General features: G+C 36.2%; 59 protein-coding genes and 1 tRNA gene. 32 read left to right on the forward strand and 28 right to left on the reverse strand.

Annotated features, from left to right (window positions below; translation table 11 throughout):
* The 18 genes from AACY93_RS07880 to AACY93_RS07965 form a co-directional block, all read left to right on the forward strand.
* A partial coding sequence (locus AACY93_RS07880; RefSeq protein ID WP_287006181.1) for a hypothetical protein occupies positions 1-323 on the forward strand: 323 nt, incomplete at its 5' end.
* Between the two features lie 266 nt (positions 324-589).
* Positions 590-979, forward strand: a complete 390-nt coding sequence (locus tag AACY93_RS07885; protein ID WP_287005875.1) for a hypothetical protein — start codon at positions 590-592, stop codon at positions 977-979.
* A gap of 39 nt (positions 980-1,018) precedes the next feature.
* Entirely contained in the window at positions 1,019-2,677 is a 1,659-nt protein-coding gene (locus AACY93_RS07890) for a tetratricopeptide repeat protein (RefSeq protein WP_287005876.1), read from the forward strand.
* A gap of 1 nt (position 2,678) precedes the next feature.
* The gene (locus AACY93_RS07895; protein WP_286852797.1) at positions 2,679-3,344 is read left to right on the forward strand and encodes a response regulator; all 666 of its coding nucleotides are present in this window, start codon (positions 2,679-2,681) and stop codon (positions 3,342-3,344) included.
* A gap of 351 nt (positions 3,345-3,695) precedes the next feature.
* Positions 3,696-4,445 carry a hypothetical protein gene (locus AACY93_RS07900; RefSeq protein ID WP_286852796.1) on the forward strand — a complete coding sequence of 250 codons (750 nt, stop codon included), beginning with the start codon at positions 3,696-3,698 and terminating at the stop codon, positions 4,443-4,445.
* A gap of 637 nt (positions 4,446-5,082) precedes the next feature.
* Positions 5,083-5,283: a transposase gene (locus AACY93_RS07905; RefSeq protein ID WP_339611648.1), complete on the forward strand. Its 201-nt coding sequence runs from the start codon at positions 5,083-5,085 to the stop codon at positions 5,281-5,283.
* Positions 5,264-5,650, forward strand: a complete 387-nt coding sequence (locus AACY93_RS07910) for a hypothetical protein (RefSeq protein ID WP_339611650.1) — start codon at positions 5,264-5,266, stop codon at positions 5,648-5,650. Before AACY93_RS07905 ends, AACY93_RS07910 begins: the two co-directional genes overlap by 20 nt.
* Positions 5,651-5,870: 220 nt before the next feature.
* Positions 5,871-6,296: a hypothetical protein gene (locus tag AACY93_RS07915; protein WP_286852795.1), complete on the forward strand. Its 426-nt coding sequence runs from the start codon at positions 5,871-5,873 to the stop codon at positions 6,294-6,296.
* Between the two features lie 49 nt (positions 6,297-6,345).
* On the forward strand, positions 6,346-6,741 hold the full coding sequence (locus AACY93_RS07920) for a hypothetical protein (protein ID WP_286852794.1): 396 nt from the start codon (positions 6,346-6,348) through the stop codon (positions 6,739-6,741).
* 82 nt (positions 6,742-6,823) lie between these two features.
* Positions 6,824-7,084 carry a hypothetical protein gene (locus tag AACY93_RS07925; RefSeq protein ID WP_286852793.1) on the forward strand — a complete coding sequence of 87 codons (261 nt, stop codon included), beginning with the start codon at positions 6,824-6,826 and terminating at the stop codon, positions 7,082-7,084.
* A gap of 174 nt (positions 7,085-7,258) precedes the next feature.
* Positions 7,259-7,537, forward strand: a complete 279-nt coding sequence (locus AACY93_RS07930; RefSeq protein ID WP_286852792.1) for a hypothetical protein — start codon at positions 7,259-7,261, stop codon at positions 7,535-7,537.
* A 20-nt stretch (positions 7,538-7,557) separates the two neighbouring features.
* Entirely contained in the window at positions 7,558-7,854 is a 297-nt protein-coding gene (locus AACY93_RS07935; RefSeq protein ID WP_286852791.1) for a DUF6804 family protein, read from the forward strand.
* A gap of 138 nt (positions 7,855-7,992) precedes the next feature.
* Positions 7,993-8,673 carry a hypothetical protein gene (locus tag AACY93_RS07940; RefSeq protein ID WP_286852790.1) on the forward strand — a complete coding sequence of 227 codons (681 nt, stop codon included), beginning with the start codon at positions 7,993-7,995 and terminating at the stop codon, positions 8,671-8,673.
* A gap of 11 nt (positions 8,674-8,684) precedes the next feature.
* Positions 8,685-9,059: a hypothetical protein gene (locus AACY93_RS07945; RefSeq protein ID WP_286852789.1), complete on the forward strand. Its 375-nt coding sequence runs from the start codon at positions 8,685-8,687 to the stop codon at positions 9,057-9,059.
* A gap of 121 nt (positions 9,060-9,180) precedes the next feature.
* Positions 9,181-10,320 carry a type I restriction enzyme endonuclease domain-containing protein gene (locus AACY93_RS07950; protein ID WP_286852788.1) on the forward strand — a complete coding sequence of 380 codons (1,140 nt, stop codon included), beginning with the start codon at positions 9,181-9,183 and terminating at the stop codon, positions 10,318-10,320.
* A 28-nt stretch (positions 10,321-10,348) separates the two neighbouring features.
* On the forward strand, positions 10,349-10,930 hold the full coding sequence (locus AACY93_RS07955) for a hypothetical protein (RefSeq protein ID WP_286852787.1): 582 nt from the start codon (positions 10,349-10,351) through the stop codon (positions 10,928-10,930).
* 9 nt (positions 10,931-10,939) lie between these two features.
* Positions 10,940-13,909, forward strand: a complete 2,970-nt coding sequence (locus AACY93_RS07960; protein ID WP_286852786.1) for an EVE domain-containing protein — start codon at positions 10,940-10,942, stop codon at positions 13,907-13,909.
* Positions 13,910-15,157 (forward strand): restriction endonuclease, encoded by a 1,248-nt coding sequence (locus AACY93_RS07965; RefSeq protein WP_286852785.1) that lies wholly within the window; start codon positions 13,910-13,912, stop codon positions 15,155-15,157.
* Between the two features lie 10 nt (positions 15,158-15,167).
* On the opposite strand, the gene AACY93_RS07970 is transcribed toward AACY93_RS07965, so the two are convergent.
* Positions 15,168-15,542, reverse strand: a complete 375-nt coding sequence (locus AACY93_RS07970; RefSeq protein WP_286852784.1) for a hypothetical protein — start codon at positions 15,540-15,542, stop codon at positions 15,168-15,170.
* Positions 15,543-15,843: 301 nt separating this feature from the next.
* On the opposite strand from AACY93_RS07970, the gene AACY93_RS07975 reads away from it, so the two are divergent.
* Positions 15,844-17,316 carry a T9SS type A sorting domain-containing protein gene (locus AACY93_RS07975; protein ID WP_286852783.1) on the forward strand — a complete coding sequence of 491 codons (1,473 nt, stop codon included), beginning with the start codon at positions 15,844-15,846 and terminating at the stop codon, positions 17,314-17,316.
* A 180-nt stretch (positions 17,317-17,496) separates the two neighbouring features.
* Here AACY93_RS07975 and AACY93_RS07980 read toward each other — a convergent pair whose 3' ends face one another.
* The 3 genes from AACY93_RS07980 to AACY93_RS07990 all read right to left on the reverse strand — a co-directional run bounded on the left by AACY93_RS07980 (position 17,497) and on the right by AACY93_RS07990 (position 20,828).
* A complete protein-coding gene (locus AACY93_RS07980; RefSeq protein ID WP_286852782.1) occupies positions 17,497-18,642 on the reverse strand; it encodes a saccharopine dehydrogenase C-terminal domain-containing protein in 1,146 nt (381 codons plus the stop codon).
* Between the two features lie 308 nt (positions 18,643-18,950).
* On the reverse strand, positions 18,951-20,120 hold the full coding sequence (locus AACY93_RS07985; protein ID WP_286852781.1) for an alpha/beta hydrolase-fold protein: 1,170 nt from the start codon (positions 20,118-20,120) through the stop codon (positions 18,951-18,953).
* Between the two features lie 634 nt (positions 20,121-20,754).
* Positions 20,755-20,828, reverse strand: a tRNA-Met gene (locus AACY93_RS07990).
* A gap of 246 nt (positions 20,829-21,074) precedes the next feature.
* Here AACY93_RS07990 and AACY93_RS07995 point away from each other — a divergent pair.
* Together AACY93_RS07995 and AACY93_RS08000 are read left to right on the forward strand one after the other, a co-directional pair.
* Positions 21,075-21,461 carry an START-like domain-containing protein gene (locus AACY93_RS07995; RefSeq protein WP_007651408.1) on the forward strand — a complete coding sequence of 129 codons (387 nt, stop codon included), beginning with the start codon at positions 21,075-21,077 and terminating at the stop codon, positions 21,459-21,461.
* Between the two features lie 54 nt (positions 21,462-21,515).
* Positions 21,516-22,361 (forward strand): aminotransferase class IV, encoded by an 846-nt coding sequence (locus tag AACY93_RS08000; RefSeq protein ID WP_286852780.1) that lies wholly within the window; start codon positions 21,516-21,518, stop codon positions 22,359-22,361.
* On the opposite strand, the gene AACY93_RS08005 is transcribed toward AACY93_RS08000, so the two are convergent.
* The 5 genes from AACY93_RS08005 to AACY93_RS08025 form a co-directional block, all read right to left on the reverse strand.
* Positions 22,358-22,918: a YqgE/AlgH family protein gene (locus AACY93_RS08005; RefSeq protein ID WP_007651405.1), complete on the reverse strand. Its 561-nt coding sequence runs from the start codon at positions 22,916-22,918 to the stop codon at positions 22,358-22,360. The genes AACY93_RS08000 and AACY93_RS08005 overlap by 4 nt on opposite strands.
* Positions 22,919-23,033: 115 nt before the next feature.
* The gene (locus tag AACY93_RS08010; RefSeq protein WP_007651403.1) at positions 23,034-23,306 is read right to left on the reverse strand and encodes an HU family DNA-binding protein; all 273 of its coding nucleotides are present in this window, start codon (positions 23,304-23,306) and stop codon (positions 23,034-23,036) included.
* A gap of 195 nt (positions 23,307-23,501) precedes the next feature.
* Complete coding sequence (gene fmt / locus AACY93_RS08015; RefSeq protein ID WP_286852779.1) at positions 23,502-24,449, reverse strand: methionyl-tRNA formyltransferase; 948 nt, start codon at positions 24,447-24,449, stop codon at positions 23,502-23,504.
* Positions 24,446-26,350 (reverse strand): RecQ family ATP-dependent DNA helicase, encoded by a 1,905-nt coding sequence (locus AACY93_RS08020; RefSeq protein WP_286852778.1) that lies wholly within the window; start codon positions 26,348-26,350, stop codon positions 24,446-24,448. Before AACY93_RS08020 ends, fmt begins: the two co-directional genes overlap by 4 nt.
* Positions 26,350-26,892 carry an ATP-binding protein gene (locus AACY93_RS08025; protein ID WP_286852777.1) on the reverse strand — a complete coding sequence of 181 codons (543 nt, stop codon included), beginning with the start codon at positions 26,890-26,892 and terminating at the stop codon, positions 26,350-26,352. The genes AACY93_RS08020 and AACY93_RS08025 overlap by 1 nt, the downstream gene beginning before the upstream one ends.
* 155 nt (positions 26,893-27,047) lie before the next feature.
* Between AACY93_RS08025 and AACY93_RS08030 the strand changes: the two genes are divergently transcribed.
* The 3 genes from AACY93_RS08030 to murA all read left to right on the forward strand — a co-directional run bounded on the left by AACY93_RS08030 (position 27,048) and on the right by murA (position 29,376).
* Positions 27,048-27,341 carry a DUF493 family protein gene (locus tag AACY93_RS08030; RefSeq protein ID WP_040492482.1) on the forward strand — a complete coding sequence of 98 codons (294 nt, stop codon included), beginning with the start codon at positions 27,048-27,050 and terminating at the stop codon, positions 27,339-27,341.
* Between the two features lie 67 nt (positions 27,342-27,408).
* Positions 27,409-28,056, forward strand: coding sequence for a DUF4290 domain-containing protein (locus tag AACY93_RS08035; protein WP_007651395.1), 648 nt, complete (start codon positions 27,409-27,411; stop codon positions 28,054-28,056).
* Positions 28,057-28,065: 9 nt separating this feature from the next.
* Entirely contained in the window at positions 28,066-29,376 is a 1,311-nt protein-coding gene (murA, locus tag AACY93_RS08040; protein WP_286852776.1) for a UDP-N-acetylglucosamine 1-carboxyvinyltransferase, read from the forward strand.
* Positions 29,377-29,631: 255 nt separating this feature from the next.
* On the opposite strand, the gene AACY93_RS08045 is transcribed toward murA, so the two are convergent.
* The 9 genes from AACY93_RS08045 to AACY93_RS08085 all read right to left on the reverse strand — a co-directional run bounded on the left by AACY93_RS08045 (position 29,632) and on the right by AACY93_RS08085 (position 36,879).
* Positions 29,632-30,357: an SGNH/GDSL hydrolase family protein gene (locus AACY93_RS08045; protein WP_286852775.1), complete on the reverse strand. Its 726-nt coding sequence runs from the start codon at positions 30,355-30,357 to the stop codon at positions 29,632-29,634.
* Between the two features lie 70 nt (positions 30,358-30,427).
* Entirely contained in the window at positions 30,428-31,732 is a 1,305-nt protein-coding gene (locus AACY93_RS08050) for a deoxyribodipyrimidine photo-lyase (RefSeq protein WP_287006175.1), read from the reverse strand.
* Between the two features lie 2 nt (positions 31,733-31,734).
* Positions 31,735-31,905, reverse strand: coding sequence for a Lacal_2735 family protein (locus tag AACY93_RS08055; RefSeq protein WP_286852773.1), 171 nt, complete (start codon positions 31,903-31,905; stop codon positions 31,735-31,737).
* Positions 31,906-31,964: 59 nt separating this feature from the next.
* Entirely contained in the window at positions 31,965-32,648 is a 684-nt protein-coding gene (locus AACY93_RS08060; protein ID WP_286852772.1) for an SDR family oxidoreductase, read from the reverse strand.
* Between the two features lie 3 nt (positions 32,649-32,651).
* A complete protein-coding gene (locus tag AACY93_RS08065) occupies positions 32,652-32,876 on the reverse strand; it encodes a hypothetical protein (protein WP_007651386.1) in 225 nt (74 codons plus the stop codon).
* A gap of 4 nt (positions 32,877-32,880) precedes the next feature.
* A complete protein-coding gene (gene folE / locus AACY93_RS08070) occupies positions 32,881-33,570 on the reverse strand; it encodes a GTP cyclohydrolase I FolE (protein WP_286852771.1) in 690 nt (229 codons plus the stop codon).
* Positions 33,571-33,824: 254 nt separating this feature from the next.
* Complete coding sequence (locus AACY93_RS08075; RefSeq protein ID WP_286852770.1) at positions 33,825-35,135, reverse strand: AarF/ABC1/UbiB kinase family protein; 1,311 nt, start codon at positions 35,133-35,135, stop codon at positions 33,825-33,827.
* On the reverse strand, positions 35,132-35,791 hold the full coding sequence (locus AACY93_RS08080; protein ID WP_286852769.1) for a TetR family transcriptional regulator C-terminal domain-containing protein: 660 nt from the start codon (positions 35,789-35,791) through the stop codon (positions 35,132-35,134). Before AACY93_RS08080 ends, AACY93_RS08075 begins: the two co-directional genes overlap by 4 nt.
* Positions 35,792-35,955: 164 nt before the next feature.
* On the reverse strand, positions 35,956-36,879 hold the full coding sequence (locus AACY93_RS08085) for a putative sulfate exporter family transporter (RefSeq protein WP_286852768.1): 924 nt from the start codon (positions 36,877-36,879) through the stop codon (positions 35,956-35,958).
* A 223-nt stretch (positions 36,880-37,102) separates the two neighbouring features.
* Between AACY93_RS08085 and AACY93_RS08090 the strand changes: the two genes are divergently transcribed.
* Positions 37,103-37,948, forward strand: a complete 846-nt coding sequence (locus AACY93_RS08090; RefSeq protein ID WP_286852767.1) for a DUF2911 domain-containing protein — start codon at positions 37,103-37,105, stop codon at positions 37,946-37,948.
* A gap of 118 nt (positions 37,949-38,066) precedes the next feature.
* On the opposite strand, the gene AACY93_RS08095 is transcribed toward AACY93_RS08090, so the two are convergent.
* From AACY93_RS08095 to AACY93_RS08135, 9 genes are all read right to left on the reverse strand, one after another.
* Positions 38,067-39,746 (reverse strand): sodium:solute symporter, encoded by a 1,680-nt coding sequence (locus AACY93_RS08095; protein ID WP_286852766.1) that lies wholly within the window; start codon positions 39,744-39,746, stop codon positions 38,067-38,069.
* A 125-nt stretch (positions 39,747-39,871) separates the two neighbouring features.
* Positions 39,872-42,394: a PIG-L family deacetylase gene (locus tag AACY93_RS08100; protein ID WP_286852765.1), complete on the reverse strand. Its 2,523-nt coding sequence runs from the start codon at positions 42,392-42,394 to the stop codon at positions 39,872-39,874.
* Positions 42,395-42,502: 108 nt separating this feature from the next.
* Positions 42,503-43,570, reverse strand: a complete 1,068-nt coding sequence (gene corA, locus AACY93_RS08105; RefSeq protein WP_286852764.1) for a magnesium/cobalt transporter CorA — start codon at positions 43,568-43,570, stop codon at positions 42,503-42,505.
* A 34-nt stretch (positions 43,571-43,604) separates the two neighbouring features.
* On the reverse strand, positions 43,605-44,138 hold the full coding sequence (locus AACY93_RS08110; RefSeq protein WP_286852763.1) for a mechanosensitive ion channel domain-containing protein: 534 nt from the start codon (positions 44,136-44,138) through the stop codon (positions 43,605-43,607).
* A gap of 70 nt (positions 44,139-44,208) precedes the next feature.
* The gene (locus tag AACY93_RS08115) at positions 44,209-44,799 is read right to left on the reverse strand and encodes a Maf-like protein (protein WP_286852762.1); all 591 of its coding nucleotides are present in this window, start codon (positions 44,797-44,799) and stop codon (positions 44,209-44,211) included.
* The gene (locus AACY93_RS08120; protein ID WP_286852761.1) at positions 44,799-45,725 is read right to left on the reverse strand and encodes a geranylgeranylglycerol-phosphate geranylgeranyltransferase; all 927 of its coding nucleotides are present in this window, start codon (positions 45,723-45,725) and stop codon (positions 44,799-44,801) included. The genes AACY93_RS08115 and AACY93_RS08120 overlap by 1 nt, the downstream gene beginning before the upstream one ends.
* A 223-nt stretch (positions 45,726-45,948) precedes the next feature.
* Positions 45,949-46,479, reverse strand: coding sequence for an HAD-IIIA family hydrolase (locus AACY93_RS08125; protein WP_286852760.1), 531 nt, complete (start codon positions 46,477-46,479; stop codon positions 45,949-45,951).
* Positions 46,469-47,227, reverse strand: coding sequence for a Rossmann-like and DUF2520 domain-containing protein (locus tag AACY93_RS08130; protein WP_007651338.1), 759 nt, complete (start codon positions 47,225-47,227; stop codon positions 46,469-46,471). Before AACY93_RS08130 ends, AACY93_RS08125 begins: the two co-directional genes overlap by 11 nt.
* A gap of 19 nt (positions 47,228-47,246) precedes the next feature.
* A complete protein-coding gene (locus AACY93_RS08135; protein WP_286852759.1) occupies positions 47,247-47,834 on the reverse strand; it encodes a Crp/Fnr family transcriptional regulator in 588 nt (195 codons plus the stop codon).
* Positions 47,835-47,909: 75 nt separating this feature from the next.
* Here AACY93_RS08135 and AACY93_RS08140 point away from each other — a divergent pair, with 75 nt between their 5' ends.
* The 3 genes from AACY93_RS08140 to ccsA all read left to right on the forward strand — a co-directional run bounded on the left by AACY93_RS08140 (position 47,910) and on the right by ccsA (position 51,893).
* Complete coding sequence (locus tag AACY93_RS08140) at positions 47,910-48,203, forward strand: hypothetical protein (protein WP_007651336.1); 294 nt, start codon at positions 47,910-47,912, stop codon at positions 48,201-48,203.
* A gap of 10 nt (positions 48,204-48,213) precedes the next feature.
* Positions 48,214-48,612, forward strand: a complete 399-nt coding sequence (locus AACY93_RS08145) for a group III truncated hemoglobin (RefSeq protein ID WP_007651335.1) — start codon at positions 48,214-48,216, stop codon at positions 48,610-48,612.
* Between the two features lie 86 nt (positions 48,613-48,698).
* A complete protein-coding gene (gene ccsA, locus AACY93_RS08150; protein ID WP_286852758.1) occupies positions 48,699-51,893 on the forward strand; it encodes a cytochrome c biogenesis protein CcsA in 3,195 nt (1,064 codons plus the stop codon).
* Between the two features lie 71 nt (positions 51,894-51,964).
* Here the strand turns inward: ccsA and AACY93_RS08155 are convergent, their stop codons facing one another.
* The gene (locus AACY93_RS08155; protein ID WP_007651333.1) at positions 51,965-52,336 is read right to left on the reverse strand and encodes a hypothetical protein; all 372 of its coding nucleotides are present in this window, start codon (positions 52,334-52,336) and stop codon (positions 51,965-51,967) included.
* Positions 52,337-52,517: 181 nt separating this feature from the next.
* Here AACY93_RS08155 and AACY93_RS08160 point away from each other — a divergent pair, with 181 nt between their 5' ends.
* The 4 genes from AACY93_RS08160 to AACY93_RS08175 all read left to right on the forward strand — a co-directional run bounded on the left by AACY93_RS08160 (position 52,518) and on the right by AACY93_RS08175 (position 56,013).
* Positions 52,518-53,150 carry a Crp/Fnr family transcriptional regulator gene (locus AACY93_RS08160; protein WP_007651332.1) on the forward strand — a complete coding sequence of 211 codons (633 nt, stop codon included), beginning with the start codon at positions 52,518-52,520 and terminating at the stop codon, positions 53,148-53,150.
* A gap of 23 nt (positions 53,151-53,173) precedes the next feature.
* Positions 53,174-53,974 carry a sulfite exporter TauE/SafE family protein gene (locus AACY93_RS08165; RefSeq protein ID WP_286852757.1) on the forward strand — a complete coding sequence of 267 codons (801 nt, stop codon included), beginning with the start codon at positions 53,174-53,176 and terminating at the stop codon, positions 53,972-53,974.
* 123 nt (positions 53,975-54,097) lie between these two features.
* A complete protein-coding gene (locus AACY93_RS08170) occupies positions 54,098-55,513 on the forward strand; it encodes an MBL fold metallo-hydrolase (RefSeq protein WP_286852756.1) in 1,416 nt (471 codons plus the stop codon).
* 128 nt (positions 55,514-55,641) lie between these two features.
* Positions 55,642-56,013, forward strand: a complete 372-nt coding sequence (locus AACY93_RS08175) for a rhodanese-like domain-containing protein (RefSeq protein WP_286852755.1) — start codon at positions 55,642-55,644, stop codon at positions 56,011-56,013.
* Positions 56,014-56,066 lie beyond the last annotated feature (53 nt).

The following is a 56,066-nucleotide window of genomic DNA, read 5'->3' on the forward strand; positions in this document are numbered from 1 at the left end:
CCGGAGGTGTAGCCTTAGTATATGTTAAGTTGTATGAAGGTACTGATGAAGCAGACTTTATTATATTGTCAACTCCAACTACTCTTGGAAATTTAACTTTATTAAGTGGGTTTTCCAATTTACAATCAGAATTAGGATTGACCATCGAGATTAACGGCCCTGATGTTACTCCGTATGAAAACATACCAAGTTTAACATTTAGGTATGTTTTGATTCCAGCTAATGTAATTGAAGCCCGTCAGGCATTAAACAAGGAACAGTGGTGCGATATCAATACAAAGGACTATAGCGAGGTGCGTTCCTTTTTGGGTATTGTACCATAATGTAATTTCAATTTCAAATTTAGGATTTGCTTTAGTGCCAACTTTTTCATTATCCGAAGTCAAATCATTTTTTGATGCAACCAAACTTAATTAATAGCATTTTTTATTTTTGGTTCACTTTAAAAGGTCTTGCCATGTGTGTCAAGGCCTTTTTTTATGGGTCATAAAACCCATGCGCATTTTGAAATTAAAATTTGTGGATAATTTTAGGTGTTTCAAAAGAGGTACATGTTTATATTTTTTATTTTTATAAAAATTAAAATATCATGGAACCTGCAGACCTTATACAAACCGTTGCAAAAACGGAAACGCTACAATCCCAACTCAGTCACATTCTGGATGCCTTTCAACAGATGGATTACCATAAACTCAACACGGTCTTGGACGACGGATATTACGAGGATATGCCAAAAACCGCCTTTATTTACAGGCAGCAACGCATTTTTAAATTTATGCAAAGCAAAGGGGACACCCATTTAAAGCTTTCCGCCAATATCTGCACAGGCTGCTTATGTGGCAAACCTGTATTTGTTTTTACGGGCAACCATTCCGGGTTGACCTATGGGGTGTATGTCGAGTTTTTAAATGATGCCATTGTGGATGTGTATCGGTGTTCGGAACAGTCCAATAGTTTCTTTGGTCTGATGCCATTTTAAGCTTTAGTTGTATTCTCAGTTATTGTATTCAGTTTAGGTATGGATATTTTAAAACCGGTTTTAAGTTTCATTCTTTTTTTTATGGTCAGTTTGTTGGTCCAGGCAGGCAAGCTTCAGCAAGAACCCATTGACAGTACCCATTATTATTACAACAAGGTAATAAAGCCCAATTCAAAATCGGATTTGCTGCAAGCCTTTGTGTTTTACCGAAACCAAAAAGACAGGAGCTTGAAACGGGCAGATACTTTAGAGGCCGTTTATAGTTTGAGGCAATTGGCCATTATTCAAAAAAAGTTGGGTATCCTTTATGACAGTGAGAGCTCAGCCATTGAAGCCTTAGGTCTTTTGGAACAGCTACCAGCCAGTAGTGAGCGTAGGGAGTCCAAAGCAGGTATCTACAATCATTTGGGACGGGTTTATAGTGAGATGCAAGATCATGCCAATGCCATAGCCTATTATAAAAAGGCTTTGGCTTTGGCAGACAGTAAGTTACAGGATATGGTTTTGCGCAACAACATAGCCTTTGCCCAATTACAGGCAGACAGTCTTGATGTGGCCTTAGAGGCGTTTAGCTCCTTATATCAGGAAAGTTTGGTCTATCAGGATAGCGTTATCATTGCCAGAACCCTAAACAATTTGGGGTTGGTAAAAGGGAAGTTGCAAGACAGTACAGCCCTGTTGGATTTGGAACAGGCATTCAAGTTACGTGAGGCTTTGGGGAACCCAACAGATATTTTGGGCAGTTATTTGGATCTTTCGGAGTATTATATTTCTCAAGGCAAGTTTGAACAGGCCAAGTTACAGGCCCAAAAAGCCTATCAATTGGCCAGGGCTTCCAACAATCCCAGTCATTTAGTGACTGCCTTGGGGGTGTTGGTACAATTAAAAGAAGACCCAGAGGTTCGGTTTTACAAACAGCTTATGGACAGTATGCGAACTGCGACTATGTTGGTAGAGGGCAAGTACGCTTCCAAGAAATATGCTTTGGCAGCGCAAGAAGCTTTGGCCAACAAACGCTTGCTGGAGCTGGAGCAGGAAAAGAGCTATAAGTACCTTTATGGGTTTTTGTCTTTGTTTGTGCTTAGTTTGGGAGTGACGGTTGCAGTGTTTCAACGGCAACGTTTTAAAAAGCAAAAGCAATTGGAAGTTTATCATACCGAATTGCGTATTTCGAAAAAAGTCCATGATGAGGTGGCCAATGGGGTGTACCATGTGATGACCAAAATCCAACAAACCCCTGAGGTGCATGAAGGTATTTTAGACGATTTAGAGCGGGTGTACCATAAAACCCGAGATATTTCTAGGGAGCATCAGGACATTCAAGTCCATGAACATTTTAAAGAGACCTTGTTGGATTTGATAAGCAATTATAAAAGCGATAGGGTAAACATCCTTACCAAGGATCTTTCCAAGATAGATTGGTCTTTGCTTAGCAGTCAAAAAAAGATAGCTTTGTACCGGGTGTTACAGGAGTTGTTGATCAATATGAAAAAGCACAGTCAGGCCTCGGTAGTGGTTATCAGTTTTGCCCAACAATCCAAAACATTAACGGTTAGCTACAAGGATAATGGTCAAGGTTGTAGCCTAAAAAAGCAGAATGGACTTCAAAATACGGAAAACCGTATAAAAAGCATAAAAGGTTCCATTACTTTTAGCTCAGAAATAAACCAAGGCTTTCAAGCTGTTATCATTATCTAATATGTTTAAAAAGGTTATACTAGCAGACGATTTGGTGAGCATCAATCTGGGCATGCTTACTGTTTTAGATACATTAAAGGTAGGGCAGGTAGAAACTGTACAATATTGTGATGATGCGTTTTTACGAATAAAACGTGCCTTCCAGGACCAGGACCCTTTTGATTTGTTGATTACCGATTTGTCTTTTAAGAAGGATCATCGCGATCAAAATTACCCTTCGGGTGAGTCACTTATTGAGGCTTTACATGCCGAGTATCCAGAATTGCCCATTATTGTTTATTCCATAGAAGACCGTATTCAACGCGTGCGCAAGCTGCTTACCCAAAATGGGGTGAATGCCTATGTGTGTAAAGGCCGGAGAGGGCTTATAGAGCTTAAGGAAGCCATACAGGCTGTGTACGAACAGGAACTTTATGTATCGCCACAGGTAGCTCCTGCTTTAAGCAAGAAAACCGATTTGGAAATAGATGATTTCGACATCCTTGTGTTGAAGCATTTGTCGTTGGGTTTGTCGCAAGACCAGATCAGTCAGCAATTGAAAGACGATGGTGTTAGTCCAAACAGTTTAAGTACCATAGAAAAGCGTCTCAACAAACTTCGCATTCAGTTTAAGGCTAACAATGCCATTCATTTGGTAGCCATTGTTAAAGATTTGGGCTTGATATAAACTTTTTTTCCATTTTACGGGAAGCCGTAAGGATATTAGATTTATGCCCTTTAGTTTTGTATTACTATTAATTCATATTAATTAGTGTGGGAGATTAAAGAAGCGTATCCGGTTTGGATGCGCTTTTTTTTGTTTTTATAGGTTTCAGTTATTTGAGATTCTCTTCTTTTTGATTGTGGATTAGGCTGTGGTTTCCATTGGGTTGTTATTGGGTTGATACGGATTAGGGATAAGGTATATACGCTATACATACGCTATATATACGCTATAGCTATTGTTTATTTGGCTAATATTCATTACTTTAGGGAGACGTTTTTAGGTATTATTTATTCATATTAATTATTGTTTATTATGGCACGACAAAAAGGTATTATTAAGATTATTGGCACCCTTGGAGACGCTAATTTTTACGAAGACAAAGAGGTGGGTGCTTTGGTTAGAACTGCTGGTGGTGGTTTTGATGGCTACACAATCCGTACGAGTCCAAGAATGGTACGTGTACGGGAAAACGCGAGTGAATTTGGTAATTGCAGTCGGGTGAAGAAACAGTTTCGTTTGGCTTTGATGCCCTTTTTCCATGGGATTAAGAGTAGGGCCTTCAATTCTGATCTGATGAGTTTGTTTATGCACATTAAAGCTTTAGACCAGGTATCTGAGCGAGGTAAGAGACATATGCGTTACGGCATACAAACTGCGAAAGGGAAGCAGCTCTTGAAACGGCATTCATTTATACCAGAGAAAGACCTGGTGGTTGGTTTTTGTGAACGGGCATCCTTTGATTGGGGCTCACAACGTTTGGAGGTTAAAAATTTCAATCCAGGATTGTTTCAAGTGCCTAAAACGGCCACGCATATAGGTGTGACTTTGGGCGTGTTGGATTTTGATTTTGAAAGTTTAGAAAGCTCTTTAAGTGTTTCGCCTGTTCACTTTTTGGAACTAGGTGGAGGGGTTACTTCCTTTAGTTTAACTCCAGACCAGGTAGCTGTTCCAGAACATGTGGGATTTGTGGTTTTAGGTTTGCGTTTTTACGAGATTATTGAAACAGAGGTGTATGCCTTTAAGCAGCCTTTAGGCATTCGGATTTTGGATGTTTTGGTTTAGTGAATACCCCTTAACACCCCCCTAACCCCCCTCAAAGGGGGAATTTTTTTTTTGGATATTACAAATGAAATACCCCCTTAACCCGCTCAATGGGGAGGTTTTTTTTTAGGGGGGCAATCTGGTATGTTTGGGTTTAAGAGCCAATAATCAAATGAAAAAGTACTGAGAAGGCATTAGTAACTTTCGCAAATGTATTTTTTAAAGATATATTTTGTAATTTTTTTTAATGTTTTGCCCGTTTCTGGGTGTAGGCCCACTGAGGTAAAAAACTCTAATTCTCCTGATTTGTTTTTTCCATATCAAAGTATTTCTGTGCCATCATTCTTAAAAAAACAGTATCACAGTTGGGGTCTATTTTTTTGAATTGCTCTATACGGTCTGCATTATATAATTTTAACCCCCGCTTCCGCACGATTGCATCGTGTGGTAAACCTCAAAAGAGACATACAACTACCTCAATTTACCTCAAAAACACCCCAGCGTTTCCATCGCGTTGTTTCCTAGATTTGAATGCCACTTTCAAAATAAACCAACTTTATTTCATTCGGTATCTACCACGGTTTCCCGAAGAATATAAGACCCTCAGTATCTAGGGTCTTCTATTCTAAAGATTCTAAAAAATGACTATCTTTAGAATATGAGCCGTAATTATAAGTTTCATAACCCCGAAGGGCTTTACTTTGTAAGCTTCGCCGTTGTAGAATGGCTTGATGTTTTTACCCGCAATGAGTATAATAAGGATATTCTATTACAAAGCCTTTCGTTTTGCCAAAGGGAGAAGGGTATGGAGATAGTGGCGTGGTGTATTATGACCAATCATGTCCACTTGGTTTTTTAGAAGCATCAGAGAGCTGCATCCTGTCTTTTTATTAGGAGATTTTAAACGCTTTACGAGTAAAGCAGTCGTTAAAGCTATACAAGAGAACCCACGAGAGAGCCGAAAGGAATTTCTGTTGGAACAATTTAAAAAGGCCGCTGGAAAATCATCCAATGTGAATGAATATCAATTTTGGAGACATGACAATAAGCCGATTGAGTTATGGAGTAATAAAGTTATTTGGGAGAAGATCAGCTATGTTCACAATAATCCCGTAGAGTCCGGATTGGTTTATAAAGCTCCTGATTATGTTTATAGTAGCGCTTTGGATTATGCAGATGAAAAGGGCTTATTGGACGATGTTGTGGTGTTCCGTTATTATGGTTAAATAGGAAATTTTGGTGTTTAAAAAAGAATTGGGAAGCGAACGCGATACAATTGCGCACGAGCGGGGAATCGTTCATAAGAATGTATCCCTATTCTATAAAGAAGACAAAGAGAACAACAAGATTTATCTGATTACTTATTTAAGTTTGTTGCTTATTATAAATCATTAATATTGTAGGTTAAATTGTAACAGTTTGTAAAACCTAAATTTAAATAAACACATGAAAAAGCTTTTTACATTATTAATGATTTCCATAGCTCTTGTAATTAATAGTTGTGATAAGGACGACGATTCTCCAAAAGATTGTGGATGTAATTCTGAAACCATAGAAGAAATTACAGTTTTAGAAGAAGATAATCTAGTTGCAACTATTAGTTATAAAATACAACTTGATACTGGAGACACCCATTACAACGACAAATTTTGGATAGGTGTTTCTTTTGAAAATTGTCCCACTTGTATAGATGTTATGATAGTTTGCAATGAAAATTTTTTAAATGGAGAATTTGATTATTTAAAAATAAACACAGACGAAATTTCACAAATACATTTTTCAGGAAATATAAAAAAAATATGTAACAGACCGCCAAATGTTGCAGACTACAGTTATTATAGAATTGTTTTAACCTCAATAGAAAAATTATGAAAAAACCACTCATTTTAATATTTGTTACAAAGCCACATCAATAATTTTTATGATAAAAAAAGAAAAAATATTTTTTATCCTTATTGGATTTGGGATGATTACTACCATAATATTCTTTTATAGAAACTATGAATCACAGGAAGAATCTTTTTACCAAATAGTTGATGAAGTTAGAGTAGAATCATATTATGGTACAGTAATTAATAAATTTTACGATAAATTTAATCATGGTAGGTATAAAATTACCATATTTTTTGATGGAAACAACTTTGAGTTAGAGCTATTACATGAAAGAAAAGAGCTATATGACTTCATTAAAGTTGGAGACACATTAATTAAAGAAAAAAATCAATTGGAACTTCAAATTAAAAGAAAAAATTTAGATACTGTTGTGAAATTTAAATTTGATAATGTAAGGGGTATGAAAAATACAATCATACGTTAATTAATTATCAAGTAAACTAGTTGAAAAAGATTATCCAAAACGATTTTATTCTAATAATATCATTATAGTAGGGGATTTTAATTTGAACGAACGACATGCTATTTGGGACGATCTTTATCAGCAAGGCTTTAATCCAGCTTTGAGAGATTTTAAAACAACTTTAAAATGGGAATGTTTACAGAACAACTACCTAAGCCATGCTATTGATAATATTTATTATTCTAAAAATATAGCTTTTGTCAATTCAGGAGTTTTGGATTATATTGCTACCTGTGAAAATTTAGCAGCAGCAAGAAAAATATCCGATCATTTACCTGTTTTTTTGGAGTTTAACATGAATTAGATTATGCTATGAAGCCTTTTAAAATAGTATTATTCCTCTTAGCTTTTGGGCTTACTTCTTTAAGTTTCTCACAAGACGTGTTTACCACCAAAACAGGTGAAAAATATCATCAAGAGTCTTGTAGGTATCTAAGCAAATCTAAATATCGGGTAGACTTAAAAGATGCTATTCAATATGGATACGATCCCTGTTCTGTATGTAAACCCCCAACAAGAACAGCCTCTGGCAACAGACAAGTCTCTCATTTTTCTAGCAATCAAAGTTCCTCAAGAGCTTCTAATAGCTCAAGCTCAGCTACGCAGTGTACTGGTAGAACTAAAGCAGGCAATAGATGTAAACGGAATACAACAAATAGTAATGGAAGGTGTTATCAGCATTAAAGCTATGTCAAGTTATTATAGGTTGGAAACCGGAAGTTATTTTAATATAAATCCAGTAGTTTTGTTTGAATGAGATTAACTTTAAGCAAGTAAATGAAAGCATTAAAAATCATTCTGGTCATACTTTTATTTCTCTGCCTATTAGACATGCCCTACGGGTATTATCAATTTGTACGTTTTGTAAGTTTTGCTGTTTTTGGGTATTTAGCCTATCAGGCCCATCAAAAGGGAAATAAAACCGAAGCTTTTGTGTTTGTTGCTTTGGCTTTGCTGTTCCAACCTTTTGTTAAAATAGCCTTAGGCAGGACTTTATGGAATCTTGTGGATGTTGTGGTGGGGATTGGATTGGTTTTGAGTGTTTTTTTCGAGCCTGTAAAAAAAAATAAATGACCAGTGGTTTTAAGATTAGGTTTTGTTAAAAAGGAAATACAGGCACGCTTAAATAGGGTGTTTTTTGTTTACGGATTTCCGTAAGGATAATATATCAAAACTTGGTAAGTTTGGTTTTGAATTAAAAACCTAAAACCAATGAAAAAAGTTACTGTTATTGTATTGATGTTATTAACTCTTGGGTGTACCACAAAATATATTAAGTTTAAACCTTCAGAAAATGAAATATTTTCTACCGATAGATTGTCCACTTTTCTTAAAAGCAACCCTTCACCTAAAGTTGTTTTAAGAACACCAAGTATGTCTTCTCAAACCACTGAAGAAGAGGATGTTAGTTATTTGTATAGTGCCATAGAAAAAGAGCTTTTAAGCAATGGTTTTATAGTACGCGACAGGAACCTGTTCAACCAAGTAGTATCCAATAACGAAAATACGGTTGATTATGCTAAATTAAAGACCAAAACCGATACAGATTTAATCATTGAATTAATTAAACTGGATAGGAAAGTTATATATGAAACCAACGAATATTATACCGATAAAGGAAAGACTGGGTTGTTGGAAGACCCTTACAAGCAATATGGTGCAGTTGTGGAATTTAAAGTGGTGCTTATAGACAATAATGAGTTTGCGGGAACATATAAATTTCATTATGCTCCTTGTGCTGAAGGAAAAGGTTGTGAAATTAGTGAATCCTTTAAAGAGCGCATGAAACGTATAGAAAAGGAAAAAGAAGGCTATGTCATTGTTGAAAAGGACATTTTGGAAGAATTTATGCGTCATGCAACCTACCGTTTGGTTGAAGATATGAGAAAATAAAAAACCAACATATGAAACATTTATTAAAATATTTTCTAGGTCTCTTTTTATGCATATCTGCAAATATGTATTCTCAAGAGGTGTCTTGTACAGATCTTGTGGATTTTGTTAAAAGCGAGGGTAGAAAAGTAGGGACGGTAAGTTCCTATCAATTAATAGACTCTTCCTGGTTAAAAAGTGTGTCTTGTTATGATGTTGATGGAACCTTGGCCGTTATAGCCAATATAAAAACCAACGACTATAGTCTTTATGGCAAAGACTATATTTTTTGTGGGATTTCAAAAACCTATTGGGACGCTTTTTATTATGGATATTACGACCTAGGGAGGTCCTTTGGCGAACGCTTCCATAAGTATATTTTTGATTATAAATGTGATTGTTATTGATTATAGTATAGACAGCAAAATAGCTTAGATTTTTGATTAAATAACTCTCAATTAATAAGGAACTACATTTTAGTTTGTTAAGTTTTTTTATCTTTAGGCTCTCCTCTAAAAACTAAATACCTTGTATGTAGATAAAATAATGAATGGTCATAATTTGATGCAAGCCATTACACGAACCAATCGTGTGTTTAAGGATAAGAAAAATGGTGTTATTGTAGATTATATAGGAATTGGCGATAATTTAAAATCGGCAACCGAAAAGTACACCAAAGGAGGAGGACATGGCAAACTAACCATTGATATTGAACAGGCTTTAGGGTTGTTTTTCAACCAAATAGAAACTTGTAAAACCTTTATTCCTGATAACATAACGCATTCGGATTGGAAACGTTTGCGTGATGCCGATAAAGTGCTGCTGGTAAAACTAGCTGTAAATGCTGTGATTAAATATGATGAAGATTCCAATAATTTTATGTTGGCTGAAAAGAAATTATCAGGTTTGTTGTTCATTGAAAAAAGTCAACCAACCATTCAAGATGCAGCAGTAGATGTTTTGTTTATTCAGCATGTGTCTAAAGCAGTTAGCAATGTGAAATCGGTAAAGTCTAGCAGAAGCGAACAAAAAGAAAAGATAAAAGAACTCATTAGTCAAAGTATCGATTCCGATGATATTGTTGATGTATTCGCTATGGGAGGAATAGAAAAACCTGATATTTCCATACTGGATGAAACCTTTTTATTGGGAGCAAAGAAAGTGAAAGATGCACATACCTTAAAGATTGAGTTGATTAATAACATCCTAAAAGATGAGATTAAATTGCGCCTTCACAAAAATATTAAAAAATACACGTCTCTCAAAGAAGAATTGGAAAAGGTGATTGAAAAATATCACAACAATGCATTAGACAGTTTCGCAACCATAGCTGAATTGGTAGAATGTGCCAAGGAACTCCAAAATGATGATAAACGATCGGAAGAATTAGGGTTAAGCGAAGAAGAATTGGCTTTTTATGATAATCTGGCAGCCAAACAAGACATTATAAAAGAAAAAGGACCTATTCAGGACATAGTTCATGCTATTGTTAAAGCAGTGAAGTCAAATTTACAATTGGATTGGACCAAAAATGAAAACGCGAAAGCCTCTATTAGACTTGCAGTAAAGAAAGAATTGAGAGGTAAAATATCCATTAATAAACTTAACGAGATCCTCCAAGAAATTATGGAACAAGCCGAAGGGCAATATAGTGATTGGAGTGCTTAAATAAATGAAAATGAAATAAATGAATTAAATGAATATGTCTGATTTTATACCTTACATTATAATTTTTGCTTTATTAATTGTTGTCCTAATTCAAAACAACAAGATTAAGGATTTAAATGATGTCTTAGATAATAGTAAGACTAAGGATGTTGATTTAGAAATAGAAGAAGAAGAAATATTTGACGAAAAAGAAATAGTTGATGAAAATATATTGAACGATCCACGACCAATAGATAGGGATTTCACTCATATAAGTAAAACTGATGCAATAGCAATTATTAACAAAGACCAAAATAAGTATAGTTTAACCACAAGAAACACACGGTTTTCAAATATCAATACTACTGTTCCAGTTTGGTGGTTTGATATTCCCATTGAATTATTTAAAAACGATTTGCATTTAATTCTAAAAAAGAAAAGCAGCTTTTATTGGTTATGTATTCCCAGAGGCACTTTTGAGTTTCCACAAAACAGTTTTTACATCAGACCAGATAATGGTAAGGTACAGCTTCAGATTTCCACAGAATCAGGATTGTATTTTATGAGAGATAAAGCACCAGGTTGCAAAGGTGTTGGCTTTGAAAAATATATAATTAAAGAATTTAAGTAATCATAAAATATGCTATTCAATAAAGTAACCAAAGAACACATCCTAAAAGCCATTAAAGACTTGGATAGCAAAAGCTATCCCAGTGGTTTTAGGCCATCGACCACTTATGATGTGCTTTATAATGGGAAAACATATCCACCACCAGCTATAATGGCTTATGCATACTTTCATGCAGAAGGTAAAGACGTAGAGCCTAATTTTAAAGTAGGGAAAGGAAGTGAGTGTTTTGATGTTTTGGAGCGTCATGGGTTTAATTTGGTTAAGAAAGAAAATAAAAAAATGCACGACAAATTATTTACACTAAAACAAGACTTTCTAGACACTTGGCCCATTGAAAAGTTGGAGCAAATGGTCTTGGAGGACTATACCAATTTAGATAGGGAGGATTCGTTTTGTTATTGGGTGGAGCAAAAAACAAAGAGCTTAGGAGATATAAGAGGTGGTAGTTCCTATAAGTTTGGCATATATAAAATGGCTGAAAACTCTACAACAGACAAAGCTAGCAACAGAACCAACAATGGTGAATATGCTTGGCACATTAAATATGGGAACACGCAGGAGGAAGCTTTTAATACCATAAAAAGTATACTTATTAAAATAGCTAAGGCATCTCAAGCCAATAATTTAGAGGCTATAGATATTATAGACTTAGGACATGCCTATAAATGGAAAATAGCTTTTTTATATGGTAATTTTAATTGCTTAAACGTTTTTAAATTAGATGCCCTACACGTTATTGCTACCAAGCTTGGAATAGATTATACCAATAAAACACCAGTTTCTAGATTTCATAAAGAGATTATAAAAACAAAACCAGATACTAAAGCATACTTTTCCTGGAGTCATGCTTTATGGCAACAATATGAAACACGGTTAAGAGATGTAAAAAAAGATTTCGCCAAATGGTTAAATGCCAATACATTCGAGTCTTATCGTGCTTATCTAGGACATTCCAACAAAAGTATTGAAGATAGACTGGATGAGATTAACAGTTATTTTGATGATCTGGATTTCTTTTTAGTGGATCCAACAAATATTAATGGTTTAGTAAGTTCCATTCTATTTTTATTGAGTAAAAAAGAGCGTGAAAAAAACCCAGAATTTGTTGAGTACGATGCCAAAAACAGTAACGGAATTCCAAAAGCTATACTAGGTAAGAACAATTATCTTAAGTTTTTAAAAGAAAAATTTGATTATCAAGAACCTAGCTATTGGATATTTCAAGGTAATCCAAACATCTATAATATAACCAATGCCTTAAAAGCTGCACATTTAAAAAGCTGGAAAGTTGTAGCACATAAAGACAAAATAAAAATTGGTGATCAAGTTATTTTATGGCAAACAGGAGATAAGTCAGGATGTTATGCATTAGCAGAGGTAACTTCGGAAGTTGGTGTTTTTAAGGAAGAAGCTTTTGAGCAGCAATATTATTTAAATCAAGACGAAAGTGAAGACACTGATCGTGTTAAGATAAAGATCACTAAATATCTTGCAGACAATCCTGTTTTATGGGAAGATATAAAAGATAATCCCGTGTTTTCCAATTTTAAAGCGGGAAATCAAGGCACAAATTTTAGTGCTACTGAAGAAGAGTTTAATGCTTTGCTAAATTTTAACCATAGCTCTAAAAACATTCACATGGATATAATTTATTCAAGTACCAAGTCTAATCGTATAATGCCCACCAATAAAATATTTTACGGTCCTCCAGGAACGGGAAAAACCTTTTATTTAAAAGACCGGTTGTTTGATACATATACGTTAAAGGAAACTTCTATTTCAAAAGAGCAACATTTTGAAACGGTTGTGAGTAGTTGTTCTTGGTGGCAGGTCATTGCCATTGTTTTATTAGACCTTAAGAAGGCAAAGGTCTCTGATATTTTTGAGCATGATTGGGTTCGGAGAAAAGCAAGTTTATCAAATTCAAAAACAATAAGACCAACCATTTGGGGACAGCTGCAAAGTCATACCATTAATGAATGTAAGTATGTAAATGTTACGAATAGACAACAGCCTTTAATTTTCAATAAAACGGAGGATTCCTATTGGGAAATATTAGAAGACCATGTTGAGGAATTGGCTCCAGAGTTATACGATTTAAAGGATTCGGTAACAAATTACAATCCTGATCCTGATAAAATTATAAAGCATTATGACTTTGTAACCTTTCATCAGTCATTCGCTTATGAAGATTTTATTGAAGGCATTAAGCCTATACTACCTCAAGACGATGCAGAAGACACTAAAGATTTAGGCTACACCATTGAAGATGGTGTGTTTAAGAGTTTATGCATTAAAGCGAAAAATGATCCAGAACATAGGTACGCCATTTTTATTGATGAAATCAATAGAGGAAATGTCTCTGCTATTTTTGGGGAGTTGATTACCCTCATTGAAATAGACAAACGTCAAGGAGCAAAAAATGAATTAAGCATTAAACTGCCATATTCCAAGAAAGAATTTAGTGTGCCATCTAACCTAGATATTTATGGCACAATGAACACGGCAGATAGAAGTGTTGAAGCTCTGGACACAGCTTTGCGTCGTCGTTTTGAGTTTAAAGAGATGATGCCAGATTATTCCGTTATTCAAGAGGAAACAGTCGGTGCAGTTAAACTTTCAGAAGTATTGGAAAAGATTAATCAACGCATTGAATTATTAATAGATAGAGATCATACCATTGGGCATTCTTATTTTGTAGGAGTAGATACAGAACAAAAATTAGCCAATGCATTTAACAATAAAATTGTGCCTTTATTACAAGAATATTTTTATGGCGATTATGGTAAAATAGGATTAGTGCTAGGGAAGGGGTTTGTTGAGAAAGTAAAAAATGAAAACATAACATTTGCCAAATTTGAATACGAAAATGCCAACGATTTTAAAACGCCAAGTTTTGTGTTAAAAGGAGTGGATGAAACTTCTGTTATGGAAGCCGTACAACTTTTATTGGGAGATCCAATCAACAAAGAGGAATAATTGATAAAGCATAAAACCATATCCGTTTTTGAACATCAGCGTCTGTTCGTTGGAGAGCAAAATTTTAAGCAAATACATTTAGACGCGCTGTTAAAACTTAATGAATATCACAATGGCAATTATTTTGAACCCATTGCGAAAGGTGTTAAGTTCAATCAGTATGTAGGGGTTATTCAAGTTGATGGTTTAACCATAGAAATCCATCCAAAAGCAGATAAAGAGGATGACGATAGAAAGTGGAAAGGTGTTTTAATTAAAATGTTAAAAGCTTGTGGGAAGCTCAAAGCCGAAACCAATGGAGCAGCACATGTAAGAAGACAGCATCTTAATTTATTAGAAGTTTATTTTGAATTGTTTTTGTTGGAAGTAGAAGGCTTAGTGAGGAAAGGGTTAATTAAAAAATATAGAAGACAAACCCACAATACAAAAGCATTAAAAGGCAAGCTTGAATTTGCAGGACACCTAAGGCATAACGTGATACACAAAGAACGGTTTTATACTACCCATCAAGTGTATGACAGCAATCATTTTTTACATCAAGTATTGCAAAAAGCCTTATCCATTGTTAGTCAGTTTACAAAAGGAACTAGTTTACAGGATGTTGCAAGTAGAGTTGAATTAAACTTTCCAGAAGTAGATTACGAAACCATTACTGCACAGCAATTAAATACCATTAAGTTAAACAGAAAAACCAGTAGTTATAAAGAAGCATTCGAATTGGCTAGGTTAATCATTTTAAATTATTCTCCTGATATTTCAAATGGAAAAGAAAAAATGCTGTCCCTTTTGTTTGATATGAATGAACTTTGGGAACAGTATGTGTTAAAGCAAGTACAAAAAGCTAGTTATAAAACTGATATGTTAGTTTCAGGTCAAGAATCCAGATCGTTTTGGGGCAATAATAGTTTACGTCCTGATATTGTTTTGAGAAAGGGTAATAAAACCTATGTTATTGACACCAAATGGAAACGGCCTCAAAGAAACTCAGCATCCGTGGATGATTTAAGACAGATGTATGCCTATTGTAGGTTTTGGAATGCAGAAAAAGCAATGCTACTTTACCCTGGTGATTTTAAAACCAACAGGTTTCAAGTTTTTGAGACTGATGATTACTCTGTAGGTCAAGCGGGTATATTAAAAATCGACCATCAGTGTAAAATGGGGTTTGTGTCTGTTTTGAATGAAGAGAATAACGATCTAGATTCAGAAATTGGCGAGATAATTTTAAAGTTGCTAATTGCAAGTTGATTTTTAATTATTATTCACATCTCATGGTATTAAAATCGATATAAAGTTGGGTTGCTCCATCATCATTAACGGTGAGCCATTTATAATTTACAAACACATAAGCGTTGCCTCCATCTAATTCCACCCATTCGTCTATGCCTTTGGCAGCATTTTTTAAATCATTCTTAACGGTAAACCCAATTGGAGCTGCATAAGTCCTTCCTTTTACCAATATCTTACAAGTATTGTTTTTTGTGGCAGCTGAAGCTTGTGTTTGATTGTAATACATAGATTCTGTTAAGGTAGGTAGCGTATTGTTTACTTGACTAGGTGTCATTGAGGAAGTACATGAGGTAAGAAGTACAAGAAAAAATAAGGCGGCAACAAAAATATTTTTTAGTTCCATGATGTTTTTAAAATATGGTTTTACTACTAATATAACTATTTTAGAATAGTTTTCATAGCTAAAGCAAAACCTAGAATAAGATGTTGAATATTGGATTAGAGCTTCATAATCCCATCATTCTTTTGAGGGAGTAGACAAAAGCTTAGGCTTAGAATGCTTACAGTTGAATTAGGTTTGGAAGTTATAATTAATCCTTATGCTATCATATGAATTAAGTGGATTTTACCATCGTTTAATGAAGCGACATAAGTTTCCTATTATTTTTGTGTAATTTTACCAAAACATTAAAATTTTATTATTTATGAAACAATTATTACTCAACTGTATAGCAACCATCTGTGTTTTTGCGATGGTTTCAGCACAAGGTTATACCACACCAGACACAGGAAGTACCTTTACCTTAAACGATTTAGTGGCTGCAAGTCCTACCACTATATCAGTAAGTGGTACAACCTATACCTTAATAGCAGATTTAACCATTTCTGCCACAGACACCTTTTTAATAGACACAGATGCGACTTTGGAGATTGGAGCAGACATTCTCATTACCGTTTTAGGTACATTTCAAGTTAGTGCAAACCAGGCAACCATTACAGCTATAGATCCAGCTCTGCCTTATGAAGGATTTCGTTTTGAAGAGTTTTCAAACATTCAGATTGAAAATGCCACCATACAATATGGAGGAGGTTTGCGTGTGCTTACGGAAAACTTTAGCATAAACAACTGTTTATTGACAAACAATGTTTCTGGAGCTGCCACTGGAGGGGTTATAGCACTTTCTAGAGGGATGGCCCAAATAACAAATAACACCATTAGCTTTAATGACACGCCAGCCATTAGCTCTGGTGCCAATAGTGCCGTCTCACCTTATATCTTTAACAATTATATAGAAGGAAATAACCAGGCCAATTCCAACCGGCCTCAAATAAACATTGGGACCACTCTAGCGACTGACCCTTTGCAAATAGTGCAAAACACCATTATTGGGGATCGTGATTTGGATATGGTAGGTGGCATTGCTGTCTCCAATTTTGTTGGAGGACAGATCAATGCAGTAATTGATAACAACATCATTATTGATAACCGTTATGGTTTGACCATTTTGGGAAACAATTCTTTTGCTTATATTAGGAACAATCAAATTGAAAACAACGACACGCAAAACAATCCAAATTTGGGAGGTAGTGGTATTTCATTAAATACCTCTTCCGCAGGAATGGATGTTATTGCCAGTGGCAATCAAATACGGGGAAATCTTTGGGGAATCACCGTTATTGGCCAAGCTTCTATAAATTTAGGGGATGGAACTGGAAACGTGGGACAGAATGTGTTTGCCAACAACGGAAACGGAGGTACAACCTATGCGCTTTATAACAATACCCCAAACGATATCATGGCATTAAACAATTGTTGGGATGAAACCAATTTGCCCAACACGCTAGCAGATGCTGAAAATGTGATTGTGCACCAAAACGATATAAATACTTTAGGGTTGGTGTTTTATGATCCTGTGAATTGTGGATTTTTAAGTGTAGATACATCTCAATTACAAGATGTAAGTATCTATCCAAATCCCACAAAGGGCATATTTTTCTTGGCAAACAACACACAATATCAATACATGAATGTCTATGGAATTGATGGTAAATTAATCATGGTACAGACATTGCATCCAGGGACCAATGAACTACATATGGATTTAACTCCTGGGATGTACATTTTGGAATTGCATGGCAACCAATCAAAAACCATAAAAAAGCTGATGATACAATAATTTATAGAGACATGTACCTTAATGACCATTTTTTAGGATTAACCTTCTGGAATGGCGCTCCTTCATTATCTGTCTGACGTTAGGCATGGCAGTATGAAGGATACTTTTAAAACCGCTACTTCGTGATATGAGCAAGAGCGAAAACCACCGTATGAATTAAGATATGTGAAGTTAAAGGAATTATTTGATCTCCCCATAAACACGTTTTACAAAGTCACCCTTTAAAAAAGCAGTCGCATCCAATTGGCTTTGAAGGACCACACCTTTGGTTTTGCTATCCAATAGCCATGCAATGGCTTGTATTAAGGGTGTTGCTGTACTGGTTTGAATGGCCCTTAGGGTATGTTTTCCTATTTGTTGGGGTTTGATGTGTTTGGCTATTTCCTGTCGATAAAATTTTCCTGTTGCGTCTTTACCTGCAACTGCCGCATAGAGAACAATTTGATCGTCTTCGATATGTGGGATTTCTGTTTGCATGATTTCTTGCAATCCCGAAATGGGGTCTTTGCTGTTTTTCAAAGTTTTTAATTGTTTCCCGACCCAAGTATAATGTAAAGGGTGTCTTAGGGTTTTATAATCCAGGTGTTTTACCTTTCCACTGAGGGCATCGGGTAAATCTGCTGCGCCACCCGAAGTCAGGTCTTCTTCGTAACCAATACCATTAATGATGATATAGGCTCTCTCGGAGAGTGCCGGTAAGGAGGTTTTGTTATAATTCCGTATGACGATACAGTCTTTAAGGTATTCCGTAGCCACACCAACAGGGCTCCAGGTAAAGCCATAATAATGAGGGGCTATGGCATGATTGGTAAGGGCGCCCACTTTTAATTCCAAGGTATCCACTTGTTCGACTTTATGTTTTTTGCAGAAGTTTTGAAACATGTGATGGGCCAGTACATCTATATAGCCAGGAGCCAATCCCGTTTGTAGTACGAATCCGGTTTGGGCGTCTTTGGCCAGTTGGATAATTTGGTTGGTTTCAGCCACATATTCGGTTAGGTTGGCATAACAGAGCTTGTAGGTTTTGGCCATGCGAGCCATATTTGGGGCCAAACTGCCAGGCAGGCAATCGAGTAGGGCATCGCCTTTTTCAAAAATGCGGCCCATGTCATCACTGATGGAATTGGCATCCAAATAAAAGGCCTGTACCTTACAAGCCTTGGTAGTCCCGTTCATGATCCATTGCGCAACGTTTTGGGCTTTTTCCAAGTCCCTGTCGCCAATGTAAATGGTAGGTGTTACGGCGCTCCACTCGGCCAAAATAAGACCAGCAGCTTCAGCTATGCCACCTGCACCGGCAATAATTAAGTGATAGTGATTTTTCATAGTAACTTTTTACACATTAAAAGAGTTACCAAGTTAGGAAATTTTGGTGAAGAAAACAGGGCTATAGGAAAGCATGCTGTTTGTGGAATGGATTTAAGGGTTTTATTTATGGTGGAAGTGGGTGTTTTTAATGTATAACTGTTTGCAACACCAAAACAAGTTTTTACTGATTGTGACCAGGTTTTAAGTAAGTGTTGAATGATTTAAGGAGCTGTTCTTTTTCCAAATATAAGTGGTTTGCACGGTATATTAGCTGTTATAGAAACACTTGGATTTGCAATATATCAGTCTGTTACCAATGTGTTTTATTAGCTCTTACTTAATTCTTTTATTTTTATTTTGGCGCGCTCATTGTTTGGGTCCAGTTCTAAGGATTTTTTATAGTTGTCAATTGCTTTATCGGTATTTCCCACTGTTTCATAAGCTTCCCCCAAACTATCATAGGAGTTTGGTGACTTGGGATAATTTTCCACATTCATGATGAAGAATTCCAATGCCTTGGATTTGTCTTTATCATTTTCACTTTGTAGCGTTCTGTAGCCTAATTGGTTTACAAGATGTTCTGGAGGAGGAACATGCCAGGAGAGTCTTTTGGAAAGTGTTTTGAAATGTTGGGTTAGTTGCTCTTTATCTTCCACATCACGATAGGAAATTCCATAGCCTTCAAAAATTGTGGAGATTCCGTTATGAAAAGCAATAATTGGCACTGAGCTATGGCTTTCATTAGGAAAGTATTCCAGTTTTGCCGGTAATTCGCCTTTGCATTTGCTGTTCAATGATTCGTACAATCTTACATGGCGGTCCCGATTTCTAATATTTCTTTTACCCCAATTGGCAGTGGCTAGGTACAGGAATCTTTTGAATGACTGATCTGTAAGGGAATCTAACTTTTTGTCCATGGTTTCTGAATCCCATGTTCCAAAACTTGGATCGACCGCGATATAGGAATTGAAACCTGTTTTTTCTTTCATATAAGCATGAGTGGCCAGTAAGCCTCCCAAAGAATGCCCAAACAGGATTCGATAGGGAGCAGTTCTATAGGTTTGGTCCAATTCGGGTAAAAGTTCATTTTCCAAAAAGCCAAGAAAACGATCTCCACCACCTGAATTGTTTTCTCTAACGGTGATGATTTTGTCTGGAGTGTAGTCCCTTCTTCTATCTACATTTTGAATAGCAACTACAATCAGCTCTGGAATTTTCCAGCTTCTATATGCATCGGAACTCATGTAGTTTGCCATTCCAGCTATGGACTTAAAGTGTGAATCTCCGTCAAGCACTATAAGTATTGGGTATGTTTTGTAGGATGATTTTTGATCCTTATAAGAATCAGGAAGGCTTACCCAATACTCCCTATTTTCATTTAAGATATTAGACCAAAGCGAATGTTTGGTGCCGATTAGTATTTGTTCAACATCTTGTGATTTTATTAGGTTGATCCCTAATAAAATAAGTAGTACTGCAATGATATTTTTGTTCATTCTGTTGTTTTTGCTCTATATGTCTTGCCCTGAACTAAGGCTATTTTAGGTTATTTATAACTTATTATTTAGGTATATTTTTTGAATGTATTACCAAGTAGGTGTTTGTTTTGGTTTTCTTATTACATATACCCGACTAATTTAATGGATTTATATAAAAACAGCTAGCTGGTCATGCTCATTTTAATTCAAGAAGGGAAGTATGGTGTTTAAACATAAACGAAAATTAAATTTTCTACGATTAATTGTCAAGTGACCAAAAAATAAATATTTTCTTAGGTTTTCAAATTACGAATAGTGTAATTCATTTGGTTGGAAGTTAGTTTTTAGAAGCCTAATCGCTGACGTGTTTGGTAACTTTTTTTCGATTCTTGGAAGGGGAATTAGCTTCGCTGATTCCTTTGGGGGAGTGCTTACAACCTTAAAAGCCTAAACGCTGACGCGTTTGATAATTTTTTTACGGTTGTTTGAAGGGGAATTAGCTTCGCTGATTCCTTTGGGGGAGTGCTTACAACCTTAAAAGCCTAAACGCTGATGCGTTTTTGGGCTTTTTTTATGACTTTTCGTTATCGTGCGAGCACGAACTCAAGCCATAAAAAAAGCCCAGCACTTTCGTGCTAGGCTTTTAAACTTGTAGCGAGATCGGGAATTGAACCCGAGACCTCCGGGTTATGAATCCGACGCTCTAACCATCTGAGCTACCTCGCCATGATACATGCTAAGGACATGTGGTTTGGGTTGCCATATAATGGAGTTTTTTTTAAGCTTCCACTAAAAGGCTTCACAATTTAAAAAGTACCCTTCCCAAATTATAGGAACTCTTCTTTTTAACGGCTGCAAATATAAAAACAAATTTAAAGAGAGCAAACATTCCTAGCATTAATTATTTTTAAAAAATAGTTTTAAAACTTATTAATTAATGTATATATTGAGCGCTATAAATAACATGTTACGATGGACGAAAAAATAAAATATGAAATGGAGTTTCCCATTCACGCTTCACCTCAATTACTTTACCAATATATCTCCACACCTTCTGGCTTATCGGAGTGGTTTGCCGAAAATGTCAATTCCCGTGGAGAGCTTTTCAAGTTTATTTGGGATGGTGTGGAAGAACAGGCCAAACTTGTCAGTAAAAAAAGTGGAGAACGCATCAAGTTTAAATGGTTGGCAGACGACAATCCGTCCTATTATTTTGAAATAAAGATTCAAGTAGATGAAATCACCAAAGATGTTAGTATCATAGTGACCGATTTCAGTGAAGCCGATGAAGTGGAAGAGGCTAAAATGCTATGGGAAAACCAGATATCGGATTTAAAACAGGTATTGGGTTCTGCTTAGGTTTTTTCTACATTAATAACTTATATTTGTCCCGAATTTATTTCGGGATTTTTTATGGTTAATTACAACGGTACACTCACAGGTTCACATCAACTAATTTCAATTAACAATAGAGGCTTTAATTATGGCGATGCTCTTTTTGAGACCCTTAGAGTGTCCCATGGAGCTATTTTTTTCTGGGAAGACCATTATTTTAGACTTATGGCTTCCATGCGCATCCTTAGAATGGAAATCCCGATGCATTTTACCATGGAATATTTACAAGAACAGATACTTGAAACGGTTCAGGCCAATGGCTTGCAGGACCGTTCGGTACGTGTTAAGTTGTATGTAAGCAGAAAAGAAGGGGGTTTGTACCTTCCCAAAACGAATGATGTGGATTTTATGATAGTGGCAGCGCCACTGGCATCAGACTTTTACTTGTTAAACGACAATGCATACCATGTGGATTTGTACAAGGATTTTTATGTGTCACCCGGGTTGCTTTCTACCTTAAAAACCAACAACAAAGCCTTGCATGTGGTAGGCAGTATTTATGCCAGTGAGAACAAATTGGACAATTGCCTTGTTTTAAATACAAACAAACAGGTTGTGGAGGCCTTGAACGGCAACATTTTTTTGGTAAAGGACCAGGTCATAAAAACACCGCCATTGGCAGATGGATGTTTGAAAGGTGTTATGAGAAAACAGTTGATGGAAATTATCAAACAAATTCCAGAGTATACTTTGGAAGAAGCTTCCATTTCCCCATTTGAACTACAAAAAGCAGATGAATTGTTTGTTACCAATGTTATAGTAGGCATACAACCTGTGAGCAATTACAGAAAGAAAGCCTATAACAACCAGGTTGCCAAGAACTTGCTTCAAAAACTACAGGTGAAAATTAGGCTGTTGGCTTAATTGGCACTAGGGTCTTCTGGCGCATTGGACCAGATGCTGTATTCGCCACCAAGTTCCACCATTTTTTCTTTCCAGAAAAACTGGTAATCTTTTTCTATAATGGCTTTTTTATAGATGTTTTCGCTAACCACCCAAGAGTTGGTTTTTAATTCCTCATCCAGTTGGTTGGCATCCCAACCGGAATACCCGAGAAAAAAACGAATGTTGTTTTCTTGTAATTCGTTATTGGCAATGAGTTCGGCCACCTTGTCAAAATCGCCTCCCCAATATATACCCAAGGAAATCTCTATGCTGTTGGGAATCAATTCCGGGACTTTATGTATAAAGTATAAATTGTCCTGTTCAACAGGGCCTCCATTGTAAATCTTGAAATTGGCCTTTAATTCGGGGATTAAATCTTGAATGGTATAATCTAAAGGTTTGTTTAAAATAAAACCGATAGAGCCTTCAGGTGTGTGATCTGCTAATAATACGATGGAGCGATTAAAAGAAGAATCTCCTATAATGGATGGTTCTGCTATTAACAAATCACCTTTTTTTGGTTTGATTGTAATCATAGCTTGTTAGGATTAGTAATTAAATGTAATAATTTTTTTATTAACTACAAACAGTACAAATAAAAAAAGCCTTCTCGTAATTGGAAGGCTTTTTGGATATTAAAGAAGTAAAAAACTAGTTAACAGCATTAGATAAATCTGATCCAGCTTTAAACTTTACAACGTTTTTAGCTTTAATTTTTATAGTTTTTCCTGTTTGAGGGTTTCTTCCTTCTCTTGCAGCTCTTTTAGATACTGACCAAGATCCAAATCCAACTAAAGAAACTCTGTTACCTTTTTGTAAAGCTCCTTCAATTTCAATTAACGCACACTCTAAAGCTTTTTTTGCAGCTGCTTTAGTAATTCCTGCGTGTTCTGCCATAGCATCGATTAAATCTGATTTGTTCATAATTTAAATTTTAATTATTAATAAATTGTTGGTTAAACATTTTTTTTGTTAAATCCTTTACAAATTTATACGGATTATCAAACCATGCAAGTAATAGCAAGGGAAATACACCATATTGTTAATAACTTCATACATTTGTTAATAAAGACAGTGCATTTTGTCGATGTTTTTGAAAAAATCAGTAAGAATAAGGGTTTAGAGCATTTTTGCCGACTCGCTGAATGCATATCCATTTAAAAGTGATTGGGCATCCATATGTCGCTTTCCTGGCAGCTTTATTTCCAAAATTTTGATATAGCCTCCATTTACGGCCACTTTTATCTCTTTTTTGTTAGTAACAATGGCTCCTATGGGTAACTGGTGCGTTTCTTTTTCTATTTCTGAAGCATGTATTTTAATATCCAATTGGTCTTCGCCATTTTGTAAATAACACCAGGCTCCTGGATAGGGGCTCAAGCCCCTTATTTTGTTGTAAATCTGTTCCTTGTTGCTTGTCCAATCTATTTTGCAGTTGTCCCTGTTCAATTTATAAGCGGTTTTAGTGCCTTCGGTTTGGGGTTGGGCTTGTGTGGTCACTTCCCCGGATGCTATCAATTTAATGGTTTCCAAAACCAGTTCGCTTCCAGCATGCATGAGCTTGTCATGCAACTGTCCAGCATGTTCCTTGGCATCAATTGCAACGGTTTTTTGCAGGATGATGGCTCCCGTATCTATTTTATCGTCTATAAAAAAAGTGGTCACACCTGTTTGTGTCTCCCCATTTATAATGGCCCAATTAATAGGTGCTGCCCCACGATAGTCTGGCAATAAAGAGGCATGTAAATTAAAGGTACCGTGTTTTGGGAGTTTCCAGACCACTTCCGGTAGCATCCTAAAGGCCACAACTATTTGCAGGTTGGCTCTCAGGGCTTTCAATTCTTCAAGAAAGGTTTCGTCTTTTAAATTGGTGGGTTGTAAGATGTTCAATCCTTGGGATTTGGCATATGTTTTTACGGCACTTTCGTTAAGTTTTCGGCCTCTACCAGCTGGTTTGTCGGGTGCTGTAATTACTCCAACCACTTGGTATTTATTTTCTATGATGCTTTTTAAAATGGAAACGGCAAACTCTGGGGTTCCCATAAATACAATTCTTAAATCTGTCATGTTGTCTGTAGTTTGTAGGTGTTTTTGTTTGTTAAACCAATCAATTGATGTTCCAAAAGCAGTTGAAGGGTTTTTTTTAAAGCACTTTCAGAGCAGTTTAATTGTTCCAAAAGTTCCCTGGAACTCAGGTCGCCTGATTCCAATAAGGTCAAAAGCTTCTTTTTTATGGTAGTTATATCGTCTGCACTTGGTTTCTTGTTTTTGGATATGCAAACAGAGCAGATGCCACAGTCCTTTACATGGGTTTCACCAAAATATGAAAGCAGTTGTACGCTTTTACAAAGCCTGTCATTGTTTATATAATCTATTACAGCGTGTACTTGCTGGTATTTTAAACTGTTTTGCTGTTCTATATAATGTGATATCCTATGGATGGCCTTATCGTCTTCCCGAGGTTGCAGGTAGCTGATTTCGGAATCTGTAGTACTAAGGCTCAACTGAATGACTTGGTCCCTTTCCAACTGTTTTAAAGTTGCGAACAAGCTGTCTTCTGAAACCGAAGCTTTATCTGAAATCAACAAAGGGTTTATTTTAATTTCGTTTTCAAAAATGCCGCCATAAGTCCTTAAAATGGTTTTCACAATCACACTTACTTCTGGATGCTTTTCCAAATAGGCAAATAAGGCTTTGTTGCTTATCACAAACTGAAGGCTAGTTTTTTTATTGAATTGTTTGGATAAACTGATGATACTCGTTCTGTCCAGGAGTAGCAAGGTGTTGTATGCCAATAGGCTGTTTAACTGATAGGTCTTGCAAAAGGCGTTGAAATTGAAATCGTAAATGGTGTTTTGGCCTTCGCCATAGGAAATTTGAAAATAATTGCTCAACTTTCTATAAATGTGCTTGACGTCGTTTACTGAAGGCAACACGTTTAAAAACTGGTTTTTAACCAATAATTCATCGCTTTTGTTTTTTAGTATGATGGCAAAGGCTTTGTTGCCATTTCTTCCGGCCCTTCCAGCTTCTTGAAAGTAACTTTCCATGCTTTCCGGTAAATTCAGGTGAATAACCGTTTTTACATCAGGTTTGTCTATACCCATTCCAAAGGCATTGGTGGCCACCATGACTTGTTTTTGGTTGTTGATCCACTCTTGTTGATGTGCATCCTTTACCTTATTGGACAAGCCACCATGATAGGTTGTGGCAGAAATGCCTTTTTTGTTTAAAAAATTGGATATCTCCACTGTTAGATGCCTACTTCTAACATAGACAATGGATGCTTGGGGATTTTTCTTTAAAATGCTTTCCAGTTTGTAGTGTTTATCATCCTCGTTAAAAGTCATGTAAGCGAGGTTTTTACGTTCAAACGACTGCTTAAAGATTTTAGGTTGTATAAAATCCAGTTCCACCACAATGTCAGCAACCACTTTGGGTGTAGCAGAAGCAGTAAGCGCGATACAATTGACCGAAGGCTGAATTTGTCTTAGCAATTGAATATTTTTATAGGCTGGACGGAAATCGTTTCCCCATTGCGATATGCAATGTGCTTCATCTACAGCAATGAGGTTCACGTTCATTTGTTTGATCCTGTCCTGAACCAACTCCTGCTGTAAACGTTCTGGAGAGAGATATAAAAACTTGTAGTTGCCATATATGCAATTGTCCAAAAGCGTGTCCAGGTCGTTGCTGGTAATGCCGCTGGTAATGCTTAAGGCCTTGATGCCTTTTTGTTTTAAGGCTTGAACCTGATCCTTCATCAAGGCAATTAAAGGCGACACGACGATGCAGATGCCTTCTTTGGCCAAAGCTGGAATTTGAAAACAGATGGATTTACCTCCACCTGTTGGTAGCAAGGCAAATACATCTTCACCTTCCAAAACGGCTTCAATAATTTCTTCTTGAAGGGGTTTGAAAGAGGTAAAGTTCCAATAGCGTTCTAATATGTTTATAGGATGCTGCATTACAGCTTTTTTAAGGTGTCCAATAAATAATCGACCCTGTTTTCAATGGTGTCGAAAGGTATGTCAATTAAATTGTAATTGTACTTTCTATAGGTATTTAAAAGTTGTTTGTGAATGGAGACGGCCTGTTCAAAATTTTCATAGCGTTCGCTATCGCTTGTAAAAATCTCTTGCCAAGGTTCCAATACATACACTTGATGGTATTTGCAGTTTTGGCATGCCTTTACAAAATTGTCAGGATAGCTTTCATTGGCATAGTCCATGTATGCCAAAACGTCGGGAACGCCTCTATCTATAAAAACCACTTCCGAGTCCATGCTTTTGGCTGTTTCATACTGTTTGATCCTACCTTCCAACAAGCGTTCGCTAAACAGGAGCGGTTTGGTTAAAAACAGCTGTTCTATGCCTTCTTGCCTGGCATCCAGGATCACTTGCCTGGAAATTTCTTCCAAACAGGTATGCCCTCTTTTTATCAGTTCGTTAATTAACGATGTTTTTCCGGTTCCTGGTCCTCCAGTGATAACAATTTTTTTCGAGTTCAAAATTGGCAAGATTTTAGCTGTAAAATTCGTAATTTAAATCTTAAATAAAAAATGCGAAGGAAATAGTATCTTTACACCTTGTAAAAATACTTGTGTTATTTACAGCAAAACCGTTGTATTTAGCCCTTTAGCGTATTAAAAAGAGCATAATGGAAATGAACGAAAACAAGAAAACAAAAGCTTTTTACGAAAAATTGAAATCTCAATTATATGATACCTCCTTGTGGCCATCGGAATATTTATATAAGTTTATAGTGAAATCCGATTCAGACCAGGTGGTAGCCTTAGAAGACCTCTTTAATCATTTGGGGGCTGTTATAAAAACCACAGAATCCACAAAAGGGACCTATACCAGTGTTTCCATAAGCGTAAAAATGGAAACACCGGAGCATGTTATAGAAAAGTATATAGAAGTATCAGAAAAAATAGAAGGCGTTATTAGTCTTTAGTTTTTTTTTGTACTTTGCGCTTGCATAATTAACTTCATGCGCAAACATTTAACCCTACACATTTATTTTGATAGATAATTTAGAATACAACACAGAACGTGAGCATTTAATTATTCCTGAATATGGACGTCATATGCAGAAAATGATTAACTATGCCAAATCACGTGACACCAAGGAAGAACGCAATAAAGTAGCCAAAGCCATTATTTCGGTTATGGGAAATTTACAACCCCATTTACGCGATGTGCCAGATTTTCAGCATAAATTATGGGATCAATTATTTATTATGGCAGATTTCGATATTGATGTGGATTCGCCCTACCCAAAACCCTCAAAAGAAGAATTGTACGCTAGGCCAGAGGTGTTGAAATACCCTCAAAACCATCCTAAGTACAGGTTTTACGGAAACAATATCAAGACCATGATAGATGTGGCCTGTACTTGGGAAGATGGCGATATGAAGGATGCTTTGATTTACACCATTGCGAACCACATGAAAAAGTGTTTTTTAAATTGGAACAAAGATACGGTAGAGGATGAGGTGATTTTTGACCATTTACGCGAACTTTCGGGTGGGAAAATCAATCTTAAAAATGCCGATGAAGATTTAACCGATGCAACCAGTTTGATGCGCAACAAGAAAAAATACGCATCAAACACCAAAAAATCGCATCATAAAAAAAGTAATTCAAACAGATCAAGAAAACGTTATTAACCAGAACGTATGGGAATATTTAAAATAGAAGGAGGTCATCAATTAAAAGGGAAAATCCAGCCTCAAGGAGCCAAAAACGAAGCCTTACAAATTTTATGTGCTGTATTGTTAACCCCAGAGTTGGTCACCATTCACAACATTCCAGATATAGTAGATGTTAATAAACTCATTGAACTGTTAAAAAAACTGGGCGTTAAAGTCTCTAAAATAGGTTCTGGTTCCTATACTTTTCAAGCCGATGAAGTAAACTTGGAATATTTGGAATCTGCCGAATTTAAAGAAGATGGAAAAGGGCTGAGAGGTTCCATCATGATAGTTGGTCCCCTTTTGGCTCGTTTTGGCAAGGGATATATTCCAAAACCTGGAGGGGATAAGATAGGGAGACGCCGTTTGGACACCCATTTTGAAGGGTTTATCAATCTTGGGGCCAAATTTAGATATAATAGGGAAGACCATTTTTATGGAGTGGAAGCCCAAAGGTTAAAAGGCACCTACATGCTTTTGGATGAAGCTTCGGTAACTGGAACAGCCAATATTGTAATGGCAGCTGTTTTGGCCGAAGGTACAACCACCATTTACAATGCTGCTTGCGAACCTTATTTGCAGCAATTGTGCAAAATGCTCAATCGTATGGGCGCCAACATTCGAGGTATTGCTTCCAACATGCTTATTATTGAGGGGGTTGACAGCTTGGGTGGCACAGAACATCGCATGCTTCCAGATATGATAGAGATTGGGAGTTGGATAGGTTTGGCTGCAATGACCAAAAGCGAATTGACCATCACCAACGTAAGTTGGGACGATTTGGGATTGATACCCAACGTGTTCAGGAAATTAGGGATTACGGTAGAGCGTCGAGGCGACGACATCCATATTCCTGCACATACCCATGGATACGAAATACAAAACTATATAGATGGTTCCATACTAACCATTTCCGATGCACCTTGGCCTGGATTTACACCAGATTTATTGAGTATTATTTTGGTGGTTTCCACACAAGCCAGAGGCAGTGTGTTGGTACACCAAAAAATGTTTGAAAGTCGTTTGTTTTTTGTGGATAAATTGATCGACATGGGAGCAAAGATCATTCTTTGCGATCCACATAGGGCAACCGTTATTGGACATGATTTTAAATCGCAATTAAAGGCAACTACCATGACATCACCAGATATTAGGGCAGGAGTCTCTTTATTGATTGCAGCACTTTCAGCCAAAGGAACCTCCATCATTCACAATATTGAGCAAATAGATAGGGGTTACGAAAACATAGACACACGTTTACGTGCCATAGGTGCCAAAATAGAACGTCTTCCTTAATAAAATTCTAAGGGTTTTTTAAAGCTGTTATTCTTTATGATATGAATCTATCTGTAGACAGATAGGGAAGTTTTTATAGAATTGAACAGTGTTGTTGTTACCAAAAAGAAGCCATATATCCACCTTTCTTTCACGCCGTTTTTTTATTTTACATCTTATATTTTCCTTGTAAAGACATTTTGATGGACCATGTCACTTTTTTCCGATTAAGCAAAAGGTGTCATTTGATGGAATAGTTTTATTCAGCGTTATTTTTTAATCTGTTTGATTGTGACTTGTTGGGTGTTCCTGTTTACTGGTTATGGTATCTATTAAAGCTATTATGGCCATATAGGACCTTTTATCCGCAACCCATGTCTTAGAGTTTTGAAAAGAGAGGTCTTCAAGGATTTTATCTGGGTAAATGGTTTTAAATAGTGTTAGAGCCGATAAAAAACTTCCGGTTTTTGAAGGATGAAACCCATCGACTCCATACAGGTTTTCGAGATTGTTTTCCAATTCATATGCTTTCCACACTTCACCAGCTGGGCTTACCAAGGCCTTATTGATTTGGGAGGCCAAAAGGTAATTTTGTATAACACCATCAAACGTATTGGCATAATATTTAGAGGGCCAAACCATAAAGAAGACCAATTGACTGTTGTTTTTGGAGCATAAAGCCTTTATCTTTTTCCCATAGTCAATTAACATGAGTTTCCCTTCATTTTGAGAAGAAGGTCCTTGTTGTACAATCACATAATCATATGTGCCTGTATTTATTAATTTTTGAAGTTTGCCCTCTTCCCAATGGTCTTCCAGTGCGTAATTGGGGTAGCACAAGGATTTTGTGTTTATGGTTTCGTTAAAATTGGCTGCCACATTTTCAAAGATCTTAGGTAGGTTGTTTGTGTAAGTTAAACTATTTCCTACAAACAAAAACTGTTTTGGATTGTTTTGGGAAAAAAGGGGACCTGCTAGGAACAGTATCAATAGGTAACGCATAGCCAATTATTTAAAAACGACGATTGAAAGGTACAAATTTATACGTTTGAATTCTCGAGGAAATTTGTTGTTATTTCAGCGCTTCTTTGTACACTTTTAAACAGCGTTCCCTGGCTTCTTTATGATCCACCATTTTTTCGGGATACTTGTCAGTGCCATATTCTTTCACCCAATTTTTAATATATGCTTTGTTTTTATCAAACTTATCTATTTGTGTGGTTGGATTGAATATTCTAAAGTAAGGTGCTGCATCCACACCAGAACCTGCAACCCATTGCCAATTGCCAATGTTGCTGGCCATCTCGTAATCATGAAGTTTTTCAGCAAAATAAGCTTCTCCCCAACGCCAGTCTATGAGTAGGTGTTTGCACAAAAAACTTCCAACCAGCATCCTGACGCGATTGTGCATGAAACCAGTTTCGTTTAATTGACGCATTCCAGCATCTACCAAGGGGTAGCCTGTATTGCCATCGCACCATTTTTTAAATTCCTCTTCATTATTGCGCCATTCTATCCTATCGTATTTAGCTTTAAAGGCCTCGTCTTTGGTGTTTGGGAAATGCCATAAGATTTGCATAAAAAATTCACGCCAAATCAACTCCTGCCAAAAGGTTTCGTTTTTCTCAGCTACAGCTTTTTTCATCATTTTTCTAATGCTTACAGTTCCAAAACGAAGATGAGGTCCTAACCGTGAGGTAGCGTCTTTTGCCGGTAGGTTACGCTTGTCTTCGTACTCTTGGATTAGGGTAGGAGTAACTTTGTAATCTACGATTTTTTGATTGGATGCAGTGAAGCCCATATCAGATAAACCCAGGTTTGGCAGTCTGGAGTGCTTCACCACATTATCAAGATATTCATTGGTGTAATATATTTTCAAGTCGTGATTTTTAAAATGTGCTTTCCAAGTTTTCATATAGGGCGTATAGACAACATACGGATCGCCATTTGACTTTACCACTTCATTTTTCTCAAAAATAACTTGGTCTTTAAAGGTTCTGAAAGCAATTTCATGCTTAGACAAGAGTGCTTTTATTTCTGCATCGCGCGCTTTGGCGTAGGGTTCGTAATCGTGGTTGGTAAACACTGTTTTGATGTTGTATTCTTCAATTAGTTGCTTGAAAATATCCAAAGGCTTGCCATGATACATCGCGATACTGCTGTGATGTTCCTTTTGTAAGGTATCCCTCATTTTTTGTAGTGTCTCAAAAATAAAAGTGACACGCGCATCGTCTTTGGGAAGGTCGTTTAGAATAGTTGAATCAAAAATAAATATGGGCAGTACAGGATGGTTGCTTTTCAAGGCTTCGTAAAACCCAATATTGTCATCCAATCTCAAATCCCTACGAAACCAGAATATGTTGATAGGTGATGTCATCCTTAAATTTTTTGAAGCGCTTCTATTTGTTTCTGAACGGCTTCGGCTTCGGCATATTTTTTATCACTTTCAGATTTGTTGATACTTGATAAGGCATGCCATTCCTTCATTAATTTTTCATATTTTTTTTGGAGTTTATCCATTTTTGAAGTTTTATTGAATAATTTAAACATGTGGTTCTATTTTTAAATTTAGTACTTTTTTTAAGCTCTTGTAAGTAATGTTAAGTTGTTTATATTTTAAAGCTCACGATACCACAGTCCATTTCAAAGGTTTGTCCGGAAATAGAAGCTGTTTTATCAGAAAGTAAAAAGGCAGCCATGTCTGCAACTTCCTCTGGGTTTAGGAATTTTTTTAGGGGATGGCGTTCTGTGATGTTCTCTATCATTTTCTCGTTTCTTAGCAATTTTGAAGCCAAAGAGGTATCTGTAATCGTTGGAGCAATGGCGTTGATTCGGATGTTTGGTGCCCATTCGGCTCCCAGTGATTTTACCAAGCCTTCAACACCAGATTTTGCCGTGGCAATGCTGGCATGAAAAGGCATACCCAAGCTTGCTGCCACAGTACTGAATAGCACAATGGAAGGCTTGTTGCCTTGTTTTAGTATGGGCAAATATGCTTGAATGGCTTTTACGGCACCCAGCACATTGATTTCGAAATCGGTTTTAAAATCTTCTTCACTTAAGCTTGAAAAAGGCTTTAAATTGATGCTACCAGGACAGTAAACCAAGCCATCGGCCTGCTTTATTTCCGGAAAACTGCCTTGCAGCACATCACAGGTATGGTGTGTGAGGTTTTCATGTTGAAAATCAGGTTCATTTCGGCTGAGATTGATTATTTTATGATTGGGAACCAATGTTTTTATTATGGCATTGCCTATGCCTTTGCTCCCTCCAATAACGATATATGTTTTCATGTGTTAAGCCATTAAAGGTTTGCCTTTCAATCGTTTTTCCACTTTGCGTTTCATGGCTGTAAGACGTTTCATGATATCCATGATCTTTTGGTCTTTTTTTCTTTTGTACACTTCATTTAAACTTAAAATAAGTGCTTTCGCTTCCCTAGAAATTTTAATACGATCGCTGGTAGATAAGGATTTTAAACTTGTTTGCTCAAATTTCAAAGCTTTGTCTATAAGTTCCATAATATTATTGTTTTAAATAGTTCTGTAATTCTGAAATTTTTTGTGCTGTGTTGAATTGTCCGCCATAATAGGTGGTAACAGTGGCCGAGGTATCGTCTTGAATGCCTCTGGAAGAGACACATAAATGTTTGGCATCTATAATCACGGCAACATCTGGCGTGTTAAGGATGGCTTTTAATTCTTCGGCTATTTGATTGGTTAAACGTTCCTGCACCTGTGGTCTTTTAGCATAATACTGCACGATTCTGTTTAGTTTGGACAAGCCAATTACGGTTCCAGATGAAATGTAAGCCACATGTGCCGTGCCTATGATAGGTACAAAATGGTGTTCGCAATTGGAATAAAAAGTGATGTTTTTTTCAACCAGCATTTGGTTGTATTGGTATTTGTTGTCGAACAAGGCCACCTTGGGTTTGTTTTTTGGGTTAAGGCCAGAGAATATTTCATCAACATACATTTTGGCGACACGTTTTGGGGTTCCTTTTAACGAGTCGTCTGTCAGGTCCAGTCCCATAACGTCCATTATTTCTTCAAAAAGGATGGCTATGCGTTCTTTTTTTTCAGTATCGCTTAGTTTAAAAGCGTCTGCCCTTAAAGGGGTTTTCAAGCCAGTATATAAATGTTCGTCGCCAATGTCTTCATGACTGAAGCCATTTAAGGGATTTGTTTTTTGTTTTAGTGTGTTTGTTTTCATAGTGTCTTTTTTAGGTGCTGTCATAAGCTGTTTATCAACTTAAGCAAAGCAACGTTCTTGTTTGGTAATATTTGGTTTGGAATGTGCTTTATGGTTTCCGGTTTTAGAAAATCGATTTCAATAACTTCAATATGTTTGTTATTTAAATAGCTTTTATCAGTACGTAACTTACCTGAACTGGTGTCTGTTATTTACAATAACGGAATGAGGTGTTTGCCTCTATAGTTAGTTGCGCCAGTAACATGAAAGTTCATTTACAAGGAGTTAAAGTTGTTAATAATTATACGATTTGCTTTTAAGTCGAACATCAGATTATAGAGTCCGAAAAACGTTCTGTTCATATAGATAAAATGTTTGGAACCTCTGTTGGCATTGTATTTTCTTATTTGTGTGTTTTTGGAGTATTGTTCACCCAATTGCGCTATTTTTAAAAAGAAGTCTGCATTTGAAAAATCGAAGGTTTCGTCTTGAAGAGGTAGTGAGAACAGGCTTAGCATGTCATGAAACATCTTGCTAAAAAAGGCTTTTTCTTCTTCGGAATCCTCAGGTTTTAAAATTTCCAATTCGTATAATTTGGCCAAGAATTTTTCTTGGTTTGAAATGTTTTCTTTTTGGGCCAACTCAAAATAAGGTATGTAAAAGTCTTCCGGAATGGTTTTAACGCACCCAAAATCCAAAACGATAAGCTGTCCATCTTCAGAAATTAAAAAGTTACCTGGATGTGGGTCTGCATGGACTTTTTTGAGTTTATGGATTTGGTACATATAAAAATCCCAAAGTGCTTGTCCAATCTTATTGGCTTTTTCTTGATTGGTGTTGTGTTTGGTAAATTCCGAGAGATGTTCCCCTTCCATATAATCCATGGTGATGATTCTGTCTGAGGAAAGTTCAGGATAATATTTTGGAAACTTTAAATTGGGAATGTGTGCACAGGCTTGTGCAATTTCCATGCTCTGTTGGACCTCAAGCACATAATTGGTTTCCTCAATAAGTTTGGTTTCCACCTCTTTAAAATACTTGTCGGAATCCTTTCCTTTTATGTTGAACATGCTCATGGCTACTGGTTTTACCATGGCCAAATCGGATGCGATACTGTCCGCAACTCCTGGATATTGGATTTTCACAGCAAGTTTTTTCCCATCTTTTTCTGCCTCGTGCACTTGGCCAATGCTGGCAGCGTTTATAGAAGTTGCGTTAAAGGTATCGTAAAGTTCATCTGGTGTTTTACCAAAATAGTTTTTAAAGGTTTTAAGAACCAAAGCAGGTGACAAGGGAGGAACGGAAAATTGAGCCAAGGAAAATTTTTCCACATAGGCCTGTGGCAGGATGGTTTTTTCCATACTTAGCATTTGGGCTACTTTTAAAGCGCTGCCTTTTAATTGCTTTAAGCTGTCGTAAATATCTTCGGCATTGTTTTTATTTAAACGGTCTTTGGCTTCTTCTTTGGAAGTCACCATTTTATCACCATAATATTTAATGTAATTCACGCCTACTTTGGCTCCTGTGGAAACCAATTTGGTGGCGCGTTGAATTTTTGAGGTAGGAATTTTGTCTATGGTTTTCATGGATTCATGTTTACTTTTTCTTTAAATAAAAATTTTCCAAAATCCAGTACACTTTTAAGAGGTGTCATTTGAAGGATATCGAAACTTGTATTTACAGATTTTTCAATAAAGACATCTGTTTTTTCAAAAGAAGCCGATTGGTCTTCCATCCAAAACTTAAGGGTTAGCAACAATTGTATCCAAGCAGATTCCTGCAAGCCTTTTTGTTGTATCTGTTGAATTTGTTTTTGATTGATATCCAACATGTCAATATCCAAATCTTGAATGTATTTTGTAAAACTGAGACGTAACTTAGATAGTTTTTTAAGCCCTTTTAAGCTGTTTTGATGCGTTTTCAAGGCCAGAAGCACAAAACTTCTATTTGCCGTAAGGTTTTCAAAAAAAGTAAAATAGAAACTTAGGAGTTTGTTTCTGGCATCAAAAGTTTCGTAATCTCCACTTTTGTGCAAGACCGTTAAAGTGTTGTCAAAAAATGCTTGAAAAATCTCTTTTTCCAATACCTCAAACGAAGTAAAGTGCTTGTAAAATTCCTGTTCATCCAGTTTGTTTGCTTTAGCAAACTGATACACTGTGTGAGGTTTTTTCTCATGTTCCAACACATAATCCATGTATAGGGACATGATGTTCTCGTGGTTTAGGGTTTTCTTTTTTGCCATGATTTCAGTACGTTTGTGTAAAGATACTAAATGTCTAACTTTAAATATTAAAAATTAGACAATTTTAACATATGATGCTGTAAGATTTCTCTATGAAGCTGCAAAAAGGCTTAAATTGGCCTACAGGTACCCATAATTAAAATTGTACATTGCATTAAAATGTTCTAAAACTTAAGGATGTAAAGTAAGGAGAGACTGGAAATAAACACCCATAAAACAACTGCAAAAAGGAATGGCTTTAAACCTGTTTCTTTAAGCTGTTTGATGGAAAGAGTGGTTCCAACCAAGAATAATGTTAGGATTAACAATCTTTTGGAAACAAATACAATATTAGTGGACCAACTGTTGGGAATTAGGTCATAGCTGTTAATAAGTATGGCCACTATAAAGCCTAAAATAAACCAAGGTATTTTTATTTTGTCTGTTTTATTTTTAAATAAAAACATAGAGAATATGGACAAAGGGATTATCCACAAGGTCCTGGACAATTTAACAGTGGTAGCAATTAGCAAGGCTTCTTCGCCATATTGCAAAGCAGCACCAACCACAGAACTGGTATCGTGAATGGCCACAGCGCACCAAAGTCCGAAATCGCTTTGGCTTAGGTTGAAATAATGTCCCAAACCCGGAAAAATAAACAAGGCCACCGAATTGAGGAAAAAGACAATTCCCAGAGCTATGGATATGGTTTTGGGTTCTGCTTTAATAATTGGAGACACAGCCGCAATGGCACTGCCTCCGCAAATGGTGGTTCCAGAAGTTATTAAGTGGCTTAATTTTTTATCCAACTGCATGTATTTTCCAACGAGCAAACCCAAGACAACCGTTAAAAAGATTGAGAGAGTGGTCAAGCTAAGCCCTTCCAAACTGGTTTCCAGGGTTTCAATTAAGGACATCCCAAAACCCAAGCCCACTACCGCCATTTTCAACAAATATTGAATGCCTTTTTGACTTTGCTTTAAAAAAGGATTTCCAAACAGGATGGTAAATATAAATCCAGTTAACAAGGCCAAAGGACTGTTAAGAACACCCAATAGGCAAAGCAATAGAATGATAATAAAAATAACTTTGGAACTGGTGTTTTTCATTTAAAAAAAAAAAGAGAGATATAAGTTGAATAAAACTCTGTGAAAGTTGAAGTTTTAGACGTGCAAATATAGAATGTTTTAAAGGTTTTTTAGTTTCTTTTTGGCTCTTATTTCTTGATTAAGGAAGTTATGTAGGGAAGATTAATATTCTTTTAACAATTATACATAATTTTAACTTGTATTTTTACAATTCTAAAATTTAATTAACACCAAAACAAAACACATGAAAAAAATATTACTATTATTAGCTGTTGTTGCATTGTCGTTTAACATGAAGGCACAGGTAACTACACCGCAATCAAGTCCGTTCAGTAAAGTGGAACAAAAAGTGGGCTTAACAGATGTTACCTTGGAATACTCGAGACCAAGTATGAAAGGACGTGTTATATATGGAGATTTGGTACCATATGATAAATTATGGAGAACAGGAGCCAATAAAAACACCATTATTAGCTTTAGTGATAATGTTACCATAATGGGTCAATTGTTAAAAGCAGGTTCTTATGCTATTTATACCAAACCAGGCAAAGAGGCTTGGGAAGTTCTTTTTTATTCAGAAACAGAAAACTGGGGAACCCCAGAAAAATGGGATGATGGCAAAGTAGCTGCTAGAGTAAAGGCAGAAGCTGTTTCCATACCATTTGAGGTGGAAACATTTACAATTGATATTAATCAGATATCAAATTCCGGAGCAACCCTTGAGATAATTTGGGAGAAAACCTATGTAGCTGTACCTTTTTCAGTTCCAACAGACGACAAAGTGTTGGCATCCATCAATGATGCATTAAACGGAACACCTAAAGCAAATGATTATTATGCTGCCGCTGTGTATTACTTACAAGAAGGAAAAGATATTAAACAAGCCAAGGAATGGATGGATTTAGCCATGAAAATGACTGAAAAACCAATGTTTTATCAATTAAGACAACAGTCCTTGATTTATGCAAAAGCTGGTGATACCCAAGGCGCTATTGAAATTGCCAAGAAGTCCCTGGAAGGAGCCAAGGAAGCCGGAAACGACGATTATGTTAAAATGAACATGGATTCCTTAGCCGAATGGGAGAACTAAAAATCTAGTATAATTCTTATAAATAAAGCCTCACAATCTTTAATTGTGAGGCTTTTTTGTTTAAAAACTTTGGGAAACTTTATAGGTTATCCTTTAAGATCTTTCCCGTAAAAAACCTTTAGGACGATTTAGGATTTAATTTTTGAATGATAAAAGCTATTAGAATAACAAGGATACACCCAAACAAATTAAGCCATAAATAAGGCATCCAGTCTTGCCACCAGCCCAAGATAACTATGGCTTGAGTTATTAAAGCTGCCACAAAAACGGCATTGCCACGAACATATTTAAAGAAAAAGGCCAGAAGGAAAATACCAAGCACATTTCCGTAGAAAATAGAACCTATAATATTTACCAATTGAATTAAATTATCGGCCAAATAGGCCACACAGGCAATAATTATAGCTAAAATTCCCCATGCAAAAGTGAACCATTTCGTGGCTTTTAAATAATGGGTTTCACTTTTTCCCGGAACCATACTACGTTTGTAGAGATCCAAGGAGGTGGTAGACGCCAGTGCATTCAATTCGCTGGCAGTACTGGACATGGCAGCACTTAAAATCACGGCCAGTAATAAACCAATCAAACCTCTGGGTAAATTGTTAAGTATAAAATGGATAAACACATAATCCTTATCATTGGTTTCCACACGCACAATCTTACTGTCTGCTGCTTCCTGTATCAATAATTTAGCAGCTTCCCTATTGGCTATGTCTGCTTGGTTGGCTAAGGCTATTTCATCTGTTAGCATAGGGTTTCCAGTGTCAACGTATTTTTTGATAACCTCTTGTTTGGTGTTGAAAATGGCCAGTTGTTCCTGTTCCAAATCTTGATAGGCATTGGCATATTCCGAATTTAAAATAAGCTCTTCTGCAGCAGGATTGAAATTTATAGGCGACTGATTGAATTGATAAAACACAAACACCATGACACCAACCAATAGAATAAAAAACTGCATAGGGACTTTCAACAAGCCATTGAAAATCAATCCCATTTGCATTTCCTTAACCGATTTTCCCGAGAGATAGCGTTGCACTTGGCTTTGGTCTGTTCCAAAATAGGAAAGCGCCAAAAAGGTACCTCCAATCAAACCACTCCAAACCGTGTATCTGTTTTCCAAATTAAAGGAAAAATCCAGGACATCCATTTTACCACTTGCTCCTGCAATTTCCAAAGCTTTGGTAAAGGTGATGTTTTCTGGGAGATAACTTATAATTAAAAAGAAAGCCACAAACATGCCTGTAAAAATAACAGCCATTTGGTGTTTTTGTGTCATGCTTACTGCTTTGGTTCCGCCGGAAACCGTATAAATAATGACCAAAATCCCTATGATAATATTCAAATAGGTGAGGTTCCAACCCAGAACGGCCGATAATATAATGGCTGGAGCATAAATAGTGATTCCAGCTGCCAAACCCCGTTGTATAAGAAATAGTATGGCCGTTAGGCTTCGTGTTTTTAAATCGAAACGATTTTCGAGAAACTCGTACGCAGTGTATACTTTTAATCTGTGATATAAAGGAATAAAAACCATGCAGATTATTATCATGGCTATGGGAAGACCAAAATAGAATTGCACAAAGCCCATTCCGGAATGAAAGGCTTGTCCTGGAGTGGATAAAAACGTTATGGCACTTGCTTGGGTAGCCATAACCGATAAACCTATGGTCCACCATTTCGATTCGTTGCCACCACGCACATAATCCTGTACATTTTTACTACCTCTGGTTTTCCAAGTCCCATAGCCTACAATGGTTACAAGGGTTCCTATTAAAACAATCCAGTCTAATGTTTGCATTTTTAAAACGCTTTAGTGATTAAGTAAAAAACAATAAGGTATAGTGCATTTGCAATCAACACCAAGGTGTACATGTTATTCCATTTGTATTTTTGGTTTGGTTTCATGGGTTATGTTTTTACTTATTAGTTTTCAAGTGGTTTTGCTGAGGTTTCTGGATTTTTGCCAAGGCTCAGCATGTTGGCAAACAATCTATAGGCTCCAGGCACGCCTGCAGGAAATTCCCTAAAAAAGCTCAGTCCTGTATAAATGTAATGGCCTTTACCATATTTAGCTACCAATAAACTTCCTTTTTTAGCCGATTCCCCTTTGTCGTGCATGGAAAAAATAGGAGTGAATTCTTTGGCCCAAGTATCTGGAAAATACAAGCCTCTTTCTTGGGTCCAACCCTTAAAATCGTCTTGTGTTATCTTGTTTGGCGTATTTAACACGGGATGTTTGGGAGCCAGGAATTTTACTTCAGCAGTTTCATCGGTTACACGATCCCTGGAGAGCTCCAGTTTGTAAGGCGCCAATTCATCCACTTTCAATTGATGGCTGGTATTGTATTGTACAATCATGTTCCCTCCATTTTTAACAAACTCAAATAACAATTGTTGTTTAAATTTAATGGTTTCCAAAGTATTGTATGCTCTTATTCCAACAACTATGGCGTCAAATTCATCTAAAGTTTTGGGGTTGATGTCTTCAGGTTTCAAGAGGGTAACTTGATAGCCAATTTGCTCCAGACTTTCTGGAACAACATCTCCAGCACCAACGATGTAACCAATGTTTTCCCCTTCTTTATGAAGGTCCAAACGCACTATTTTTGTTTCCGAAGGCAACAAAACGGTTTGATAGGGAATATGTTCGTAGTCTATTTCAATCAGTTCCTTGGAATAGGTTTGTCCGTTTACCAGCATTTCAGGGATGATTTGTCCTTCATGTTGATTTTTTGGAGGGGTTACACGAAAGATCACTGTTTTTTCTTCGCCTTTATTTTCAATTTGTATGTCCTGTTTTTGGGGAGTTACCTGCCATTCCTTAGGATACTTCAAGCTTAAAGTTCCTTCTAGGTTATCGCGACCGGCTTTTACCATAACAGGAATGTCCTTGGCTTGGCTATTCTCAAAAATGATGACCTTTTCTGAAATTTTAACCGATGCTTCTGGAATAATTTCAAAGGGTTTGTAAACCTCACCTTTTACAGGATCGTTGGTTTTGTAAACAATAGGTTTTGTAAAAGTTATGGGTGTATGGTTGAAGCGTAATTTGAAAGATACTGTAAAAACCCTTGGTGTTTCTGGTTTTCCTACTAACGTGTCATTGGATACTTGGTACATGCCTAGAGTCCCTTTTTCGGTGAGCCAATACGGCGTGGTAGGCTTTTGAGTGTCTGGGATTTCCAACACTTCATGAAAGTCAAATCCGTTGTTTTCAGTTAAAGCAAGCTGTTTTTCAATGTTTGTGTTATTGCAAGTTATGGTTTCCAAAGTAATGGGATAAGCACTTCTATTGATGGTTTCAATATTCAATTTAACGGTTTCCCCTGGAGTTGCTTGGCTTACTACAGATGCAGCTTCTAGATACAGTCCAGCACAATTGTAAATAATGTTTTTGATTTCTTCGGTTTTGTAAGTTCTCCAATGTGTGTCTTCCAGTTTTTGAATTAGTTGGTAGGCTTCCACCAGCTTAGGAATACTTGCTGCAGGATTCTTAAAATCGTAATTGGCTTCAACTTGCTGTAATATGTTACCAATGGCTTCGCCACCTTTTACACGCTTCCAAGTGGTGTCTATACCATCAAACAAGTTGTTTTTATTTTGAGGCATGTCTCCTTTTATCAATTCAAGATATTCCATTTGCACACCGCGAGTACCTGTGTTTCCAAAGCCTTGCGATTTGTGTTGACTTCTGCTTAAAGCGGCGATTTCTGTATTGCTTAACCCAATTGATGGATAATAAACCCCCAAATCGAATTCCAACAACTTGCTTTTATCGGCTTTGTCAAATTTCTCCTGACTGCCATAAAACCACCAAGAAGTATTAAAAAACACACGTTTGGGTTGCCACAGACTAGTGTGATTCAATTGGTTGGGATATGCTGATTTTTTGTTGGTTAAATCGAACGCTTCTAGGCTAAGCATGGCAGAGCTGGTGTGATGTCCATGAGTTTTTCCTGGACTTCTGTGGTCAAACCGATTGATAATGATATCTGGTTGAAATTGTCGGATGGCTAAAACCACATCGCTTAAAACAGCTTCCTTGTTCCATATTTCCAAGGTTTCATCTGGATGTTTGGAATACCCAAAATCGTTGGCACGTGTAAAGCGTTGTTCACCACCATCTATCTGTCTGGCAGTTAAGAGTTCTTGGGTTCTAATTACACCAAGAAGCTCTCTGATTTCGGGACCTATAAGGTTTTGGCCACCATCGCCACGAGTTAGGGAAAGATAGGCTGTTCTGGCTTTTACATGATTGGACATGTAAGAAATGAGACGTGTGTTTTCATCATCAGGATGTGCTGCCACATACAGAACGGAACCTAAAAAGTTGAGTTTTTTAATGGATTCGTAAATTTCGGAGGCATTCGGTTTTTTTGGTGCTTGAGAAAATGTATGAAAGCCAGAAAACAGCGTTATAATTACGATAAGTAATAGTCTTTGCATGATGGGTTTTTTTGAAAGCAATAAATATAAAAAGAAAACCAGCAAGCTTGCCGGTTTTTATGTTTCTTTAACGTTTCTATAATTGAAAAGGATTTGTTTTTAGTTTAGTTACAACCACTTTTTTCTTTTAAAATAGTAAAGCATGCCCAGGAAAATGACAATCATAATGCCCCAAAGAATCACGTAGCCATACCTGAAGTGTAATTCTGGCATGTGGTCGAAATTCATGCCATAAATGCCAGCGATAAAGGTTAAGGGAATAAAGATGGTTGCAATAATGGTCAGTACTTTCATGACTTCGTTCATTTTATTGCTGATGCTTGTCATGTACATGTCCATTAAACTCCAAACCATTTCCCTGTAAATATCAACGGAATCGGATAGTTGAATGACGTGGTCGTAAATGTCCCGATAATATTGTATGGTATTGGGTTGTATTAGTGCATGTTCGTTTTTTTCAATGCGACTGATGATTTCACGAATGGGGAAGATGGCACGACGTATTTTTAAAACTTCTTTTTTAAGGTTTAAAACTTGTATACTTAAATCTTCCTTCAATTCGCCATTAAACAAAATTTCTTCTAAATCTTCAATTTTATTGCCCATGGTTTCGCTTACTATATAGTAATGGTCCACGATGGCATCTATTAATGCATATAGTAAATAATCTGTTCCATGTGTCCTGATCCTGCCATTTGCCAAACGGAGACGCTCTCTTACATTATCAAACACATCACCTTCAATTTCTTGGTAAGACAAGACGTAATTTTCTCCTAAAACCAAACTAATTTGTTCAATTTTAATGTCTTCGTTTTCATCATAATAAAGCATTTTTAAGATGACAAAAATATAATCGTCGTATACATCAATTTTTGGTCTTTGTGAGGTATTGGCAATGTCTGCCATGATCAATGGATGCAGGTTGTAGTGTTTTCCTATTTTTTCAATATCCTGAATGTGGTTAAGACCGTTAATGTTAATCCAGGTATTGGAATTGGTGTGTTTAAAATTAAAAGCTTCTTCAACCGATTTTAGTTCGGATTCGTTTACAAAGTCTTTGGCATAATCAAACGCATCTATAAATAATTTTTCAGTAGGGTTTTCTCCAGTGTAAACTATAGAACCTGGGGATTGTTTGATGTGTTTTTTGTATTTATTGGTTCTTTTCTTGGCCATAAAGTATAAATAATACTATAAATATATGGAATATTTAAATAGCATCAATCCCTTCGTCTATGGCATCTTTTTTAACCAAAGTCACTGCTTTTTGAAGCATTAAATTGTTAGGATAGGTAACCAGGTCGCCATTATCCAGGCGTAAATGAAGTTGAAACGCCCTAATATCCTCAATGATGGCTTCTATAGGAAAATCCTTGTCATGAATCTGGATTTTATCGCCTACCTTATAAGGAAATGAAAAGAACATAATAACACCAGAGGTGATGTTACTTAAAATAGACCAAATAGCAAAAAGGGCAATTCCAATTACGGCAAACACCGAAGAAAATACCAGAGCCAAATCTTTCAATTGGGCACCAAAAATAAAGGTTTCAATTAAAAGGGCCAACAGGATTAAGGTTACAGTGGCATAACGGCTAATTAAGTGAATGCGTGCATCGTTTATACCTGTTTTCTTTCCTAGTTTATAGATTAATTTTTTAGAAATGGACCTAATGATTATCAAGAAAACAATGATAAATAGACTAGCTATAAGTTCTGTTTGGTATGTTTGAAAAAAAGTCATTTTTTTAAACTCAATTGTGAATTGCAAAGATATAATAGAAATAGGAATTACAGGGCTTCTTAAGGTTTCTTTAAGAAGAAATAAGTGTTTGCAAGGTTTTATAAACCAAGTGGGTTGGTAAGCCTACCACATTAAAATAGGAGCCTTCTATTTTTGTGATTCCAATTTGCCCTATCCACTCTTGAATGCCATAAGCTCCGGCTTTATCATAAGGTTTGCAGGTTTTTAGATAATAATGGATTTCGTTGTCTTCCAATTTTTTAAAAGTAACTTTAGTAATCGCATTTACCGTTTTCTGGATGTTTGTGGTTGTAAAACATACAGAGGTAATAACTTCGTGAGTGGTATGGCTTAAGGACTTTATCATGTTAAAAGCGTCCTGCTCATTTTTTGGTTTTCCTAAGGCTTGACGGTTGTGCCAAACAATGGTATCACTTGTAATCAAAATATCGTTTTCCTTTAATTCCTTTAGAAAAGCAAGGGCTTTTAGTTGAGCCAGGTAGTCGCTAATTTCAAAATGTTTCAATCGTGAAGGAAATTCCTCTGGTATGGGTTTTAACCTTACTTCAAAATCCAAGCCCAATTCCTTAAAAAACTGTTGCCTTCTAGGGGAACCTGAAGCGAGAATTAGGTGGTGGTTTTTTAGTTTTTCTTTTAGCATTATCCCAGTAAAACAAATTGATAAAGTGCCAATGAGAGCATACCAATTAACATCACCAATTTAAGCAAACTACTAATAAAACGAAGTTCTTTTTTGGTTTCGGCCGTATAGGACTTGATGCTGATATAAATTAATGGTCCCATTATAAAGGCCAGAAAATATCCGACCACCAATAACTGAGAATACAAGAATGTGATGATGTAATAAACAACACCAAACACAAGCAAAACCGATAGGGTAAACACTACTTTTATGGCTCTGTTTCTTCCAAAGGCAATAGGCAAAGTGTTGAAACCAGCTTTATATTCCCCATCAATATCTTCTATGTCCTTTACAATTTCCCTTATGAAATTGATGATAAAAGCAAAGAAAGCATAGTCTAAAATTATTTTGAAAAAGGTGATTTGAGTTTCTTTGTTTTCAGGAGTCATGGCAGGCAGTAAGTCGAACAAACCAACAATAATAAGGCTTAAGGCCACCAATAAAGAAATCACTAAATTCCCAACCAATAGCAATTGTTTTAAGTAAGAGGCGTAAATATAGAGTAAGGCCGAAATGATAACAAACAAAGCAAAAAAACCATTTTTCCCAACCATATTGGATAAGTAAAAACCCAGTAAAACACCCACCACATTAAATACAATAAATAAGGTGTTGGCTGTTTTTTCTGAAATGCTTTTCCCAACAATCACTCTGTCGGGTCTGTTTACCTTGTCTATTTCAACATCATAAACATCATTAATGATGTAACCGGCTGCAGCCAAACACAGGGTTGCCAAGACCAAGATGGTAAACCCAAACAGGTTTAAGGTAATGCTTAAGTTGGTAGCTTCCAAAAACGGATCCAAAAGTGCATATTTTATTAAAAACTGAACCAACGCAATTAGGAGTAAGTTTTTATAGCGAATAAGGTTTAAGAATTTCAAAGTGTATGGTTTAAAATGGGTTAGTGTTTATAATGTTCAAGTTAAAATAACTATCTTTTGTATGGTTCCTGGTAATGTTTAATTTGAAAAAGTTATTAGGCTATTAAGAGGTTCTAAATAAATAATTCAATAATCAATAATTTCATTACAAATTTAAGAACAATTGATTTTAAATCCATTGAGGGATCTATGATTTTATTGGTTTTTTGTAAATAGACAGATTTTAATTGTAATTAGCATCAAAATTATCCAGCCATTTCCCTTGTACTTTTAGCACCTGTTCTATCACGTCCCTTACAGCACCTTTGCCTCCGTTTTTGTGGGATACGTATTTGGAAATGGCTTTAATTTCCGGAACAGCATCTTGTGGGCAACAAGGCAAGCCTACTAAATTCATTACTGGAAAATCAGGAAGGTCGTCTCCCATATACAGCACATTTTTTATGTTCAATTGATGTTTTTCCAGGTATTGGTTTAATTGGTCTATTTTGTTGTGGGCTCCAAGAAACACGTTTGTAATGCCTAAGCCTTCAAGTCTAAGTCGGACGCCTTCATTAGTGCCTCCGGAAATGATACAGACATGAAAGCCTTTGTTCACTGCTGTTTTTAAGGCATATCCATCTTTAATGTTCATGGTCCTGAGCATTTCTCCAGAGGTGGTGACAGCTATAGTGCCATCGGTTAACACACCATCTACATCAAAAATAAATGTGCTAATATGTTCTAAATATTCTTTATAGCTTTTATCTTCCATGGGTTTTTTTAATTGTATTGGTTAGAAGGTTGTAAATTGCTTTATGTTGTTCGTTCTTAAGTTGTTTTAGGTGTCTTTTAATTGTATTTTTATCGTTGCGTTTTGCAGGGCCTGTTTGAGCCATGTAAGGCGACATGGTTTGAACTTTTTGGGCTGTTTCAAGAATCAATGGTTTTAAAATATCGAATTCCACACCTTCCGATTCGGTAATTTCATGGGCCACACGATAGAGCTGATTTGTAAAATTATTTACAAACACAGCTGCTAAATGTAAGGCTTTTCTTTGGTCGCTGTTCACTCTATAATGAGGGCTCCCAAGCGCTACAGCCAAAGACTTTAATTGAGGGTAATCTTTTTTGCCAATGGTTTCTATGCAAATGGGTACCTGTTTGAAATCTACCTTCGCTTCTTTGGAAAAGGTTTGAAGAGGGTAAAACACAGCCCGTCTGTTTTTTTTGTCCAAATCGTAAATACCTACACTTCCGGAAGTATGCACCACCAAACGGTCTTTAAAAGGCAAAGCTTCAGAAACAGAAGAAATGGCATCATCACTAACAGCAATAATATAAATGTCTGCTTCTGCTAAACCATTTAAGTCAGCAACGATTTCAACTTTATTTTTAAAAGAACTTATTTTGTTTAAATCCCTGCTATACCATTGTTTCACTGAAACGGTTTTGGTTTTTGAGAATGCCTTGAACAGATGGGTAGCAACATTTCCTGCACCAATAATAGATACTGTAATCATGTGTCTAAAATAAGGATATTTATATATATACTTTACGTTGTTTAAGTATTAATTTTTCAGTTTTTTCCAATTGTTTGACAGCTCTAATTACGGTTTCTACACGTAAACCTGTTAAATCGGATATTTGCTGACGTGTTAATTTTACTTCAAACAAACCTTCGGCATTCGCAGAATCCTTTAAGTGGTGCAACAAGGTTAAAATGCGATGTTCTGGTGGATGAATGGACAATTCCTTCATGATTTTTGCCTTGTAGAGCATTCGGTTGCAAAGTTGTTTGGTAAATTTTAAATGTATGTCTGGATGGGCTTTCAGTAAATTGATAAACACTTTTTTCTCAAGTACATACACTTCGCAATCTTCTATGCACATGGCACTGGCTGGATAAGCAAAAGACCCAAAAAGGGGAGGCTCACCAAACGATGTGTTTTTTTCAAAAAAGCCTTGGGTAAATTCTTTGCCATCTTCTGTGAGATTAAACATTTTAACCTTTCCCGATTTTAATTGATAGTAATATCGTGGGATTTCGGCTTCGTTAAAAATAATTTCATCTTTTGAAAAGGTTTTCAAAATAGGATGATAGGTTTCTAAAATAGCCGTTGGAATCATGTTGGTATGATTTGAATCATAAAAGAACAAAGATAAAATTTAGAATTTTGTAATGAGAATTTAAAACACTAAAAAATGAATTTTTACCAAAAATCCCTAAACGACTTTAGGGAGAACTTTATCTTGTACATACCTCTCTCCATTATTTTGCAGAGTTGTATAGGCTCTATAGCAGCCATGTTTATTTTAATGAACAGTACAGCCGAGTCTTTCAATTTTATTCAATTAACTTTGTGTGTTGTTTTTTCCATGGGTTATAACGCTGTTATTTTTGCCCAATTGAAAAGCAAATTGATTTTTAATGCCTTAATTGCCACTTTATTGGTCAATATTGCATTGATTGTGATTAATGTCATTCAATTATCATAAACTATTTAAAATGACTAAAAAAGATATAGAAACACACGAAGATGTCCATTTATTGGTCTCAAGTTTTTATGCCAAGATTAGGAAGGATACGTTTTTAGGACCTTTTTTCAATCGGGTGATTACCGATTGGGAGGCTCATATAGATACCCTTACCACTTTTTGGGAAACCAGCTTGTTTACCACCAGAAAACTGGAACGTAAATATTACGGAAACCCTTTGGCCGTTCATGTAAAAGTAGATCAAGAGAACAACCAAAGCATTACACAGGAGCATTTTGGGAACTGGCTAAACCTATGGTTTGAAACCATTGACGAACATTTTGAAGGCGAATATGCCCTGAAGGCCAAACAAAAGGCAAGGAAAATGAGCACCTTTTTATATCTCAATATTTTTCAATCCAGACAATAAGACTTATAAAGTTTAGTCATTTTTAACACAACAAAATAAACTAAAAGGCTTAAATTTGCACGACCAAATTTAAGCGTCTCAATATCATGCAAAATAAAATCACTAAATTCTTATTTTCTACCAAATTAACTGCTGTTTTGTTTCTTGTATTTGCTGCTTCCATGGCTATAGGAACGTTTATGGATGCAGGACAGGACACTTCGCCAACGCCATACACCAGGAACCTAATTTACAACACTTGGTGGTTTGAAGCCATCATGCTCTTGTTTATGATTAATTTTATCGGTAACATTCCAAAATACAGGTTGTGGCGTAAAGAAAAATGGGCAACCTTAATTCTGCATTTGGCCTTTATTTTAATAATTCTGGGAGCAGGTATTACCAGATATATCAGCTTTGAAGGCATGATGGCCATTAGAGAAGGAGATACAGAGAATTCCATTTTATCCCATAAAACCTATATTATAGCTTATATAGATGGAGATTATATGGTGAACGGCCAAGCCCAGCGAAAAGTAGTGGAGCAGGAAGTGGATTTTTCGCCTCGAATGGAAAATGAGTTTTATTATGAAACCGATTACAACAAGCAGGAGGTAAGCTTCGAGCTTGAAAAGTTTATTGGTGGCGCAGAAATGGATGTCGTTCCTGACGATACTGGTAAGGAGTACTTAAAAATAGTGGAAGCTGGTGGTGGAGCACCACACAATCATTTTTTGGAAGCAGGACAAGTGCAAAGCATACACAATATTTTGTTTTCCTTAAACAAAGAAGTGGAAGGAGCCGTTAACATTACCTCCAATGAAAATGGATTGACCATTCAATCTCCTTTTGAAGGGGAATATATGACCATGGCAACAGGAGCCACAGGAAAGTTGGAAAAAGACAGTATCCAGCCTTTAATTTTGCGTTCCCGATATGTTATAGGAAACATGCAAATGGTTTTCCCTAAACCTGTTATAAAAGGGTCTTTCGATCTGGTTAAGAAATCTGAAATGTTACGAGGAGATGAAAATGGTGTGGTGTTAAAGATTACATCCAACGGGGAAACCAAACGGGTAAACCTGTTGGGAGGTCAAGGATACAGCAAACCTTTTGAAAAAGTAACTGTGGGTGGATTGGACATAGCTGTAAAATATGGCTCTAAAATTATCGAGTTGCCTTTCAGCATAAAATTGAACGATTTTATAGCAGACAAGTATCCAGGAACTGAAAAAAGCTATTCGTCTTTTGCCAGTGAAGTAACTGTTTTGGATGAAGTCCATGGCGATTTTAATTACCGTATTTATATGAACCATATTTTGGATCATGGAGGTTACAGGTTTTTCCAATCTGGTTTCGATCCTGATGAAAAAGGAACCAAACTCTCTGTAAATCACGATTTTTATGGAACTTGGGTTACTTATATAGGATATTCTTTGTTGTACTTTGGCATGTTGGCCATTTTATTTGACAGGAAAACACGTTTTGCCGATTTAAAACGCATGCTCAATAAGGTTAAGGACAAGAAGGCAAAAGCATTGATGATGCTGTTTTTATTCATTGGATTGCAAGGTTTTTCACAGGACCATTCTCAAAACGATGGTCATGCGCATAGCAATAGACCAACCAAACATCAAATAGACTCAATATTGGCAGCAAACATCACACCTAAAGCGCATGCCGATAAGTTTGCCCATTTGGTGATACAGGATGTAGGAGGGAGAATGATGCCAATAAACACCTATGCATCTGAAATGCTTAGAAAATTAAGCAAACATGATACTTACGAAGATTTTGATGCCAATCAGGTATTTCTTTCCATACAGGAAAGTCCCTTATTGTGGTACAACGTGCCCATAATCTATTTAAAACCGCAAAAAGCAGATTCCATACGTAGATTGATTGGTGTAGCAGAAAGTCAGAAATATGTTGCTTTGGTAGACTTTTTTACAGAAAATGGGGCTTATAAACTGGCTCCATATCTGGAAGAAGCATATAAAGCACAGATACCAAATGGGTTTCAAAAAGAATTTAAGGAAACAGACCAACGTGTAAATCTGTTATACAATACCATTGAAGGTTATGCTTTAAGAATTTTCCCTATTCCTGATGATGAGAACAATAAATGGATCTCTTCGGTTGAATATAGACGGGATGGATATAGAGACAAAATCAATGACTCCCTATATGGCAACTTTATAAATAATGGTTTTAGTGCCTACTTAATGACTTTAAACGCTGCAAAACAATCAGGGGATTTTACCAAAGCTGAAGAGTTGCTGGGGTCTTTCAAAAAAACACAACATAAATTTGGCAGCAGCGTCATGCTTTCAGACAAAAAGATTCAGGCCGAATTGAACTATAACAAATACGATATTTTTAAAAGACTCTATAGTTGGTACATGTATGCTTCAGCAATTATGTTCCTACTTATCATTTTCCAAATTTTTAAGGAAAGAAGCAAAGCATTAAAAATATCCATAAATGTGTTTAAGGTGATTATTTGGGTGTTTTTTGGATTGCATACCTTAGGCTTAATAGTAAGATGGTATATTTCAGGTCATGCACCTTGGAGTGATGCCTACGAATCCATGATTTACGTAGCTTGGGCTACCATGTTATTTGGGTTGATATTTGGAAGAAAAAGTGATTTAACCATAGCTGCAACGGCTTTTGTAACCTCCATGATTTTAATGGTGGCTCATTGGAACTGGATGGATCCTTCCATAGCCAATTTACAACCTGTATTGGATAGTTATTGGTTAATGATTCACGTGGCTGTTATTGTGGCCAGTTATGGGCCTTTTACCTTGGGAATGATCTTGGGAGTGGTCTCTTTACTGCTTATGATTTTTACCACCAAGGAAAATAAAAGTAAGATGCTTCTCAACATCCAAGAACTGACCCTAATCAACGAAATGGCATTAACGGTTGGTTTGGTATTGCTTACCATAGGAAACTTTTTAGGAGGTATGTGGGCAAACGAAAGTTGGGGAAGATATTGGGGTTGGGATCCAAAGGAAACTTGGGCCTTGATCAGCATCATGATTTATGCCTTTGTCATTCATATGAGATTGGTACCTGGATTGCGTGGTCGTTTTACCTTTAATTTAGCTTCCATAGTCGCTTTTTCAAGCATTATGATGACTTATTTTGGAGTTAATTTTTATCTGGCAGGATTGCATAGTTATGCCAGTGGCGACCAAATTGTAAGTGTTAAATTTATAGCCATAGCCTTTGGAATTGTTGCCGTATTAGGCTTATTGGCTTACAGAAAATATGCCAAGTTTTACAAAAAGTAAGCTAAGCATGTTATAAAGAAAAAAGGCTGCCAAGGGCAGCCTTTTTGGTTTTATGTTAATAAAAAAATGTATTAAAGCTTTATAGGGTTTTTATCTAAATTCAACTCATCCAACATGTCTTGGGTAAATTTGTAATGTCCACGACGTGTGATAATTTTAAATCTATGGTCTTTCATTCTGGTCAATACATCCAGAAAGCGCCATTTGGATTTTAATAGCTTTGGTTTTTCAGATTTTAAACTTATTTCAAAATAATGTTTCCTACCACCTTTTTCAGCCACTATGTCTGGAGTAATAGTAATATCGCTACCTTTTTTAAGGTAGGATTTTGGTGTCTCATAACCATCAACATCCGCTTTAATGTTGTCGAATCCTAGGTTCTCTAAATACGTTAAAGATTCTTTTAAAAATACTTCGTTTTCTAATTTGTCCTGTGCTATCATGCTATAAAGATAAGAATTTTAAATGGAACTTTTGGTTAAGAACCTGTTAAACCTGTTTTTGTTTGTTCATTTTCAGTAGGTTATAGGGGTTGTGCTTGTTTTTATATAACATGAGCAATATCAATTAGTTTTAATAGTTAAACATTAAATTTGTAAAATTGTACCTTATACCAACCAAAAGATGATAGAACATTTAAAAGATAATTATGGTTATTTGTTTGAAGACGCGCTGCTTCAAGAGATTAATCAAGTTGGTGTTTTTAAAGAAATTCCTGAAGGCAACAAGTTAATAGAAATTGGGGATTATATTAAATCCATGCCTTTATTGATTAGTGGTGCAGTAAAAATATTAAGGGAAGATGACCAAGGCGATGAGCTGGTGTTGTATTTTATAGAAAGAGGCGATACCTGTGCCATGACTTTATCCTGTTGTATGGGACAAAAGAAAAGCGAAATTAGGGCCATAGCCGAAACAGACACCACCTTGATCATGATTCCTGTGGAACACATGAGTTTATGGATGGGGAAATACAAAAGCTGGCAAAACTTCATCCTGCAAAGTTATCACGAACGCATGTCGGAATTGCTTGAAGCCATAGATACCATTGCTTTTTTAAAAATGGACGAACGTATTTTAAAATATCTTAGGGACAAAGCCATGGTTAACCATAGCGAAGAAATCTCGGCAACCCATCAACAAATAGCAAACGATTTGCATACCTCTAGAGTGGTGGTGTCCAGAATCCTAAAAGCTTTGGAAAACAACCATCAAATAAAAATTAATAGAAATAGAATTACTTTGTTGGACCTTTAAAAAGCTAATTGTAAATTTTCAATATGGATTTACATACCATTTTTGGATATCTTGGAGCATTGGTAATAGGTGTGGTACTGGGATTGATAGGAGGCGGAGGTTCCATTCTTACTGTTCCGGTATTGGTGTATCTACTTTCCGTTAATCCGGTGACAGCAACTGCCTATTCACTTTTTATAGTCGGTTTTACCACTTTAATTGGCGCTGTACAAAACATAAAAAAGGGATTGGTGGATTTTAAAACAGCTTTTGTGTTTGCAACTCCAGCTTTTATGGCAGTATATGCAACCAGAAAGTATTTAGTCCCAGCCATTCCACAGCACATTGGGACAGTTTACGGTTTTGTAATCACAAAGGACATGGCCATCATGATGTTTTTTGCCATTATTATGTTATTGGCTTCCATTTCCATGATTCGTAATAACCAAAAGATATCCTTGGAAGGCAATAAGGTGTCTTATAATTATCCTTTAATTGTTGCCGAAGGGATTGTTGTTGGTGTTTTAACTGGCATTGTTGGCGCAGGAGGAGGATTTTTAATCATTCCTGCCTTGGTATTATTGGCCAAACTTCCCATGAAAAAAGCAGTGGCAACATCCTTATTGATTATAGCCATTAAATCATTAATAGGATTTATAGGCGATATAGAAAATTTAAAAATAGATTGGTTATTTTTATTGGCTTTTACAGCAGTTTCAGTAGTAGGAATTTTTATAGGAACCTATCTTTCAAATTTTATTGATGGGAAGAAATTAAAAAAAAGCTTCGGGTGGTTTGTTTTAATTATGGGATGTTATATTATTTACAAAGAACTTACCCATTAACAATAAATTGTAACAATTGTTACTGCAAAAAAAGAATAACATGCCTATTTTTGTAACCTAATTCCAAATACAAGTAAAGCTTAAGAGCTGTATTTTTAAAACGAACATATAAAATACCAACACATGAAGATAGAACAAATTTATACAGGTTGTTTGGCACATGCAGCCTATTATATAGAAAACAATGGAGAAGCAGCAATTATAGATCCTTTAAGAGAAGTACAACCTTATATAAAAAGGGCCAAATTGGACGATGCAAAAATCAAATATATTTTTGAAACCCATTTTCATGCCGATTTTGTGAGTGGTCATTTGGATTTAAAAAAGAAAACTGGAGCAGATATAGTATTTGGACCAACTGCAGAACCTTCTTATGAGGCGATTATTGCCGAAGATGGACAAATATTTCAAGTTGGGGAGTATCAAATTAAAGCCATACATACTCCAGGACATACCATGGAAAGTACTACCTATTTGTTGATAGATGAAAATGGAAAAGAACACGGCATCGTGACTGGAGACACTTTGTTTATAGGTGATGTGGGAAGACCGGATTTGGCGCAGAAAATAGCATCCGATTTAACCCAAGAAAAACTGGCAGGTTATCTGTTCGATTCGCTACGAAATAAAATCATGCCTTTAAGCGACGATCTTATTGTATATCCCAATCATGGAGCAGGTTCTGCCTGTGGAAAAAACATGAGCAAGGAAACTACCGACACTTTAGGTCACCAAAAGCAAGTAAATTATGCCCTAAGGGCAGATATGACCAAAGAAGAATTTATAGCAGAATTATTGGATGGTTTAAGTGCACCTCCAGGGTACTTTCCTCAAAATGTAATGATGAACATTCAAGGGTATGAAAGTTTTGATCAGGTCATGGAAAAATCGCATAAGCCCTTAACACCTAAAGAGTTTGAAGCATCTGCCAACGAAACCGAAGCAGTTGTTTTGGATGTGCGCCATCAAAACGATTTTGTTAAAGGACACATACCACGTTCCATTTTTATTGGAATTGATGGAGGTTTTGCTCCTTGGGTTGGCGCTTTAATTGTAGATGTTAAACAACCCATTTTAATTGTAGCTCCTAAAGGGAGGGAAGAAGAAGTCATTACCAGACTCTCTAGGGTTGGTTTTGATCATGTTGTTGGATATTTGGACGGCAGTTTTGAAGCTTGGAAAAAGGAAGGTTTGGAATACGATACCATTTCAGCCATTTCTGCTGAAGAATTTAAAAACAGATACGAAGACATTAAAGACGTTATTTTTGATGTGAGAAAAGAAGGTGAGTACACAGCAGAACATATTGAAAATGCTCATTTTACGCCATTGGATTTCTTAAATGACTATTTATCGGAGTTTCCAGACAACGAAACCTTTTATTTACATTGTGCAGGAGGTTACAGGTCTGTGATAGCAGCTTCCATTTTAAAAAGTAGGGGAATCCATAATTTGGTGGATGTTGCCGGTGGATTTTCAGATATTAAAACCTGTGGTGTTCCAACCACAAACTATGTTTGTCCTTCCACTTTAAAATAAACTTGATTTTTTATAATAAATAATTGTGAAGAGCGACCAACGGTCGCTCTTTTTTATGTAACTTATGTTACTGATGGGTTAGGTATAAACGCTTAAATTTATACTTCCAAATAAAACCAAAAATCAACATGAAAAAAAGGCTTATTTTATTTTTTGTAATGCTCTTGGCCATAACGGTTCATGCGCAAGAAGCAGATAGTATTGCCTTGCTTTCCCCAGTAGAATTTAAAACCCAAATAGAACGTGGGTCTGTGCAACTTATTGATGTAAGAACCCCTGAAGAATTTCAAGAAGGCCATATAGAAGGGGCTTTAAACATCGATTTTTATTCTGAAGATTTTGAGAAAGAGTTCCATAAGTTGGATAAAGAGCAACCTGTTTATTTGTATTGCCGAAGTGGGTATAGAAGCAACCAGTCTGCCATAAAATTAAAAGAAATGGGCTTTAAAGATGTCTACGATTTAGAAGGGGGCATCCTAAATTATAATCAAGAAGATTAATGAACCGAGCCTATGGCGAACACATTTTACCTTATTATAAAATAGAAAATAAA

This window comes from uncultured Xanthomarina sp., from assembly GCF_963971605.1.
Lineage (GTDB): Bacteria > Bacteroidota > Bacteroidia > Flavobacteriales > Flavobacteriaceae > Xanthomarina > Xanthomarina gelatinilytica.

Bases quoted from the DNA above. Each gene is read 5' to 3' on its own strand.
- AACY93_RS07885 (WP_287005875.1), top strand. From the start codon at position 590: ATGGAACCTGCAGACCTTATACAAACCGTTGCAAAAACGGAAACGCTA.
- AACY93_RS07890 (WP_287005876.1), top strand. From the start codon at position 1,019: ATGGATATTTTAAAACCGGTTTTAAGTTTCATTCTTTTTTTTATGGTC.
- AACY93_RS07895 (WP_286852797.1), top strand. From the start codon at position 2,679: ATGTTTAAAAAGGTTATACTAGCAGACGATTTGGTGAGCATCAATCTG.
- AACY93_RS07900 (WP_286852796.1), top strand. From the start codon at position 3,696: ATGGCACGACAAAAAGGTATTATTAAGATTATTGGCACCCTTGGAGAC.
- AACY93_RS07905 (WP_339611648.1), top strand. From the start codon at position 5,083: ATGAGCCGTAATTATAAGTTTCATAACCCCGAAGGGCTTTACTTTGTA.
- AACY93_RS07910 (WP_339611650.1), top strand. From the start codon at position 5,264: ATGTCCACTTGGTTTTTTAGAAGCATCAGAGAGCTGCATCCTGTCTTT.
- AACY93_RS07915 (WP_286852795.1), top strand. From the start codon at position 5,871: ATGAAAAAGCTTTTTACATTATTAATGATTTCCATAGCTCTTGTAATT.
- AACY93_RS07920 (WP_286852794.1), top strand. From the start codon at position 6,346: ATGATAAAAAAAGAAAAAATATTTTTTATCCTTATTGGATTTGGGATG.
- AACY93_RS07930 (WP_286852792.1), top strand. From the start codon at position 7,259: ATGGATACGATCCCTGTTCTGTATGTAAACCCCCAACAAGAACAGCCT.
- AACY93_RS07935 (WP_286852791.1), top strand. From the start codon at position 7,558: ATGAAAGCATTAAAAATCATTCTGGTCATACTTTTATTTCTCTGCCTA.
- AACY93_RS07940 (WP_286852790.1), top strand. From the start codon at position 7,993: ATGAAAAAAGTTACTGTTATTGTATTGATGTTATTAACTCTTGGGTGT.
- AACY93_RS07945 (WP_286852789.1), top strand. From the start codon at position 8,685: ATGAAACATTTATTAAAATATTTTCTAGGTCTCTTTTTATGCATATCT.
- AACY93_RS07955 (WP_286852787.1), top strand. From the start codon at position 10,349: ATGAATATGTCTGATTTTATACCTTACATTATAATTTTTGCTTTATTA.
- AACY93_RS07960 (WP_286852786.1), top strand. From the start codon at position 10,940: ATGCTATTCAATAAAGTAACCAAAGAACACATCCTAAAAGCCATTAAA.
- AACY93_RS07970 (WP_286852784.1), bottom strand. From the start codon at position 15,542: ATGGAACTAAAAAATATTTTTGTTGCCGCCTTATTTTTTCTTGTACTT.
- AACY93_RS07975 (WP_286852783.1), top strand. From the start codon at position 15,844: ATGAAACAATTATTACTCAACTGTATAGCAACCATCTGTGTTTTTGCG.
- AACY93_RS07980 (WP_286852782.1), bottom strand. From the start codon at position 18,642: ATGAAAAATCACTATCACTTAATTATTGCCGGTGCAGGTGGCATAGCT.
- AACY93_RS07985 (WP_286852781.1), bottom strand. From the start codon at position 20,120: ATGAACAAAAATATCATTGCAGTACTACTTATTTTATTAGGGATCAAC.
- AACY93_RS07995 (WP_007651408.1), top strand. From the start codon at position 21,075: ATGGACGAAAAAATAAAATATGAAATGGAGTTTCCCATTCACGCTTCA.
- AACY93_RS08000 (WP_286852780.1), top strand. From the start codon at position 21,516: ATGGTTAATTACAACGGTACACTCACAGGTTCACATCAACTAATTTCA.
- AACY93_RS08005 (WP_007651405.1), bottom strand. From the start codon at position 22,918: ATGATTACAATCAAACCAAAAAAAGGTGATTTGTTAATAGCAGAACCA.
- AACY93_RS08010 (WP_007651403.1), bottom strand. From the start codon at position 23,306: ATGAACAAATCAGATTTAATCGATGCTATGGCAGAACACGCAGGAATT.
- fmt (WP_286852779.1), bottom strand. From the start codon at position 24,449: ATGACAGATTTAAGAATTGTATTTATGGGAACCCCAGAGTTTGCCGTT.
- AACY93_RS08020 (WP_286852778.1), bottom strand. From the start codon at position 26,350: ATGCAGCATCCTATAAACATATTAGAACGCTATTGGAACTTTACCTCT.
- AACY93_RS08030 (WP_040492482.1), top strand. From the start codon at position 27,048: ATGAACGAAAACAAGAAAACAAAAGCTTTTTACGAAAAATTGAAATCT.
- murA (WP_286852776.1), top strand. From the start codon at position 28,066: ATGGGAATATTTAAAATAGAAGGAGGTCATCAATTAAAAGGGAAAATC.
- AACY93_RS08045 (WP_286852775.1), bottom strand. From the start codon at position 30,357: ATGCGTTACCTATTGATACTGTTCCTAGCAGGTCCCCTTTTTTCCCAA.
- AACY93_RS08050 (WP_287006175.1), bottom strand. From the start codon at position 31,732: ATGACATCACCTATCAACATATTCTGGTTTCGTAGGGATTTGAGATTG.
- AACY93_RS08055 (WP_286852773.1), bottom strand. From the start codon at position 31,905: ATGTTTAAATTATTCAATAAAACTTCAAAAATGGATAAACTCCAAAAA.
- AACY93_RS08060 (WP_286852772.1), bottom strand. From the start codon at position 32,648: ATGAAAACATATATCGTTATTGGAGGGAGCAAAGGCATAGGCAATGCC.
- AACY93_RS08065 (WP_007651386.1), bottom strand. From the start codon at position 32,876: ATGGAACTTATAGACAAAGCTTTGAAATTTGAGCAAACAAGTTTAAAA.
- folE (WP_286852771.1), bottom strand. From the start codon at position 33,570: ATGAAAACAAACACACTAAAACAAAAAACAAATCCCTTAAATGGCTTC.
- AACY93_RS08075 (WP_286852770.1), bottom strand. From the start codon at position 35,135: ATGAAAACCATAGACAAAATTCCTACCTCAAAAATTCAACGCGCCACC.
- AACY93_RS08080 (WP_286852769.1), bottom strand. From the start codon at position 35,791: ATGGCAAAAAAGAAAACCCTAAACCACGAGAACATCATGTCCCTATAC.
- AACY93_RS08085 (WP_286852768.1), bottom strand. From the start codon at position 36,879: ATGAAAAACACCAGTTCCAAAGTTATTTTTATTATCATTCTATTGCTT.
- AACY93_RS08090 (WP_286852767.1), top strand. From the start codon at position 37,103: ATGAAAAAAATATTACTATTATTAGCTGTTGTTGCATTGTCGTTTAAC.
- AACY93_RS08095 (WP_286852766.1), bottom strand. From the start codon at position 39,746: ATGCAAACATTAGACTGGATTGTTTTAATAGGAACCCTTGTAACCATT.
- AACY93_RS08100 (WP_286852765.1), bottom strand. From the start codon at position 42,394: ATGCAAAGACTATTACTTATCGTAATTATAACGCTGTTTTCTGGCTTT.
- corA (WP_286852764.1), bottom strand. From the start codon at position 43,570: ATGGCCAAGAAAAGAACCAATAAATACAAAAAACACATCAAACAATCC.
- AACY93_RS08110 (WP_286852763.1), bottom strand. From the start codon at position 44,138: ATGACTTTTTTTCAAACATACCAAACAGAACTTATAGCTAGTCTATTT.
- AACY93_RS08115 (WP_286852762.1), bottom strand. From the start codon at position 44,799: ATGCTAAAAGAAAAACTAAAAAACCACCACCTAATTCTCGCTTCAGGT.
- AACY93_RS08125 (WP_286852760.1), bottom strand. From the start codon at position 46,479: ATGGAAGATAAAAGCTATAAAGAATATTTAGAACATATTAGCACATTT.
- AACY93_RS08130 (WP_007651338.1), bottom strand. From the start codon at position 47,227: ATGATTACAGTATCTATTATTGGTGCAGGAAATGTTGCTACCCATCTG.
- AACY93_RS08135 (WP_286852759.1), bottom strand. From the start codon at position 47,834: ATGATTCCAACGGCTATTTTAGAAACCTATCATCCTATTTTGAAAACC.
- AACY93_RS08140 (WP_007651336.1), top strand. From the start codon at position 47,910: ATGAATTTTTACCAAAAATCCCTAAACGACTTTAGGGAGAACTTTATC.
- AACY93_RS08145 (WP_007651335.1), top strand. From the start codon at position 48,214: ATGACTAAAAAAGATATAGAAACACACGAAGATGTCCATTTATTGGTC.
- ccsA (WP_286852758.1), top strand. From the start codon at position 48,699: ATGCAAAATAAAATCACTAAATTCTTATTTTCTACCAAATTAACTGCT.
- AACY93_RS08155 (WP_007651333.1), bottom strand. From the start codon at position 52,336: ATGATAGCACAGGACAAATTAGAAAACGAAGTATTTTTAAAAGAATCT.
- AACY93_RS08160 (WP_007651332.1), top strand. From the start codon at position 52,518: ATGATAGAACATTTAAAAGATAATTATGGTTATTTGTTTGAAGACGCG.
- AACY93_RS08165 (WP_286852757.1), top strand. From the start codon at position 53,174: ATGGATTTACATACCATTTTTGGATATCTTGGAGCATTGGTAATAGGT.
- AACY93_RS08170 (WP_286852756.1), top strand. From the start codon at position 54,098: ATGAAGATAGAACAAATTTATACAGGTTGTTTGGCACATGCAGCCTAT.
- AACY93_RS08175 (WP_286852755.1), top strand. From the start codon at position 55,642: ATGAAAAAAAGGCTTATTTTATTTTTTGTAATGCTCTTGGCCATAACG.